The 57,671-nt window shown below is 50.1% G+C and carries 40 protein-coding genes, 10 tRNA genes and 3 rRNA genes (1 of these 53 running past the window's edge); 33 read left to right on the top strand and 20 right to left on the bottom strand.

Annotated features, from left to right (window positions below; translation table 11 throughout):
• The 4 genes from dnaA to gyrB are packed head-to-tail and all read left to right on the top strand — an operon-like array spanning window position 1 to window position 6,004.
• Window positions 1–1,386 carry a chromosomal replication initiator protein DnaA gene (dnaA, locus tag K6Q96_RS00005; protein ID WP_002540782.1) on the top strand — a complete coding sequence of 462 codons (1,386 nt, stop codon included), beginning with the start codon at window positions 1–3 and terminating at the stop codon, window positions 1,384–1,386.
• Window position 1,387: 1 nt separating this feature from the next.
• Entirely contained in the window at window positions 1,388–2,488 is a 1,101-nt protein-coding gene (dnaN, locus tag K6Q96_RS00010; protein ID WP_046303087.1) for a DNA polymerase III subunit beta, read from the top strand.
• Between the two features lies 1 nt (window position 2,489).
• On the top strand, window positions 2,490–3,566 hold the full coding sequence (gene recF, locus K6Q96_RS00015) for a DNA replication/repair protein RecF (RefSeq protein ID WP_251876932.1): 1,077 nt from the start codon (window positions 2,490–2,492) through the stop codon (window positions 3,564–3,566).
• Between the two features lie 20 nt (window positions 3,567–3,586).
• Window positions 3,587–6,004 (top strand): DNA topoisomerase (ATP-hydrolyzing) subunit B, encoded by a 2,418-nt coding sequence (gyrB, locus tag K6Q96_RS00020; protein ID WP_251876933.1) that lies wholly within the window; start codon window positions 3,587–3,589, stop codon window positions 6,002–6,004.
• Between the two features lie 100 nt (window positions 6,005–6,104).
• Here gyrB and K6Q96_RS00025 read toward each other — a convergent pair whose 3' ends face one another.
• The 4 genes from K6Q96_RS00025 to glyQ all read right to left on the bottom strand — a co-directional run bounded on the left by K6Q96_RS00025 (window position 6,105) and on the right by glyQ (window position 11,724).
• On the bottom strand, window positions 6,105–6,992 hold the full coding sequence (locus K6Q96_RS00025; protein WP_251876934.1) for an alpha/beta hydrolase: 888 nt from the start codon (window positions 6,990–6,992) through the stop codon (window positions 6,105–6,107).
• A gap of 174 nt (window positions 6,993–7,166) precedes the next feature.
• Entirely contained in the window at window positions 7,167–8,417 is a 1,251-nt protein-coding gene (locus K6Q96_RS00030) for a valine--pyruvate transaminase (RefSeq protein WP_251876935.1), read from the bottom strand.
• Window positions 8,418–8,738: 321 nt separating this feature from the next.
• Window positions 8,739–10,805, bottom strand: a complete 2,067-nt coding sequence (gene glyS, locus K6Q96_RS00035) for a glycine--tRNA ligase subunit beta (protein WP_251876936.1) — start codon at window positions 10,803–10,805, stop codon at window positions 8,739–8,741.
• Between the two features lies 1 nt (window position 10,806).
• The gene (glyQ, locus tag K6Q96_RS00040; protein ID WP_251876937.1) at window positions 10,807–11,724 is read right to left on the bottom strand and encodes a glycine--tRNA ligase subunit alpha; all 918 of its coding nucleotides are present in this window, start codon (window positions 11,722–11,724) and stop codon (window positions 10,807–10,809) included.
• 361 nt (window positions 11,725–12,085) lie between these two features.
• On the opposite strand from glyQ, the gene K6Q96_RS00045 reads away from it, so the two are divergent.
• Window positions 12,086–12,643: a TMEM165/GDT1 family protein gene (locus K6Q96_RS00045; RefSeq protein ID WP_002540771.1), complete on the top strand. Its 558-nt coding sequence runs from the start codon at window positions 12,086–12,088 to the stop codon at window positions 12,641–12,643.
• A gap of 100 nt (window positions 12,644–12,743) precedes the next feature.
• The gene (locus tag K6Q96_RS00050; protein WP_251876938.1) at window positions 12,744–13,007 is read left to right on the top strand and encodes a hypothetical protein; all 264 of its coding nucleotides are present in this window, start codon (window positions 12,744–12,746) and stop codon (window positions 13,005–13,007) included.
• Window positions 13,008–13,072: 65 nt separating this feature from the next.
• Here the strand turns inward: K6Q96_RS00050 and tusA are convergent, their stop codons facing one another.
• Window positions 13,073–13,318 carry a sulfurtransferase TusA gene (gene tusA / locus K6Q96_RS00055; RefSeq protein ID WP_046303100.1) on the bottom strand — a complete coding sequence of 82 codons (246 nt, stop codon included), beginning with the start codon at window positions 13,316–13,318 and terminating at the stop codon, window positions 13,073–13,075.
• A gap of 323 nt (window positions 13,319–13,641) precedes the next feature.
• Here tusA and K6Q96_RS00060 point away from each other — a divergent pair, with 323 nt between their 5' ends.
• A complete protein-coding gene (locus K6Q96_RS00060) occupies window positions 13,642–14,583 on the top strand; it encodes a LysR family transcriptional regulator (RefSeq protein ID WP_251879673.1) in 942 nt (313 codons plus the stop codon).
• Between the two features lie 65 nt (window positions 14,584–14,648).
• Here the strand turns inward: K6Q96_RS00060 and acuI are convergent, their stop codons facing one another.
• The 3 genes from acuI to fadB all read right to left on the bottom strand — a co-directional run bounded on the left by acuI (window position 14,649) and on the right by fadB (window position 19,158).
• A complete protein-coding gene (gene acuI, locus K6Q96_RS00065; RefSeq protein ID WP_251876939.1) occupies window positions 14,649–15,629 on the bottom strand; it encodes an acrylyl-CoA reductase (NADPH) in 981 nt (326 codons plus the stop codon).
• Between the two features lie 172 nt (window positions 15,630–15,801).
• Window positions 15,802–16,965, bottom strand: coding sequence for an acetyl-CoA C-acyltransferase FadA (fadA, locus tag K6Q96_RS00070; RefSeq protein ID WP_251876940.1), 1,164 nt, complete (start codon window positions 16,963–16,965; stop codon window positions 15,802–15,804).
• 27 nt (window positions 16,966–16,992) lie between these two features.
• Entirely contained in the window at window positions 16,993–19,158 is a 2,166-nt protein-coding gene (fadB, locus tag K6Q96_RS00075) for a fatty acid oxidation complex subunit alpha FadB (protein ID WP_251876941.1), read from the bottom strand.
• A 254-nt stretch (window positions 19,159–19,412) separates the two neighbouring features.
• Here fadB and K6Q96_RS00080 point away from each other — a divergent pair, with 254 nt between their 5' ends.
• From K6Q96_RS00080 to K6Q96_RS00130, 11 genes are all read left to right on the top strand, one after another.
• Entirely contained in the window at window positions 19,413–20,039 is a 627-nt protein-coding gene (locus K6Q96_RS00080; protein ID WP_251876942.1) for a YigZ family protein, read from the top strand.
• 42 nt (window positions 20,040–20,081) lie between these two features.
• Entirely contained in the window at window positions 20,082–21,539 is a 1,458-nt protein-coding gene (locus K6Q96_RS00085) for a TrkH family potassium uptake protein (RefSeq protein ID WP_251876943.1), read from the top strand.
• A 20-nt stretch (window positions 21,540–21,559) separates the two neighbouring features.
• Complete coding sequence (gene hemG / locus K6Q96_RS00090) at window positions 21,560–22,084, top strand: menaquinone-dependent protoporphyrinogen IX dehydrogenase (RefSeq protein WP_251876944.1); 525 nt, start codon at window positions 21,560–21,562, stop codon at window positions 22,082–22,084.
• Window positions 22,085–22,653: 569 nt separating this feature from the next.
• Window positions 22,654–24,206, top strand: a 16S ribosomal RNA gene (locus K6Q96_RS00095).
• Between the two features lie 88 nt (window positions 24,207–24,294).
• A tRNA-Glu gene (locus tag K6Q96_RS00100) sits at window positions 24,295–24,370 on the top strand.
• A gap of 2 nt (window positions 24,371–24,372) precedes the next feature.
• Window positions 24,373–24,448, top strand: a tRNA-Lys gene (locus K6Q96_RS00105).
• A gap of 30 nt (window positions 24,449–24,478) precedes the next feature.
• Window positions 24,479–24,554, top strand: a tRNA-Val gene (locus K6Q96_RS00110).
• A 31-nt stretch (window positions 24,555–24,585) separates the two neighbouring features.
• A tRNA-Ala gene (locus K6Q96_RS00115) sits at window positions 24,586–24,661 on the top strand.
• Between the two features lie 352 nt (window positions 24,662–25,013).
• Window positions 25,014–27,901: ribosomal RNA gene (locus K6Q96_RS00120) — 23S ribosomal RNA — on the top strand.
• A gap of 129 nt (window positions 27,902–28,030) precedes the next feature.
• Window positions 28,031–28,146 (top strand): 5S ribosomal RNA (rrf, locus tag K6Q96_RS00125).
• The 16S, 23S and 5S rRNA genes sit together here with 5 tRNA genes alongside, the layout of an rRNA operon.
• A 15-nt stretch (window positions 28,147–28,161) precedes the next feature.
• A tRNA-Asp gene (locus K6Q96_RS00130) sits at window positions 28,162–28,238 on the top strand.
• A 240-nt stretch (window positions 28,239–28,478) separates the two neighbouring features.
• Here the strand turns inward: K6Q96_RS00130 and K6Q96_RS00135 are convergent.
• Together K6Q96_RS00135 and ilvY are read right to left on the bottom strand one after the other, a co-directional pair.
• Window positions 28,479–28,772 (bottom strand): SemiSWEET transporter, encoded by a 294-nt coding sequence (locus tag K6Q96_RS00135; protein ID WP_251876945.1) that lies wholly within the window; start codon window positions 28,770–28,772, stop codon window positions 28,479–28,481.
• 94 nt (window positions 28,773–28,866) lie between these two features.
• The gene (gene ilvY / locus K6Q96_RS00140) at window positions 28,867–29,751 is read right to left on the bottom strand and encodes an HTH-type transcriptional activator IlvY (RefSeq protein ID WP_251876946.1); all 885 of its coding nucleotides are present in this window, start codon (window positions 29,749–29,751) and stop codon (window positions 28,867–28,869) included.
• Between the two features lie 154 nt (window positions 29,752–29,905).
• Between ilvY and ilvC the strand changes: the two genes are divergently transcribed.
• Complete coding sequence (ilvC, locus tag K6Q96_RS00145) at window positions 29,906–31,390, top strand: ketol-acid reductoisomerase (protein ID WP_251876947.1); 1,485 nt, start codon at window positions 29,906–29,908, stop codon at window positions 31,388–31,390.
• A gap of 67 nt (window positions 31,391–31,457) precedes the next feature.
• Here the strand turns inward: ilvC and ubiK are convergent, their stop codons facing one another.
• The 4 genes from ubiK to K6Q96_RS00165 all read right to left on the bottom strand — a co-directional run bounded on the left by ubiK (window position 31,458) and on the right by K6Q96_RS00165 (window position 36,647).
• The gene (gene ubiK, locus K6Q96_RS00150; RefSeq protein WP_002535501.1) at window positions 31,458–31,718 is read right to left on the bottom strand and encodes a ubiquinone biosynthesis accessory factor UbiK; all 261 of its coding nucleotides are present in this window, start codon (window positions 31,716–31,718) and stop codon (window positions 31,458–31,460) included.
• A 142-nt stretch (window positions 31,719–31,860) separates the two neighbouring features.
• A complete protein-coding gene (locus K6Q96_RS00155; protein WP_251876948.1) occupies window positions 31,861–34,947 on the bottom strand; it encodes a multidrug efflux RND transporter permease subunit in 3,087 nt (1,028 codons plus the stop codon).
• A 9-nt stretch (window positions 34,948–34,956) separates the two neighbouring features.
• Window positions 34,957–36,063, bottom strand: coding sequence for an efflux RND transporter periplasmic adaptor subunit (locus tag K6Q96_RS00160; RefSeq protein WP_251876949.1), 1,107 nt, complete (start codon window positions 36,061–36,063; stop codon window positions 34,957–34,959).
• On the bottom strand, window positions 36,060–36,647 hold the full coding sequence (locus K6Q96_RS00165) for a TetR/AcrR family transcriptional regulator (protein WP_251876950.1): 588 nt from the start codon (window positions 36,645–36,647) through the stop codon (window positions 36,060–36,062). The genes K6Q96_RS00160 and K6Q96_RS00165 overlap by 4 nt, the downstream gene beginning before the upstream one ends.
• Before the next feature lie 417 nt (window positions 36,648–37,064).
• On the opposite strand from K6Q96_RS00165, the gene rep reads away from it, so the two are divergent.
• Window positions 37,065–39,083, top strand: coding sequence for a DNA helicase Rep (gene rep / locus K6Q96_RS00170; RefSeq protein WP_251876951.1), 2,019 nt, complete (start codon window positions 37,065–37,067; stop codon window positions 39,081–39,083).
• 39 nt (window positions 39,084–39,122) lie between these two features.
• Here rep and K6Q96_RS00175 read toward each other — a convergent pair whose 3' ends face one another.
• Both K6Q96_RS00175 and K6Q96_RS00180 read right to left on the bottom strand, forming a co-directional pair.
• The gene (locus K6Q96_RS00175; protein ID WP_251876952.1) at window positions 39,123–39,692 is read right to left on the bottom strand and encodes a sugar O-acetyltransferase; all 570 of its coding nucleotides are present in this window, start codon (window positions 39,690–39,692) and stop codon (window positions 39,123–39,125) included.
• Between the two features lie 138 nt (window positions 39,693–39,830).
• The gene (locus tag K6Q96_RS00180) at window positions 39,831–40,250 is read right to left on the bottom strand and encodes a c-type cytochrome (RefSeq protein WP_251876953.1); all 420 of its coding nucleotides are present in this window, start codon (window positions 40,248–40,250) and stop codon (window positions 39,831–39,833) included.
• Window positions 40,251–40,590: 340 nt separating this feature from the next.
• On the opposite strand from K6Q96_RS00180, the gene K6Q96_RS00185 reads away from it, so the two are divergent.
• From K6Q96_RS00185 to K6Q96_RS00230, 10 genes are all read left to right on the top strand, one after another.
• Window positions 40,591–40,667 (top strand) — tRNA-Arg (locus tag K6Q96_RS00185).
• Window positions 40,668–40,702: 35 nt separating this feature from the next.
• Window positions 40,703–40,778: transfer RNA gene (locus K6Q96_RS00190), tRNA-His, on the top strand.
• 2 nt (window positions 40,779–40,780) lie between these two features.
• Window positions 40,781–40,857: transfer RNA gene (locus tag K6Q96_RS00195), tRNA-Pro, on the top strand.
• A gap of 119 nt (window positions 40,858–40,976) precedes the next feature.
• A tRNA-His gene (locus K6Q96_RS00200) sits at window positions 40,977–41,052 on the top strand.
• 2 nt (window positions 41,053–41,054) lie between these two features.
• Window positions 41,055–41,131 (top strand) — tRNA-Pro (locus K6Q96_RS00205).
• 713 nt (window positions 41,132–41,844) lie between these two features.
• Window positions 41,845–43,551, top strand: a complete 1,707-nt coding sequence (locus K6Q96_RS00210) for a dipeptide ABC transporter ATP-binding protein (protein WP_251876954.1) — start codon at window positions 41,845–41,847, stop codon at window positions 43,549–43,551.
• A 108-nt stretch (window positions 43,552–43,659) separates the two neighbouring features.
• Window positions 43,660–45,213 (top strand): ABC transporter substrate-binding protein, encoded by a 1,554-nt coding sequence (locus K6Q96_RS00215; RefSeq protein ID WP_251876955.1) that lies wholly within the window; start codon window positions 43,660–43,662, stop codon window positions 45,211–45,213.
• A gap of 172 nt (window positions 45,214–45,385) precedes the next feature.
• Window positions 45,386–46,363 carry an ABC transporter permease gene (locus K6Q96_RS00220; RefSeq protein WP_046303420.1) on the top strand — a complete coding sequence of 326 codons (978 nt, stop codon included), beginning with the start codon at window positions 45,386–45,388 and terminating at the stop codon, window positions 46,361–46,363.
• 2 nt (window positions 46,364–46,365) lie between these two features.
• The gene (locus K6Q96_RS00225) at window positions 46,366–47,307 is read left to right on the top strand and encodes an ABC transporter permease (RefSeq protein ID WP_251876956.1); all 942 of its coding nucleotides are present in this window, start codon (window positions 46,366–46,368) and stop codon (window positions 47,305–47,307) included.
• A 115-nt stretch (window positions 47,308–47,422) separates the two neighbouring features.
• Entirely contained in the window at window positions 47,423–48,217 is a 795-nt protein-coding gene (locus tag K6Q96_RS00230; protein ID WP_251876957.1) for an SPOR domain-containing protein, read from the top strand.
• 401 nt (window positions 48,218–48,618) lie between these two features.
• On the opposite strand, the gene gorA is transcribed toward K6Q96_RS00230, so the two are convergent.
• Complete coding sequence (gorA, locus tag K6Q96_RS00235) at window positions 48,619–49,974, bottom strand: glutathione-disulfide reductase (protein ID WP_251876958.1); 1,356 nt, start codon at window positions 49,972–49,974, stop codon at window positions 48,619–48,621.
• An 89-nt stretch (window positions 49,975–50,063) separates the two neighbouring features.
• Window positions 50,064–50,903: a 23S rRNA (adenine(2030)-N(6))-methyltransferase RlmJ gene (locus K6Q96_RS00240; protein ID WP_251879538.1), complete on the bottom strand. Its 840-nt coding sequence runs from the start codon at window positions 50,901–50,903 to the stop codon at window positions 50,064–50,066.
• Window positions 50,904–51,035: 132 nt separating this feature from the next.
• Here K6Q96_RS00240 and prlC point away from each other — a divergent pair, with 132 nt between their 5' ends.
• Entirely contained in the window at window positions 51,036–53,078 is a 2,043-nt protein-coding gene (gene prlC / locus K6Q96_RS00245) for an oligopeptidase A (RefSeq protein ID WP_251876959.1), read from the top strand.
• A 68-nt stretch (window positions 53,079–53,146) separates the two neighbouring features.
• On the opposite strand, the gene gppA is transcribed toward prlC, so the two are convergent.
• Window positions 53,147–54,628 (bottom strand): guanosine-5'-triphosphate,3'-diphosphate diphosphatase, encoded by a 1,482-nt coding sequence (gppA, locus tag K6Q96_RS00250; RefSeq protein WP_251876960.1) that lies wholly within the window; start codon window positions 54,626–54,628, stop codon window positions 53,147–53,149.
• A gap of 24 nt (window positions 54,629–54,652) precedes the next feature.
• Window positions 54,653–55,951, bottom strand: a complete 1,299-nt coding sequence (gene rhlB, locus K6Q96_RS00255) for an ATP-dependent RNA helicase RhlB (protein ID WP_251879540.1) — start codon at window positions 55,949–55,951, stop codon at window positions 54,653–54,655.
• 113 nt (window positions 55,952–56,064) lie between these two features.
• On the opposite strand from rhlB, the gene trxA reads away from it, so the two are divergent.
• Window positions 56,065–56,391 (top strand): thioredoxin TrxA, encoded by a 327-nt coding sequence (gene trxA / locus K6Q96_RS00260; protein ID WP_002535469.1) that lies wholly within the window; start codon window positions 56,065–56,067, stop codon window positions 56,389–56,391.
• Window positions 56,392–56,579: 188 nt separating this feature from the next.
• A protein-coding gene (gene rho / locus K6Q96_RS00265; RefSeq protein ID WP_002535468.1) for a transcription termination factor Rho crosses the window boundary here: on the top strand, window positions 56,580–57,671 show its 5' portion. 174 nt of this gene lie beyond the right edge of the window; only the first 1,092 of its 1,266 coding nucleotides appear in the window; its start codon is at window positions 56,580–56,582; its stop codon lies beyond the right edge, outside the window.

The raw sequence follows: 57,671 nt of genomic DNA on the forward strand, positions 1-57,671 counted from the left end.
GTGTCATCTTCGCTTTGGTTGCAGTGTCTTCAGCGCCTTCAAGAGGACCTTCCTGCAACAGAATTCAGCATGTGGGTTCGACCGCTTCAGGCGGAGTTAAATGACAATACCCTGACTTTGTTCGCGCCAAACCGTTTTGTACTGGATTGGGTTCGCGACAAATACCTAAATAGCATCAATCAGTTACTGAATGAGTTTTGCGGTAACGACTTGCCTGTGCTGCGCTTTGAAGTTGGCAGTAAGCCGGTTGCCCCGGTGGCGCCGCCAAGCCAGCCTGCAGCTCCAGCTCCTGTTGCGCCCGCCGCTAAACCTGTTGGTCGTACCTGGGAACCTGCACCTTCTCCTGTGCAATCAGATGTGAATCACCGCTCTAACGTGAATCCCAAGCATAAGTTCACTAACTTCGTTGAAGGTAAGTCGAACCAACTCGCTTTGGCTGCAGCTCGTCAGGTGGCAGATAACCCAGGTGCTGCATACAATCCACTTTTCCTTTACGGCGGCACCGGTTTGGGTAAAACCCACTTGTTGCACGCTGTGGGTAATGCGATTTCTGATCGCAAAACCGATGCGCGCGTGGTGTACATGCATTCTGAACGTTTTGTTCAGGACATGGTTAAAGCGCTGCAGAACAACCAGATTGAAGAGTTTAAGCGCTACTACCGTAGTGTTGATGCGCTGCTTATCGATGACATCCAATTCTTCGCTAACAAAGAGCGCTCACAGGAAGAGTTCTTCCACACCTTCAATGCGCTCTTGGAAGGTAACCAACAAATCATCCTCACCTCTGACCGTTATCCAAAAGAGATCAGCGGCGTGGAAGATCGTCTCAAATCCCGTTTTGGCTGGGGTTTGACCGTTGCTATCGAGCCACCAGAGCTTGAAACCCGTGTGGCGATTTTGATGAAAAAGGCGGAGGACCATAATATTCGCCTGCCAGACGAAGTGGCGTTCTTTATCGCTAAACGTCTGCGCTCAAATGTTCGAGAGCTTGAAGGGGCGCTGAACCGCGTGATAGCGAATGCTAACTTCACCGGCCGTGCTATCACCATCGATTTTGTCCGCGAAGCCCTGCGTGATTTGCTGGCGCTGCAGGAAAAACTGGTTACCATCGACAACATCCAGAAGACCGTCGCCGAGTACTACAAAATCAAAATGGCGGACCTATTGTCGAAACGTCGCAGCCGCTCTGTGGCACGTCCACGCCAGGTGGCGATGGCACTGTCAAAAGAGCTGACCAACCACAGTTTGCCGGAGATTGGTGACGCATTTGGTGGCCGCGATCATACTACGGTACTTCACGCATGCCGAAAGATTGAACAGCTGCGCGAAGAGAGCCACGATATAAAAGAAGATTATTCCAACCTGATCCGGACTTTGTCGTCTTAATATGAAATTTACAGTTACCCGTGACCAATTCTTGAAACCCCTGCAGCAGGTGTCTGGTGCATTAGGGGGACGACCTACGTTGCCTATTCTTGGCAATATCCTTCTGAAAGTAGAGTTCGGACAACTTTCCATGACCTGTACGGATTTGGAAGTTGAGCTGATTGCTAACCTGCCGCTGGAAAGTGAAGCAGAAGATGGGGCAGTCACCGTTCCATCTCGTAAGTTTTTAGATATTTGCCGTGGTCTGCCAGACAGCGCACCTATCAGTTTTACGCTAGAAGGCGATCGCGCAGTAATTCGTTCAGGCCGCAGCCGTTTTACTTTGTCGACATTGCCAGCGGCTGACTTTCCGAATATCGAAGATTGGCAGAGCAACGTGGAATTCACGGTGCCACAAGGCAAGCTTCGCCAATTGATTGAAAGCACTGCATTCTCCATGGCCAACCAGGATGTCCGTTACTTCCTAAACGGTATGCTGCTGGAGACAGATGGCACTACGCTTCGCTCTGTGGCCACTGACGGTCACCGTATGGCGGTAGGTACAACTGCGCTCGACAATGAATTGGCTGGCCAACAAGTGATTGTGCCGCGCAAAGGCGTGACTGAACTGATGCGTATGCTGGATAACCCAGAAGCGCCCGTGACCATCCAGATTGGCAGTGCCAATATCCGCGCTCAGGTGAACCAGTTTGTGTTTACTTCCAAGCTGGTGGATGGTCGATTCCCTGATTACCGCCGCGTCATGCCGCAATCTTCCAACAAAATCATGGAAGCAGATTGTGACGAGCTGCGTCAGGCATTCTCACGTGCAGCGATATTGTCGAATGAGAAATTCCGCGGCGTGCGCTTGAACCTGAGCTCAGGACAGCTTCGCATTTCTGCGCATAACCCCGAGCAGGAAGAAGCGGAAGAGTTTGTTGACGTTAATTACGATGGCGAAGACTTGGAAATCGGATTTAACGTCAGTTACGTGCTGGATGTATTAAATACGCTTAAGTGCGAACAAGTGCGCTTTTCGATGACCGATGGTACCGCGAGTACACTGGTAGAAGATGTCAGCAATGATGACGCCATGTACGTCGTGATGCCTATTCGTCTGTAATATGGCGCTATCCCGACTCTCTATCCATGATTTGAGAAATATTGAAGCCTGTGACCTTAGCCTGTCATCAGGCTTCAATTTTCTTGTAGGGCCTAACGGCAGTGGAAAAACCAGTGTGTTGGAGGCGGTTTACTATCTGGGGCATGGCCGTTCATTTCGAAGCCAGTTGACCGGAAGGGTGATCCGACACCAGCAAGACAGATTAGTTGTACACGGTCGCGTGCATGCAGGTGAGTCCTTACTACCAGTAGGACTCCAGAAAAACCGCGACGGTTCGACAGAAGTGAAAATCGGTGAAGAAAAAGGGCAGAAGCTGGTGCAGCTCGCCGAAGTCTTGCCGATGCAGCTGATTACCCCGGAAGGGTTTGAGCTGTTAACCGGTGGCCCTAAATTCCGCCGTGCATTTATCGACTGGGGTGTGTTTCACGTGGAACCCCAGTTTTACCCCGCGTGGTCTAGGGTTAAACGGCTTACGAAGCAACGAAATGCGCTGATGAAAACAGCGCGTAGCTACCGTGAGCTTAGCTACTGGGATGCAGAATTAGCGCCTTTGGCTAACCAAATTGACCAGTGGCGCAAAGACTACATTGAAAAGCTCTCAGAACGTGCTTCCAAGCTATGTGAAGCGTTTCTGCCTGAGTATGAAATCAAACTCAACTACACGCGTGGTTGGGATAAAGAGTCAGATTATGCTGAGTTGTTGCGCGAGAACTTTTTACGCGATCAGCAACTCGGGTACACGGTCAGTGGTCCTCACAAGGCAGATCTTCGCCTTCGCGTGGGCGGCACCCCGGTGGAAGATGTACTTTCCCGTGGGCAGTTAAAGTTGATGGTTTGTGCACTTCGGTTAGCACAGGGCCAGCAACTTACCGAAGACAAACAAAAGCAATGCATCTACTTGATAGATGACTTTGCGTCCGAGTTGGATAGCCAACGACGGGCGCTATTGGCTGAGCAGTTAAAAGCCACAGGCGCACAGGTATTTGTAAGTGCCATTAGTGCCGATCAGGTCGCTGAAATGTGCGACGAAAATAGTAAGATGTTTCATGTGGAAAACGGTAAAATAGCCGCAGAATAAAATTAAGCGAGAGTAACTCAATGTCCAACAATTACGATTCATCGAGTATCAAGGTACTCAAGGGTCTGGATGCAGTACGAAAGCGTCCGGGGATGTACATCGGTGATACTGACGACGGTACCGGTCTGCACCACATGGTCTTTGAGGTGGTCGATAACTCTATCGATGAAGCTCTCGCTGGTCACTGTAATGACATCGTGGTCACCATCCATGAAGACGGTTCGGTATCTGTAAAAGATGACGGTCGTGGTATTCCTGTCGACATCCATGAAGAAGAGGGTGTATCAGCAGCTGAAGTTATCATGACGGTACTTCACGCCGGTGGTAAGTTCGATGACAACTCGTACAAAGTCTCCGGTGGTCTTCACGGTGTAGGTGTTTCGGTTGTAAACGCCTTGTCTGAGAAGCTTGAGCTGACCATCTGGCGTCATGGCAACATCCACCAGCAAATCTACAAGATGGGTGTTCCAGAGCAACCGCTGGAAGCGATTGGTGACACTGACGAAACCGGTACCCGTATCCGTTTCTGGCCAAGTGACGAGACCTTCTCTGATACTACGTTCCATTACGACATACTGGCGAAACGCTTGCGTGAACTGTCCTTCCTGAACTCTGGCGTGTCTATCAAGCTGGTTGATGAGCGCGAAGAGAATAAACAAGACCACTTCATGTATGAAGGTGGTATCCGGGCATTCGTAGAGCACCTCAACCGCAACAAAACACCTATCCACCCAACTGTGTTCCACTTTGAACATGAACGCGAAGACGGTGTGTCGGTAGAAGTGTCAATGCAGTGGAACGATGGTTTCCAGGAAAACATTTACTGTTTCACCAACAACATTCCTCAGCGTGATGGCGGTACTCACCTTGCCGGTTTCCGTGCAGCTCTGACCCGTACGCTGAACTCCTTCATGGACAAAGAAGGCTATTCGAAGAAAGCCAAAGCAGCGACTTCTGGCGACGATGCCCGTGAAGGTTTGACTGCCGTTGTGTCTGTGAAAGTGCCGGATCCGAAATTCTCAAGCCAGACTAAAGACAAACTGGTTTCTTCAGAAGTGAAGTCTGCGGTTGAGTCAGCAATGAACGAGAAACTGTCTGAGTTCCTGATTGAGAACCCACAAGACTCGAAGATCGTTTGTAGCAAAATCATTGATGCGGCGCGAGCGCGTGAAGCGGCACGTAAAGCACGTGAAATGACCCGTCGTAAAGGCGCGCTGGATTTGGCTGGTCTGCCAGGCAAGCTTGCAGACTGTCAGGAAAAAGATCCTGCACTGTCTGAACTCTACATTGTGGAGGGTGACTCTGCGGGCGGTTCCGCGAAGCAGGGTCGTAACCGTAAGAACCAGGCTATCCTGCCACTGAAGGGTAAAATCCTGAACGTTGAGAAAGCGCGTTTCGACAAGATGCTTTCTTCTCAGGAAGTTGCCACGCTAATCACCGCGCTGGGTTGTGGTATTGGCCGTGACGAGTACAACCCGGACAAACTGCGTTACCACAGCATCATCATCATGACCGATGCGGACGTCGACGGCTCGCACATCCGTACGCTGCTGTTGACCTTCTTCTATCGCCAAATGCCTGAGCTGATTGAGCGTGGCTATGTCTACATCGCTCAGCCGCCACTTTACAAAGTGAAGAAGGGCAAGCAAGAGCAGTACATCAAAGATGATGAAGCGATGGAGCAATACCAGGTATCTATCGCGCTGGAAAATGCTTCACTCTTCGTTAACCAAGACGCACCCGCACTCAATGGTCTGGCGTTAGAAGAGCTTGTGAAGCAGTACAACGGTGTCATGAAGCTGATTAAGCGCATGAACCGTCGTTACCCATACGCGATGCTCAACGAGCTGGTTTACCAACCGCGCCTGCGTGTAGATACGCTGAGCAACGAAGGTGAAGTACGCGCCTGGATTGATACGCTGGTGGATGTTCTGAATAAGAACTCGACCGGTGAAAGCCAGTACCGCGCTGAGGTGAAGTTTGATGAAGAGCATCAGGCTTACCAACCAGAATTGATTGTTCGTACCCACGGCGTTGATCATGAGTATCTCATCAGCTACGACCTGCTGAACTCAAAAGAGTACGGACGTATCGCTGATTTGGCAGAAGCACTTGATGGTCTTCTGGATGATACTGCATACATTCAACGTGGTGAGCGTAAGCAACCTGTTAAGAGCTTTGCAGATGCGCTGGCTTGGTTGATTAAAGAATCTAACCGCGGCCTTAGCCGTCAGCGCTACAAAGGTCTGGGTGAGATGAACCCTGATCAACTTTGGGAAACCACCATGGACCCAGAATCACGTCGTATGATGCGCGTGACCATTCAGGATGCGGTAGCAGCAGATGAGCTCTTCACGACATTGATGGGTGATCACGTTGAACCACGTCGTGCGTTTATCGAAGATAATGCCCTGAAGGTTGCCAACCTCGATGTGTAACCACGTGATTCTACGTAAAATCTGAGTACCTAACGCCGCATTAGCGGCGTTTTTTTTACGTAGCGTGATGTATTTATTTAAGTTATTGAATTTTAATTCTTTAAGCGTATTCAATTATACCGTTTATCAATTCTTCATGAATGGCTAAAGACGGATTCTGATAAGACGCCAAGTTATCTTCTAGGTTATCGTTTACCGCCACCAGAACGTGATTCATCGAATCGACTAATCTTAGGGTCACTTGTTTTTCGTTATCCGCATAAAGTGCAAGTGCATCTTCTTTTGTCACTTGTAAATCACGCTCCCCTTGAACAATGAGAGTTTTACCTTTTCTTTTGGATAGTAGAGAACAGGGATCCAGTCTCAGTAAGGATTTCATATAAGGCTGGGCTGAGGGTCTAAATAGCTGAAATAGGCTATCGCTGATGTGAGTGACGTTTTCACCGTGTTTTAATGCATCGATAATGGCTTCGGCTTCATTAACAAGTTGGGGAGCTCGCGCTGAAAGTTGTTCCACTATGATTTGGTCTATTGGGCGACCCGGTGTGGCGACGAGCACGAGCTTATCAATTTCTGTTTTCAGTCCTGCAGCGAGACCGATGAGCCCACCTTCACTATGACCAATGACGCCTACTTTCGAGGCTGGGTATCTATTACGAAGCCAGTCAATCACGTAAACAGCGTCATTTATATAGGTATCAATGGTGAGGTTTTCTTCTTTTAACCCATCTACTTTGCTTTCACTGACACCTCTTTTGTCATAGCGGTATGAAGCGATGTTTTGTTTTGAAAGGGCATGAGCGAGCTTCTTGTACGTATCCGTTGTTATCGATGGCTGATTACCATCTCTATCCGTGGGGCCACTCCCAGCAATAATCAGATAAACCGTTTCGCTATGTCGAAAGGATTTTGGTTCGATTAATGCTCCTGTCAGAACTCCAACTTTTACATCAGTTTCTGCCACACAATTTGCTTTATTCACTGTCATTGAATCCTCCCAATCGGTGTTTCACGTGAAACACTAGCGGTTAAATTCAAATGACTAAAGAACACGTTTTGCTGTTTGCGAGCAGATTAGTGAGTCCAATTATAAGATGAGCACAAAGAAGCCCAGTCGATTTACCAACTGGGCGATGTTTCACGTGGAACCTTTGGTGGAGAATTAAGACTCAGCGTAAGCCTTTTCCACTTCCTCTTTAAGTATCTCGATACCCCGCGCAATGGCGTCGTCATACTGAACATAGTTCATTCTTAGGCATTCACGGGTATGATCCCAATCCAGGTCTGAACCAATAAAGAAGTATTCGCCAGGTACAATCAGTAAACCGCGTTGCTTTAGGCGCTGGTATAGTTCTTTGGTGCTGATGGGTAGCCCCTCAAACCAAAGCCAAAGGAAGATAGCACCTTCTGGTTTGTGTATTTTGAATCGGTTATCAGGAATCGCTTTTTGAAGAAGCTCGATACTACGTTTGGCTTTCTTCTGATAGAAGGGCTTAATGACGGTTTCACTGAGCGACAGTAAGTCGCCGGTTTTAATCATCTCAAGTGCGAGTGCAGGGCCAACACCACAAGGTGACAAGCTGACAATGCCATTGATGTTGGATAGGGCAGTGATAATCTCTTCCTGCGCAATGATGATGCCGCAGCGTACACCTGGTAAACCTAACTTTGATAAGCTTGAACACAGGATAGTGTTCTCATTCCAGAAAGGCTTCACATCTTCGAAGATGATGTTAGGGAAGGGGACGCCATAAGCATTGTCGATGATGAGGGGAATATTGTTCGCTCGTGCCAGCTTATCAAGCTTTGCGATCTCTTCATCAGTAAGTACGTTTCCGGTTGGGTTTGTTGGTCGTGAGGCACAAATAGCCGCAACTGACTCGTCAATTTCCAGCGCATCAAAATCTACATGGTATTTAAACTGGCGGTTATCCAGATGCTCGATAGTCGGTTTGAAGCTGGTAAAGATATCAGGGTCCAAACCCGAATCGGCGTAACCAATATATTCAGGTGTTAAAGGCAGGAGGATCTTCTTAAAGCTGCCGTCATCATACTGCCCGCCGAAAAGGTTGAAGAGATAAAAGAAGGCGCACTGACTGCCATTGGTCAGCATGATGTTTTTTGATGTCACCTGCCATCCATATGTCTTATTCAACATCTCTGCCAATGCTGCGATAAAAGCTGTTTTCCCTTGCGGGCCATCGTAGTTTGAGAGTGCTGCGACAAGAGAGCCATCATCTAGCATCCGTCTACTCAAGTCTTCAAAATGCTCAAGCATTTCAGGAATCGCCGCTGGGTTACCACCACCAAGCATAATGGCATCCGGGTTTCTTAGTCCGTCATTGAGATCGTCCATCAACTGTGTGATGCCGGAATGCTGAGAAAACTTATTTCCAAACTTAGAAAACTGCATAGCGCGAAACCTATTTAATCCTTTGTTCCTTCAGGTTAGTCGACAAACCATAACTGAATCATTGCGCAAAATGAATGCAATTTCTGCTTTCTTTTTAACATGTAGCGAACGGCGGAAAGGTTGTCGTTTCAGATACGGAAAGAGGGAGGTTTAGAAAGCGTTTCGAGAGATGTTCCACGTGAAACATACCGAAAATTTTAGATTAGATAGAATCAAAGACATCGCTGTAGAGGCTGTGAATGAGGCTGGTGGAAAGTCAATTATATAGATACAAAAAAGCCCCGTTCAAACGGGGCTCTTGATTAACTTTTCTTGCCGCGCTTATTTCTGAAGCAGAGAGATATCTGCAACATTCATAAACTGGCTACGCAGGGTATTGAGCAGTGCCAGACGGTTCGCCTTCAGCGCTTCGTCTTCAGCCATTACCATCACGTTGTCGAAGAAGGTATCAACAGGTTCGCGCAAATCTGCCAATTGGGTCAGTGCAGCTTGGTAATCACCGGCTGCAAAGACAGGCTTCAGCGCTTCAACCATTGAGGTGACCTTTTGAGCCAACGCCTTCTCTGCATCTTCCACCAACAGCTCACTGTTGATGGTGTCAGACAATTCGCCGTCGTATTTCGCTAGGATGTTACCTACACGTTTGTTTGCTGCTGCCAGAGACTCAGCAGCATCTAGTGAACGGAAGTGCGTTACAGCTTTCACGCGCTTGTCGAAATCAGCCGGTTGGGTAGGGTTCATTGCAAGCACGGCTTGGATGGCATCTACGCTATGGCCTTCGTCCTGATACCATGCACGGAAACGACCCAGCATGAATTCGATAACGTCAGCTTCAACCTTATCGTTAGTCAGACGGTCGCCGAACAGCGATTTGGTTTTGGCAATCAGATCGGTCAGATCCAGATCGTAACCGTACTCAACGATAATGCGAAGGACACCCAGAGAAGCACGACGCAGCGCAAATGGGTCAGAACCTTTTGGTGCCTGGCCAATACCGAAGATACCTACGATGGTATCCAGCTTGTCTGCCATCGCCAGTGCTGAAGAAACACCATTGCCTGGCAGTTCATCACCTGCGAAACGCGGCATGTATTGCTCATTCAGTGCAACGGCAACGTCTTCTGCTTCGCCATCATGACGCGCGTAGTGCATACCCATCACGCCCTGAGTTTCGGTGAATTCGAAAACCATGGAGGTCATCAGGTCGCATTTGGCCAGAAGGCCCGCACGTTTTGCTTTTTCGACATCAGCACCAATCTTGTCAGCAATGTAGCCAGCAAGCTCAGTGATGCGGTCTGTCTTGTCTTTGATGGTACCCAACTGCTTTTGGAAAATAGCCGTTTCCAGCTGTGGCAGACGGTCAATCAAAGGACGCTTACGGTCGGTGTCGAAGAAGAACTCTGCATCCGCCAGACGAGGACGAACCACTTTTTCGTTACCTTCGATAACGTGGCGAGGTTCCTTCGATTCGATGTTTGATACGAAGATGAAGTTAGGCAGAAGCTGCTTGTCTTCGCTGTAAACAGGGAAGTACTTCTGGTCGCCTTTCATAGTGTAAACCAAGGCTTCTGAAGGAACCTTCAGGAACTTCTCTTCGAAGGTTGCAGTCAGTACCACTGGCCACTCAACCAGAGAGGTGACTTCCTCAACAAGGTCATCTTCCAGATCAGCAATACCGCCAACCAGCTCTGCTGCCTTTTGGGCATCAGCGATGATAGTGGCTTTACGTGCTTCGTAATCGGCAATGACTTTACCGCGCTCTTCCAGAATCGCTGGATACTGGTCAGCATTGTCGATAGTAAATTCCGCTTCACCCATAAAGCGGTGACCACGAATGGTACGCGCTGAATCAACACCCATGATGGTGCCTTCAATCAGCTCGTCACCCAACAGGATAGTCAGGGTCTTCACCGGACGGATGAACAGGGTGTCTTTGTCACCCCAGCGCATTGGCTTTGCGATTGGCAGATTCGCCAGTGCCTTATCAGCCAGTGCGACAACGATGTCTTTGGTGTTCTTACCTTTAACTTCTTGCTTGAACAGCAGCCATTCACCTTTATCAGTCACCATACGCTCGGCTTCTGATACATCGATACCACAACCACGCGCCCAACCCTGTGCCGCTTTGGTTGGGTTGCCGTCTGCGTCAAAAGCGGCAGAGATGGCAGGGCCACGTTTCTCAACCATCTTGTCAGCTTGTTGGTCAGCCAGCGCAATGACTTTCAGTGCCAGACGACGAGGGGTTGCGTACCAAACCATACCTTCGTGGGTCAGTTCAGCGTCTTTCAGCTCTTGCTCAAAGTTTGCTGCAAATGCTTCAGCCAGTGTACGAAGTTGCGTTGGTGGCAGCTCTTCAGTACCCAGCTCAATCAGAAAATTGTTCGCCATCTTACTTCTCCTCACCCTTATTACACATTGGGAAGCCAAGAGCTTCACGGGATGCGTAGTACGCTTCAGCAACTGACTTGGTCAGGTTGCGGATACGCAGGATGTAGCGTTGACGCTCGGTCACTGAGATAGCTTTGCGTGCGTCCAGCAGGTTGAAAGCATGACCTGCTTTCAGGATGCGCTCATACGCTGGTAGTGGCAGAGGCTTCTCAAGTTCAAGCAGAGATTTACACTCTTTCTCGCACTGGTCGAAGTAAGTGAACAGGAAGTCTACGTCAGCGTATTCGAAGTTGTAGGTCGATTGCTCTACTTCATTCTGGTGGAAGATATCGCCGTAGGTTACTTTGCCGAATGGGCCATCAGTCCATACCAGATCGTAAACTGAATCGACGCCTTGGATGTACATCGCCAGACGTTCGATACCGTAAGTGATTTCGCCGGTAACAGGCTTACACTCAAGACCACCTACTTGTTGGAAGTAAGTAAACTGGGTAACTTCCATGCCGTTCAGCCAAACTTCCCAGCCAAGACCCCAGGCACCCAGTGTCGGGTTTTCCCAGTTGTCTTCTACGAAGCGGATGTCATGAACTTCAGGGTCAATACCAAGAACACGCAGCGAACCAAGATACAGTTCCTGAATGTTGTCCGGAGACGGCTTCAGGATGGTCTGGAACTGGTAGTAGTGTTGCAGACGGTTAGGGTTTTCACCGTAACGGCCGTCAGTTGGACGACGAGAAGGCTGAACGTAAGCTGCTGCGATTGGCTCTGGACCAATTGCACGCAGACAAGTCATTGGGTGAGAGGTGCCTGCACCTACCTCCATGTCGAGCGGTTGTACGATGGTACAACCTTGTTGGGCCCAGTAATCCTGCAGCGCGAGGATCATGCCCTGAAAAGTTTTAACGTCGAATTTTTGCATCGTCAGGTTCGCGCGATTTAATGAAGTGAAAATAACACGCGATTATAGCGCGCAAGGCTTGGGATAAGTAGGGGTAATGGCGGTTTTTTGTCCTTTGGTTTCAAAGGTGGCGAGCGGGGTCGAAAGGTAAAACGGGCGGAGGTTGTATTCCGTCAGGCGTTGAGGCTAAAATGCGCACGCTCTTGGGGAGTAGTCTCTCGCGCCAGCGAGGCCATTATCAACATATTTGAAGCTCAATCTTCATGGTAATGGCGACACACGATAGTGGGTTTGACGAGACCAATGACACTTCACGCGAACCGGGCGGGGCGCGTGGGTTGTCATGGTTTTCGAATAATAATCCTCGCCCTGGAAAACAATAATGAGCGTGTTAGCGATATCCATTGCCACCGTTGCGTTGGCAGAAATTGGTGATAAAACCCAACTCCTTTCCCTGTTACTGGCCAGTCGATACCGAAAGCCAGTACCTATTATTCTTGCAATCTTTTTCGCCACAATCCTTAACCATGCAGTTGCTGCCTGGCTGGGTGTGGTTGTTGCCGATTATCTTACCGAAGAAGTCTTGCGTTGGGTGCTGATCGTCAGCTTTGCGGTGATGGCAGTTTGGGTGTTGATCCCTGACAAGCTCGATGATGAAGAAAGTGTGTCAAACCGGGGCCCGTTTGTGGCGAGTTTCATCGCCTTCTTTATTGCAGAAATTGGCGACAAAACCCAGGTGGCAACAACGGTACTCGGTGCTCAAAATGCTGAAGCGCTGACCATGGTCATTATTGGTACGACTATCGGTATGCTGCTGGCCAATGTCCCGGTGGTATTGCTGGGTCACAAGGCTGCAAATGCATTGCCATTGAACGTTGTACGGTATGTGACGGCAGGGTTGTTTGCTGTACTCGCGATCGGTACTTTCTTTATGCGATAAGAAACATAACCAGACGCCTGAATGTGTGATTTCATCAGCAACCTCTCCGACGGTTCCATGGTAGTTTGGCGTTAGTGTCATCGTGATTAAGGAGCGTGTTATGGACAGGTTTCTGGCGATCAGCCCTAAAAGCCAGATGTGGCTGTTCCACTTTGCATTGGCGCTGAATATTCTTGGAATGGTGCTAACTGATATGTGGGTTCCTATGGTGGTTGGCGCAATAGTAACCACTTACTTATCGATTGATGCTTTGGTGAGAGTGCGTTACGTATTACCAATGAAAAAGGCCATGCGGGAACTGGAGCATGAAAACGCCACGCTCAAACGGAAAGTGAACGACGTTGAACAAGCATCAGATTACTGACAGACACGAAAAAGGCAGCCTTGGCTGCCTTTTTCATTTCCCCTCGTTTATCTGCTCAGAAGGTCTTAAAGACCTTTCTTGATCAGATAGCGGAATGGGCTTGTTTCTGACTCATGGGCAACAAGGGTGTGGTCCATGAAACGGCAGAAACTTGGGATGTCGCGTGTCGTGGACGGATCGTCCGCCGTCACCAGTAAGGTTTCCCCCTCCGCCATGTTGCGGATTGTTTTTCTTACCATCATGACCGGTTCCGGACAACGCAGGCCTTCTGCGTCTAAAAAGTGATCCGGATTTTCAAATTCTGAGCTCATCTGCATTTATCACATTAAAAACGTCGACCCGATCATACTTATGAAGACTAAATATTCAACAGGGGTTGGTTTTGTAAAAAACATGTGTAACTTAATTAACAAGTTGTTAACGAATAGTGTTCAAACGAACGTGAACATGGCGAAACAGCTAGGCTAACTCACTCATCGACTACACTCACACCCAGTTTTCTTGGGCTTCCCCGCTTTAATGCGGGATTTTTTTTATCTGGCGTTCGCCAAATATCAATAAACGCCTTTCTTAATCACCCTTATCGGTGACCGGCATGCTTATAATGGCAACGTTACCACTCTTTGGGCATGTTATGGAACTTGAAGATATCTACCGCCGCGACTTAAACCTGTTAATCGCGCTTCGTGTGCTGTTGGAAGAAGGTAGCGTGAGTAAAGCGGCTATCCGTTTAAGCCTTAGCCAGTCAGCGATGAGTAGGGTGCTGGGACGATTGAGAAGCCTTACGGGCGATCCCTTGTTTACCCGGCATGGACAACAGCTGATCCCAACCCAAAGAGCGTTGGAGTTGAATGCTCAACTGACAGCGCCACTAGATACACTTCGTCATGTCCTTTCGCCTGAAGAGTTTGATCCGGCCAAGTGTGAGCAGTCTTTTAAGATCGCAACGACTGATTACGCCATGCAAACCATTTTGCCATTTGCATTGCCGCGTATTTATGAGGAAGCGCCAGGTTTGTCACTGGAGTTCGCCCCTTTGCAGCATGACCAGTTAATGCGTCAGTTGACCTCGGAAGGTTGCGACATGGCGATTTGCCGCCCGACTGGTCCGGTTGACCCGCTTCAGTCTGACAGGTTGGGACTGGTGAGCGTATTTTGCATGGTGTCGAAACATCACCCTTTGGCCGATAAAGCGCTGACGCTCGAAGACTACCTGGCTTACCCACATGCAGTGATTGCTATCAGTGATGGTGTGAAAGCGCTGATAGATGAAGCGTTGCGTGGACACCCGGAGCCGAAACTGGCACTACGTGCTTATCACCTGGAAGCCGCTGTGGCGATGCTTGATAGCCTGCCACTTATCATTACCGTTCCTGCTGACTTGGCGTATCTGGTGGGTGAAAAATACGATTTGGTGATTAAACCATTACCGTTTGATTTTAAGCCGTTTGATTACTCCCTGATTTGGCACCCAAGGACGGAGCATTCTGCGGCGCAGGTATGGCTTCGAAACCTGATTAAAGAAGAGTGCAGCCGCCTTATCGATACACGGATTAAAGACATGGGGTTTGTTTGACCTATAGTCTTTCAAACAAAAAACGGAGCCGATAGGCTCCGTTTTTTTTATACCTCAAAGAAGGCTTACAGCTTGATCACCACACGGCCAGTGATTTGGCCATTGGTGATGGCTTCTGCTGCGTCTGGCACTTCTTCCAGCGAGATTTCGCGACAGCCGTTATCGTAGTAGCTTGCTGGCAATATCTCAGAGATACGCTGCCACGCTTTCTGGCGACGCTCGAAAGGCGCGTATACAGAATCCACACCCAGCAGTTTCACGCCGCGTAGGATAAATGGCATGACTGTGGTTGGCAGATCGAAACCTCCTGCAAGACCACATGCTGCGACTGCGCCGTCGTAATCAACCTGCGCCAGCACTTTTGCCAGCATTTTGCTGCCAACGGTATCTATCGCGCCTGCCCAAATTTGTTTTTCCAATGGACGAGCGGGTTCTTCAAATTCGCTACGCTCTACCACGCGCGACGCGCCCAGCGATTTTAGCCACTCACCGTTCTCGCTTGAACGGCCTGTTACTGCTACCACTTGATAACCCAGTTCAGACAGCAGCGTGACTGCCACTGAACCGACACCGCCACTTGCGCCTGTCACCAGAATTTCACCTTTCTCTGGTGTGATGCCAGCATCTTGAAGTGCCTGTACACACAGCATGGCTGTCAAACCCGCAGTACCGATTTTCATTGCTTGATCGCCAGAGAGCCTTTCTGGCAGTGGAACCAACCAGTCAGCTTTGAGGCGCGCTTTTTGTGCCATGCCACCCCAATGGGTTTCACCGACGCCCCAGCCAGTCAGTACCACTTTCTGTCCGGTGGTAAAACGTGAATCTGAAGATTCTGCCACTGTTCCTGTCAGGTCGATACCTGGCACCATTGGGAACTCACGACAGATCTTGCCCTTGCCTGTAATAGCCAGACCATCTTTGTAGTTCAGTGAGGAGTAATCCACGTCGATCAGCACATCGCCTTGTGGCAGTCGGCCAACGTCGAGTTCTTGAATGCTTGAAGTGGTGATTTTGTCAGCTTGGTCCAGTACCAGTGCTTTGAACATGGGATGTCCTCCGGAAAGGGGAATAAACGTATGAAATACAGTGTAGAACCAAAGTAGTCATGAAAATAATGAAACTAAATCATGATTAATATGCGTTAAGCACATAGCTATGCTCCGCTACAAATAACAAAGCCGGGTATTAAACCCGGCTTTGATGACGACACGTTTTTGTTTAAACGCGCTCAAACACCGTAGCAATACCCTGACCTAAACCGATACACATGGTGGCAAGACCCAGCTCGACATCATTGTGCTCCATCAGGTTGATAAGCGTAGTAGAGATACGTGCGCCTGAACAACCCAGAGGGTGACCCAGTGCGATCGCGCCACCGTTGAGGTTCACTTTCTCGTCGACTTTATCCAGCAAGCCCAGATCTTTTGCACAAGGTAGTGACTGCGCAGCGAAGGCTTCGTTAAGCTCAATCATGCCGATGTCATCAATGGTGACACCTGCACGCTTCAGTGCTTTTTGCGTCGCCGGTACGGGACCATAACCCATGATAGAAGGATCGCAGCCTGCGACTGCCATCGAACGCACGCGAGCACGAATCGGTAGGCCGAGCGCTTTGGCTTTGTCTTCACTCATCACCAGCATGGCCGCGGCACCGTCAGACAGGGCGGAAGACGTACCTGCGGTTACTGTGCCGTTAGCTGGATCGAATACTGGGCGCAGACCTGAAAGAGTTTCCACTGTGGTTTCCGGACGGATAACTTCATCGTTTTCCATCAGGAAGAGTCCGCCTTTCTCATCATGGCCTTCGGTAGGCATGATTTCATTTTTAAAGCGGCCTTCCACGGTGGCAGCATACGCGCGCTGGTGGGAGCGGGCAGCAAAGGCATCTTGCTGTTCACGGCTGATACCATGGATGCGACCCAGCATCTCTGCGGTCAGACCCATCATACCAGCGGCTTTTGCCACAGACTTGGAAAGACCCGGGTGGAAGTCGACACCGTGAGTCATAGGAACATGACCCATGTGCTCAACGCCACCAATCAGGCAGACATCGGCATCGCCCACTTGAATGGCACGTGCGGCATCATGCAATGCCTGCATGGAAGAGCCACACAGACGGTTAACCGTAGTGGCGGCTACTGTGTGTGGAATGCCAGCGAGCAGCGCTGCGTTACGGGCGACGTTGAAGCCTTGTTCAAGTGTCTGCTGTACACAGCCCCAGTAGATATCCTCGATTTCTGTTGGATCCAGCTGCGGGTTACGTGCAAGCAGAGACGCCATCAGGTGCGCTGACAAATCTTCCGCACGGGTGTGGCGGAAAGCACCGGCTTTGGAGCGGCCCATCGGGGTTCGAATACAATCGACAATCACGACGTTTTTCATGTTGTTTTCCCTCTCAATTCCTTGTGGTTAGGCAGACTGTCGTTGGGCATCGAAATACCCTTCGCCTTTGGCAGCTTTGTCGCGAAGACCTTGCGGCACTTCATAGGCAGGGCCCAGGTTGGCCAGTTGGTCAGCCATAGCAACATAGTTTGCCAGTCCAATGGTATCCAGATAACGGAATACACCGCCTCGGAATGGAGGGAAGCCAAGGCCGTAAACCAGCGCCATGTCTGCTTCCTGAGGAGTCGCGATAATACCTTCTTCCAGACAACGCACTACTTCGTTGATCATCGGCACCATCATGCGGTTGATGATCTCTTCGTCGCTGTAATCGGTCGCCGAACCGAGTACTGATGACAGCAGGCCTGCAACATCAGCATCCACGTCTTTCTTCGGTTTGCCTTTGCGGTCGACCGAGTATTTGTAGAAACCGATGCCATTCTTCTGACCAAAGCGCTCGGACTCAAACATCACATCGACAGCATCGCGGTAGCTTTTCGCCATACGTTCTGGGAAGCCTTCTGCCATCACAGCCTGTGCATGGTGCGCAGTATCAATACCTACGACATCAAGTAGGTAAGCAGGGCCCATTGGCCAGCCGAATTTTTTCTCCATCACTTTGTCGACTTTGGTGAAGTCAGCGCCGTCACGAAGCAGCATGCTGAAACCAGCAAAGTAGGGGAACAGCACGCGGTTTACGAAGAACCCTGGACAGTCGTTGACGACCACTGGGCTTTTACCCATCTTGGCGGCATACGCCACCACGCGTGCCACTGTTTCTTCTGAGGTATCTTTACCGCGAATGACTTCTACCAGTGGCATGCGGTGCACTGGGTTAAAGAAGTGCATGCCGCAGAAGTTTTCTGGTCGCTTGAGCGATTTTGCCAACAGATCGATAGGAATCGTGGAGGTGTTGGAAGTCAGTACAGCACCTTCTGGCAGCAAGGCTTCCACTTCGCTCAGTACTGCAGCTTTTACTTTCGGGTTCTCTACCACGGCTTCAACAACCACATCAGATTGCTCGATACCTGCGTAGTGTAGGCTCGGGGTGATAGAGGCAAGTACTTCTGCCATTTTCAAACCGTTAAGACGACCACGCTCCAATTGCTTGTTCAGCAGTTTGGACGCTTCTTTCATGCCAGTTTCTAGCGAAGCCTGACTGATGTCTTTCATCAGTACCGGTACACCTTTGCTGGCTGACTGGTAAGCGATACCGCCACCCATGATGCCTGCACCCAGTACAGCACCACGCTCAGTTGGCTTACCTTCTTTGGCGGCTTTTTTGGCTTTGGATTTTAGGTACTGATCATTGAGGAAAATACCAACCAGTGCCTGAGTGACATCGTTCTTCGCCAATTTGACGAAGTGTTTGTTCTCAACCACCAAGGCACCGTCGCGATCGGAGCGTGACGCTTCTTCAATCGCCACAACTGCAGTCATAGGAGCTGGGTAGTGAGGACCTGCCACACGCGCCACCATGCCTTTGGCCATGGTGAAGCTCATGGTGGCTTCTATCTTGTTCAGTTGCAGTGGCGCTTTTTTCTGTGCGCGACGTGATTGCCAATCCAACTTGCCTTCAATGGCTTGCTTAGCAAGGGCAATCGCAGCATCACGCAGGTCATCCGGTGCCGTCACGGCATCAACCAGACCGATTTTGAGTGCGGCATCGGCTTTGCTTTCTTTACCAGCGGTGATGAGCTCCATCGCGGTATCAGCACCCACCAGACGAGGCATTCGCACGGTGCCGCCAAAGCCCGGCATGATGCCAAGTTTGGTTTCTGGCAGGCCGATGCGCGCGGTGGAATCAGCAATACGGAAATCAGTAGCAAGAATGCACTCGCAGCCACCACCTAGCGCGAAACCGGAAATGACGGAAACGGTAGGGAAAGGCAGATCTTCGAGTTTGTTGAAGATATCGTTCGCGTGCGTGACCCAATTTGAGAGCTCTTCCTCTGGCTTGGCAAACAGGCCAAGGAATTCAGTGATATCTGCGCCTACGACAAACGCTGGTTTGGCAGACGTCAGCAGCAGGGCTTTTACGTCGGACTTTTGCGAGAGAGCATTAAGCGCCTCGTTGAGACTTTCCAGTGTTGCAAGGTCGAATTTATTAACAGAGCCGGGTGCATCGAGGTTCAGCTCCGCGAGGCCATCTTCTAGATAGCGCACGGACAGGGTGTCACCTTGGTAAATCATGTTCTATCTCCGTATTGCCAGATTCTTTGTCTGGTTTGGTTTACCTTTAGGTAGAGGGTAGTCGTTATAGTCAGCTTTAGTCTGAGCCGGGCTGAACAAAAAGGCAATAGAAATGTTAAACAGATGTTTGAAATTTGTGTTTAAACTATCTGTTTGAATCTTGCATTCTCACTATTTCAACGAGTTAGCGCTTTTGCTGTGTTACGATTTTCTTGTGTTAAAATCCCGCGCCTTTTCAATTTATGGTGACTCGCATGAATATCTCGCCCTATCTGATCCCGTTATCACCCGTAATATCGGAAGAAGAGATAAAGAAGAGCCGCTTTATTACCTATCTCGCCCATACGCCAGGCATCGAAAGTGCCAAAGCGTTTGTGGCAAAAATCAAAGCGAAGCATGCTGATGCACGCCATAACTGTTGGGCATTCGTTGCTGGGCGTCCTGAAGACTCGATGAGTTGGGGCTTTAGTGATGACGGAGAACCTTCCGGCACGGCCGGTAAACCTATCCTTGCGCAGCTATCTGGCAGTGGTGTGGGTGAGGTCACTGCAGTGGTGACGCGCTACTATGGTGGTATCCGGCTTGGGACTGGTGGGCTTGTCAAAGCTTATGGTGGCGGTGTGCAACAGGCGCTACTGCAACTGGCAACGAAAGAGAAGGCGATTACGGTTCAGTTCACAATAAGCTGTGAATACCCTCACATTGCCTTGATCGAATCGATACTGGCTTCCCATAACGCGGTTCAGGTTAATACTGAATTCAGCCATAATGTGGAGATGACAGTGGAAGTGGATGCACGGAGTGCCGAACAGATCGCAGCGGAGATTTTTAATCGCTCCCGCGGTCAGGTTAGCGTGGCCGGGCTTGATAAAAATACATAATTCAGGCTCACCCCTGAATATAAGGATGAGCCGTCCAAGGCTATGCAATTTCGTTCAATTATCCGGATTGTCGGGCTTCTTCTTGCCCTTTTCAGTATCACCATGCTGGCGCCAGCCGTGGTGGCATTCATTTACCGCGATGGTGAAGGTTTCCCTTTTGTTCTCACTTTCTTCCTTCTTCTCGCGGGCGGTGGTCTTCTTTGGTTTCCTAACCGACGTTTCAGACATGAATTGAAAGCTCGTGATGGCTTTTTGATTGTGGTGCTGTTCTGGACGGTAATAGGCAGCGCGGGGTCTATTCCGTTCATGCTGTCAGAACAGCCCAATATGTCGGTAACTGACGCCTTCTTTGAATCTTTTTCAGGCCTTACGACGACTGGGGCAACGGTGATGGTGGGGCTCGACAACCTGCCAAAAGCGGTATTGTTTTATCGCCAGCTTCTGCAATGGTTCGGGGGCATGGGTATCATTGTGCTCGCAGTCGCCATTCTGCCAGTGCTCGGTATCGGTGGTATGCAGCTTTATCGTGCTGAAATCCCGGGGCCGGTTAAAGACAGTAAGATGACACCGCGTATTGCAGAAACGGCGAAAGCGCTGTGGTACATCTATCTTGCGCTGACCGTTTCCTGCGCATCGGCTTACTGGCTGGCGGGAATGTCGGTATTCGATGCTATCAGCCACAGCTTTTCTACAGTCGCGATCGGCGGATTTTCAACCCATGATGCAAGTATCGGCTATTTCAACAGCCCGGCGATTAACTTCATCACGGTGTTCTTCCTCTTTATTTCAGCATGTAATTTCTCGCTACACTTTGCTGCTTTTGCCAGTGGCAAGCTGCATCCTGGCTTCTATTTCAAAGACCCGGAGTTCCGTGCCTTTATTGTGATCCAGCTTATCCTGCTGGCGATTGTGTTCGGCATGTTGATCAACCATGGCACTTACGAGTCTGAGTTCGAAGCTTTTAACCAAGCCATCTTCCAGACCGTATCGATTTCCACGACAGCGGGTTATACCACGACGAGTTTTTCTGAGTGGCCATTATTTCTGCCGGTGCTTTTACTGTTTTCCTCTTTTATAGGTGGTTGTGCAGGCTCAACGGGCGGCGGTATGAAAGTGATCCGAATCCTACTGTTGTCACTACAAGGTTCTCGTGAACTGAAACGTCTGGTGCATCCAAGGGCTGTGTACACCATCAAAGTGGGCAACAAAGCATTGCCTCAACAGGTGGTGGATGCAGTCTGGGGATTCTTCTCGGCCTATGCACTGGTATTTGTCATCTGTATGCTGGGGCTTATCGCGACAGGTATTGATGAGTTAACGGCGTTCTCTGCGGTTGCAGCAACCCTTAACAACCTTGGTCCTGGTCTCGGTCAAGTAGCGGTTCACTTTGGCGATATAAATAGTGGCGCGAAATGGGTGCTGATTGTCTCCATGCTTTTTGGACGTCTCGAAGTGTTCACCTTACTGGTTCTTTTCACGCCGACCTTCTGGCGTAGCTAACAGCTTTTATAGGAATAATGATGAAAAAGGCGCTTTTACTTCACTCAAGTCGTGAAGGGCAGACAGTAAAGATTCTTCGTTCTATTGAAAGCGAATTGGCAGGTAATTACGAATGTGAGCTGGTGGACCTCCACGACATGCCGAAGGTGAATTGGGCGGAATATGACAAGGTACTGATTGGTGCGTCAATTCGCTATGGTCACCTTAATAAGAAGCTATACCGTTTTATCGAAAACAACCTCTCTGCGCTCAATGAAACGAAAGCTGCTTTTTTCTGTGTGAATCTGACAGCACGCAAACCCGGTAAAGACACACCGGAAGGTAGTGTCTACATGAAGAAGTTCAGAAAGCTGTCGCCTTGGCAGCCAGAACTGCAAGATGTGTTCGCCGGTGCGCTCTATTATCCCCGCTATAAGCTTTTCGATCGTGTCATGATTCAGTTCATTATGAAGATGACAGGTGGCGAAACTGACCCAACCAAAGAAGTTGAGTACACCAATTGGGATAGAGTGAAGGACTTTTCAGAGCGATTTCGTTTACTTTAATACCGCTTTGGGCGAAAAGTGATCGAACGCACCGTTTTTCATAAAAAACCTCAAAAAAGGCCTTGCCAGAATTTCAGACCTCCCTATAATGCCGCCTCACCGACACGGAGAGCGGCTCCCACCGCGGAAACGCCCCCTCAAATCGGTACGGCGAAGGCCTCAAAAATTGAGTTGAAATAAACGCTTGACGCGCTGTTTCGAATCAGTAAAATGGCCGCCCGCTTCGAAGGGAAATTCACCCCAAGAGGCAAGTCAACAAGGTGTTTTGAGGGTTGCGAAAGCAACGCTGAAAAATATCAAAATTTCTTCTTGACTTCATCGCCCGGCAGCGTAAAATTCGCAGCCCTGACGGTGAGAAGCGACGCTTCTTCAAGTCAACGTTCTTTAACAATTTGACCTATGCAATCTGTGTGGGCACTCGTGGTTGATAGACAAAAGATTTATCGATGTTTACTGAGTGACCAAACGAAAACTCTACGGAGTTATCGGCACAGTCAATTCGTTCTGCTCTTTCTTTACTTTGTAGAGAGGGGTTAGAACACAACAGTATTTCATCGAGCCAAAAACTTTAATTGAAGAGTTTGATCATGGCTCAGATTGAACGCTGGCGGCAGGCCTAACACATGCAAGTCGAGCGGCAGCGACAACATTGACCCTTCGGGTAATTTGTTGGGCGGCGAGCGGCGGACGGGTGAGTAATGGCTGGGAACCTGCCTGGTAGAGGGGGATAACCACTGGAAACGGTGGCTAATACCGCATGATGTCTACGGACCAAAGAGGGGGACCTTCGGGCCTCTCGCTACCGGATGGGCCCAGTTGGGATTAGCTAGTTGGTGAGGTAAAGGCTCACCAAGGCGACGATCCCTAGCTGGTTTGAGAGGATGATCAGCCACACTGGAACTGAGACACGGTCCAGACTCCTACGGGAGGCAGCAGTGGGGAATATTGCACAATGGGCGCAAGCCTGATGCAGCCATGCCGCGTGTGTGAAGAAGGCCTTCGGGTTGTAAAGCACTTTCAGCCGTGAGGAAGGCATTGTACTTAATACGTGCAGTGTTTGACGTTAGCGGCAGAAGAAGCACCGGCTAACTCCGTGCCAGCAGCCGCGGTAATACGGAGGGTGCGAGCGTTAATCGGAATTACTGGGCGTAAAGCGCATGCAGGCGGTCTGTTAAGCAAGATGTGAAAGCCCCGGGCTTAACCTGGGAACCGCATTTTGAACTGGCAGGCTAGAGTCTTGTAGAGGGGGGTAGAATTTCAGGTGTAGCGGTGAAATGCGTAGAGATCTGAAGGAATACCGGTGGCGAAGGCGGCCCCCTGGACAAAGACTGACGCTCAGATGCGAAAGCGTGGGGAGCAAACAGGATTAGATACCCTGGTAGTCCACGCCGTAAACGATGTCTACTTGGAGGCTGTAGTCTAGAACTGTGGCTTTCGGAGCTAACGCGTTAAGTAGACCGCCTGGGGAGTACGGTCGCAAGATTAAAACTCAAATGAATTGACGGGGGCCCGCACAAGCGGTGGAGCATGTGGTTTAATTCGATGCAACGCGAAGAACCTTACCTACTCTTGACATCCAGAGAACTTTCCAGAGATGGATTGGTGCCTTCGGGAGCTCTGAGACAGGTGCTGCATGGCTGTCGTCAGCTCGTGTTGTGAAATGTTGGGTTAAGTCCCGCAACGAGCGCAACCCTTATCCTTGTTTGCCAGCGAGTAATGTCGGGAACTCCAGGGAGACTGCCGGTGATAAACCGGAGGAAGGTGGGGACGACGTCAAGTCATCATGGCCCTTACGAGTAGGGCTACACACGTGCTACAATGGCATATACAGAGGGCAGCGAGACAGCGATGTGAAGCGAATCCCAGAAAGTATGTCGTAGTCCGGATTGGAGTCTGCAACTCGACTCCATGAAGTCGGAATCGCTAGTAATCGTGGATCAGAATGCCACGGTGAATACGTTCCCGGGCCTTGTACACACCGCCCGTCACACCATGGGAGTGGGCTGCACCAGAAGTAGATAGCTTAACCTTCGGGAGGGCGTTTACCACGGTGTGGTTCATGACTGGGGTGAAGTCGTAACAAGGTAGCCCTAGGGGAACCTGGGGCTGGATCACCTCCTTAACGATACTATTAATGCTAGTGTCCACACAGATTGTATAGGTTGAAAAAGTAAAGAGTGGTTTGGTATCCCAATACCAAACAACCGTGTGTCCCATTCGTCTAGAGGCCTAGGACACCGCCCTTTCACGGCGGTAACAGGGGTTCGACTCCCCTATGGGACGCCACTGGGTCGTTAGCTCAGTTGGTAGAGCAGTTGACTTTTAATCAATTGGTCGCAGGTTCGAATCCTGCACGACCCACCATCTTCACCACAGAGGATGTAAAACGTATGTGGGCGATTAGCTCAGTTGGGAGAGCACCTCCCTTACAAGGAGGGGGTCACTGGTTCGAGCCCGGTATCGCCCACCATTCTTTCTCCTGAAAGAAGCAAAATATCAGGGGGGCTATAGCTCAGCTGGGAGAGCGCTTGATTTGCATTCAAGAGGTCTGCGGTTCGATCCCGCATAGCTCCACCACTCTTTAAGCACACTTCTCTTCGAACAGAGAATGGTGAGTGTTCTTAAAAAGTGGTTGTTCAATAGAACACATCACATGCTCTTTAAAAATCTGGAAAGCTGACTAAACAAACTGATTCAGTTTGTTTGTAAAAGTTCTCAAATGTTGACTCTACGGAGTTAACACCAAACACATTCAAGTGTTCTTGGTTTCATCGCTTCCTCGGAAGTGATGAACAATATTTGAGTCCGGCGAAATCGTTCATCACTTTATGTTTCCGCTTTTTAAGAAAAAGCAGAGGCAAAAAGGGTGAACATGTTCTTATTAGAACACCTTGGTTGTTTAAACATACGAAACCTCTTGGGGTTGTATGGTTAAGTGACTAAGCGTACACGGTGGATGCCTTGGCAGTCAGAGGCGATGAAGGACGTAGTAACTTGCGATAAGCCCAGATTAGGTAGTAACAACCGCTTGAGTCTGGGATTTCCGAATGGGGAAACCCACTGGCATCAGCCAGTATCCCACACTGAATACATAGGTGTGTGGAGGCGAACTCGGGGAACTGAAACATCTAAGTACCCGAAGGAAAAGAAATCAATTGAGATTCCGGCAGTAGCGGCGAGCGACCCCGGATTAGCCCTTAAGCGTTTTATGAGTTAGTGGAAGCCTCTGGAAAGTGGCGCGATACAGGGTGATAGCCCCGTACACGACGGCTTATTTAACGTGAAAACGAGTAGGACGGGACACGTGTTATCTTGTCTGAAGATGGGGGGACCATCCTCCAAGGCTAAATACTCCTGACTGACCGATAGTGAACCAGTACCGTGAGGGAAAGGCGAAAAGAACCCCTGTGAGGGGAGTGAAATAGAACCTGAAACCGTGTACGTACAAGCAGTGGGAGCCTACTTGTTAGGTGACTGCGTACCTTTTGTATAATGGGTCAGCGACTTACGTTATGTAGCAAGGTTAACCGCATAGGGGAGCCGTAGGGAAACCGAGTCTTAACTGGGCGAATGAGTTGCATGACGTAGACCCGAAACCGAGTGATCTAGCCATGGGCAGGTTGAAGATTGAGTAACATCAATTGGAGGACCGAACCGACTAATGTTGAAAAATTAGCGGATGACTTGTGGCTAGGGGTGAAAGGCCAATCAAACTCGGAGATAGCTGGTTCTCCCCGAAAGCTATTTAGGTAGCGCCTCGGACGAATACTACTGGGGGTAGAGCACTGTTAAGGCTAGGGGGTCATCCCGACTTACCAACCCTTTGCAAACTCCGAATACCAGTAAGTACTATCCGGGAGACACACGGCGGGTGCTAACGTCCGTCGTGGAGAGGGAAACAACCCAGACCGCCAGCTAAGGTCCCAAAGTTATCGCTAAGTGGGAAACGATGTGGGAAGGCTCAGACAGCCAGGATGTTGGCTTAGAAGCAGCCATCATTTAAAGAAAGCGTAATAGCTCACTGGTCGAGTCGGCCTGCGCGGAAGATGTAACGGGGCTAAGCGATACACCGAAGCTGCGGCAGATATTTATATCTGGGTAGGGGAGCGTTCTGTAAGCCGTTGAAGGTGGTCTGTAAGGGCTGCTGGAGGTATCAGAAGTGCGAATGCTGACATGAGTAACGACAAAGGGGGTGAAAAACCTCCTCGCCGGAAGACCAAGGGTTCCTGTCCAACGTTAATCGGGGCAGGGTAAGTCGGCCCCTAAGGCGAGGCCGAAAGGCGTAGTCGATGGGAAACGGGTTAATATTCCCGTACTGCTGATAACTGCGATGGGGGGACGGAGAAGGCTAGGTGGGCCTCGCGACGGTTGTCGAGGTTCAAGTGCGTAGGTGGGTGTCTTAGGTAAATCCGGGACGCTATACACTGAGACACGATGTCGAGCTACTACGGTAGTGAAGTCATTGATGCCATGCTTCCGGGAAAAGCCTCTAAGCTTCAGGTTATCAGGAACCGTACCCCAAACCGACACAGGTGGTCGGGTAGAGAATACCAAGGCGCTTGAGAGAACTCGGGTGAAGGAACTAGGCAAAATGGTACCGTAACTTCGGGAGAAGGTACGCTCTCGACGGTGAAGTCCCTTGCGGATGGAGCTATTGAGAGTCGCAGATACCAGGTGGCTGCAACTGTTTATTAAAAACATAGCACTGTGCAAAATCGAAAGATGACGTATACGGTGTGACGCCTGCCCGGTGCCGGAAGGTTAATTGATGGGGTTAGACTTCGGTCGAAGCTCTTGATCGAAGCCCCGGTAAACGGCGGCCGTAACTATAACGGTCCTAAGGTAGCGAAATTCCTTGTCGGGTAAGTTCCGACCTGCACGAATGGCGTAATGATGGCCACGCTGTCTCCACCCGAGACTCAGTGAAATTGAAATCGCAGTGAAGATGCTGTGTACCCGCGGCTAGACGGAAAGACCCCGTGAACCTTTACTACAGCTTGGCACTGAACATTGAGCCTACATGTGTAGGATAGGTGGGAGGCTTTGAAACACAGACGCCAGTTTGTGTGGAGCCGACCTTGAAATACCACCCTTGTATGTTTGATGTTCTAACTTAGGCCCCTTATCGGGGTTGAGGACAGTGCCTGGTGGGTAGTTTGACTGGGGCGGTCTCCTCCCAAAGCGTAACGGAGGAGCACGAAGGTGGGCTAATCACGGTCGGACATCGTGAGGTTAGTGCAATGGCATAAGCCCGCTTGACTGCGAGAATGACGGTTCGAGCAGGTGCGAAAGCAGGTCATAGTGATCCGGTGGTTCTGAATGGAAGGGCCATCGCTCAACGGATAAAAGGTACTCCGGGGATAACAGGCTGATACCGCCCAAGAGTTCATATCGACGGCGGTGTTTGGCACCTCGATGTCGGCTCATCACATCCTGGGGCTGAAGTCGGTCCCAAGGGTATGGCTGTTCGCCATTTAAAGTGGTACGCGAGCTGGGTTTAGAACGTCGTGAGACAGTTCGGTCCCTATCTGCCGTGGGCGTTGGATGATTGAGAGGGGCTGCTCCTAGTACGAGAGGACCGGAGTGGACGAACCTCTGGTGTTCGGGTTGTCACGCCAGTGGCATTGCCCGGTAGCTAAGTTCGGAATCGATAACCGCTGAAAGCATCTAAGCGGGAAGCGAGCCTCAAGATGAGTCATCCCTAGGGCTTTAAGTCCTCTAAAGGGTTGTTGGAGACGACGACGTAGATAGGTCAGGTGTGTAAGCGCTGCGAGGCGTTGAGCTAACTGATACTAATTGCCCGTGAGGCTTAACCATACAACACCCAAGGGGTTTTGACGGACTCGAATAAGAACGTTGAATGTGTAAGAACGAGAACAAAGACAGTCACTTTCCAAGATTTTGGTTTTTACCTTTTTTAAAAAGGTGAAGACTTAGCAGAATTTGCTTGGCGACCATAGCGTTATGGACCCACCTGACTCCATGCCGAACTCAGTAGTGAAACGTAACAGCGCCGATGGTAGTGTGGGGTCTCCCCATGTGAGAGTAGGACATCGCCAGGCTTCCAATTTAAGTGTGGAGCGGTAGTTCAGTTGGTTAGAATACCGGCCTGTCACGCCGGGGGTCGCGGGTTCGAGTCCCGTCCGCTCCGCCACTTCTTAGAGAAACCTCAGCAGAAATGCTGAGGTTTTTTGCTATCTGCGCTCCCTGAAAAGTGCTTCACACCTTGGGTGAGGGCACTGGCCGTACGCAACTAGGCATCCCTATTGAGTCCTACCTGCTTCGCCTCTTACTAAGAAACCTCAGGCTGTACGCCCCGGTCGAATGACAGAGGTTTTTCTATCAACATCATATGTGCAACCTCCTAATGAGTATCTGTATTAAAGGCTCCTGTTTAGAAGATGATGCCTACACGTGCAATGATCCCTGCGACCATCGCCAAATACATTAAAAACCCTAAGCCATTACCTACCCATATCGTTGGGTTCTTGTGGTAAAGCCCATAAATGGTCCAGAGCATGGCAATAATAGAATAGAGCACCCAGGTTGTCAGAGATAACCCTGCGGCGTGCTCACTGTGTGAGAAGTAGAGTTTATAGATTTGAGGTAACGTTGCTAAAGGACTGACCAAGCCCATCACGAGCATCAAAGGTTCCAGTGCCTTCCCAATCTTTTCAACTACGCTCATTGCTCACCTCACTTGTGTTAATTTTTAGTGAGGATAGTCAGGAGATATGCCTGTTGCTGCTCTTCGCCATACCGATGCTGAGACAGTATCGCAACTAGATCGTTTTCCCTTCTGCTACGTCCCATAGCGCTTTAATAAGCGGGTTATCTATTTGCGATCGTAGACAGCACACTCCCAGTTCGAATGGCTTGATGGGGGCTAGCTTGAGCTTTTCAATTTTATCCCTGACAGGACTGTTATTGATCACGACATCTGGAGCGATGCCTACGCCACACCCAAGCGCTACCATACTTACAATTGCTTCATGGCCGGAAACCTGCGCGTAGATATTGGGTTTGATCTTCATCTTCTTAAACCAGGTATTCGCGCGCTCTCTGGCTGTACCAGCTTCCGGTACGATAAAAGGAATAGAAGACCAATCCGGATCTTCGCTTTGCAGGGTATCGGCGAAACTGCTGACACCTGCGGGTGCGATAACAGATAGCGGAATATCGCTGATAGGCTCGAATGAAACCTTTGAGGGGAGCTGTTCAGGCAAAGCGGATATTGCAATGTCTGCATCATCAGAGAGCACTTTATCTATCGCCTGTGCCGGGTCTCCGGTAGATACCTTAAGCTCAATAAGTGGGTGTCTTAAGCGAAACTCTGATAACAGCTCAGGTAAATGGCTATAACTTGCGGTGACTGAACAGAACAGCCTTATCTCACCCATCAGTTCATTACCCGAGGCATTAAACTGACTCTGGTATTGTTGCCATTCAGACAGAATTCTCATCGCGACAGGTAATAGCTTTTTCCCCGCCAGTGTCAGCTCTACGCTTCGGTTATCCCTCAGAAAAAGCTGTTGTTCAGCTTCTTGCTCAAGCTTCTGTATTTGGCGGCTCAGCGCTGAGGGACTGATGTGCATTGCTGCGGCTGTTTTGGAGAAACTTTTACTGTCACATAGGTGTATGAACAGCTGAAGATGTTTGATGTTCATCGCTTAATTTCCATGTTGCAAAAAATGCAATTACATGTTGTGAATATATCACTTTAAGCAACTAATTACCTGATCTATGATGGGGGCAATTCGATGCAACAGATTGTCATGTTCGCATCGCCAAAGGACAAAATTTCTTTACGGAGTATTCGACATGTCTAACTATTTCAATACCTTGAACTTGCGTGAGCAATTAGCTCAGCTGGGTGTTTGCCGTTTTATGGATAAAGCGGAATTCGCAAATGAAGCGGATTACCTGAAAGGCAAGAAGGTTGTTATCGTGGGTTGTGGTGCACAGGGCCTGAACCAGGGTCTTAACATGCGCGACTCGGGTCTGGACGTGTCTTACGCTCTGCGTCAGGCAGCGATTGACGAGCAACGCCAATCTTACAAAAACGCGAAAGAAAACGGCTTCAACGTAGATAACTACGAAAACCTGATCCCTCAGGCTGATCTGGTCGTTAACCTGACTCCAGACAAACAACACACTGCAGTTGTTCACGCAGTGATGCCTCTGATGAAAGAAGGCGCTGCACTGGGCTACTCACACGGTTTCAACATCGTTGAAGAAGGCATGCAAGTGCGCAGTGACCTGACTGTTGTGATGGTCGCACCTAAGTGTCCTGGTACTGAAGTACGTGAAGAATATAAGCGTGGCTTCGGTGTTCCAACACTGATGGCGGTTCACCCAGAGAACGATCCAAAAGGCGAAGGTCACGAGATCGCGAAAGCATGGGCAGCTGCAACTGGCGGTCACCGTGCAGGCGTTTTGGAGTCTTCTTTTGTTGCGGAAGTAAAATCTGACCTGATGGGTGAGCAAACTATCCTGTGTGGCATGCTGCAGGCAGGCTCTATCGTTTGTTACGAGAAGATGATTGCTGACGGTATCGATGCGGGTTACGCGGGTAAACTGCTGCAGTTTGGTTGGGAAACCATCACTGAAGCACTGAAATTTGGCGGTATCACTCACATGATGGATCGCCTCTCTAACCCAGCAAAAGTAAAAGCATTCGAACTGTCTGAAGACCTGAAAGACCTGATGCGCCCGCTGTACAACAAGCACATGGATGACATCATCTCAGGTCACTTCTCATCAACCATGATGGCTGACTGGGCGAACGATGACGTGAACCTGCTGGGCTGGCGTGCAGAAACTGCTGAAACGGCATTTGAAAATTACCCAGAAACTGACGTGAAGATTTCTGAACAAGAGTACTTCGACAACGGCATCCTGATGGTTGCGATGGTTCGTGCGGGTGTTGAGCTGGCGTTCGAAGCAATGACTGCATCTGGCATCATCGAAGAGTCTGCATACTACGAGTCACTGCACGAGCTGCCACTGATCGCAAACACCATCGCACGTAAGCGTCTGTACGAAATGAACGTGGTTATCTCTGACACTGCAGAATATGGTAACTACCTGTTTGCTAACGTTGCAACGCCACTTCTGCGTGAGAAGTTCATGCCGCTGGTTGGTACTGACGTGATTGGTAAAGGGCTGGGTGAAACTGGCAACCACGTTGACAACCAAACGCTGATCGACGTGAACGAAGCACTGCGCAACCACCCAGTAGAGTGGATTGGTCAGGAGCTGCGTGGCTACATGACTGACATGAAGCGCATTGCAGTTGGTGACTAATCACCGCAATAGATAAATACGAAAAACCCGGCAACAGCCGGGTTTTTTTATGTCTTTCGTTTTGCGCTTAAGCGTCAGACTTCTCGTTAAGCTTCTGCTCAAACTCAGCCAGCTTTTGTTCCATTTCAGTCAGCTTTTGACGGGTGCGAAGCAAAACCTGCGTCTGAACATCAAACTCTTCGCGACTGACAACATCCAGTTTAGCCAGCTGTGATTGGATCACCTCACGAACCTTCTGCTCAACATCATTACCCAGATCTTTTACCGGTTTCGGCATAGACTCATGGATTTGCTTGGCAATTTGCTCCAACTTTTTTGGGTCGAACATGCGTTACTCCTTATTTTGATGCCGTTATTCTAAGCAACACCTGACCTTTTGTCGAAAGTGTCGTATCGCAAAAGGCTACTACTCATTACGCTGAAAAAAGAAAAGGGTCTCAATCGAGACCCTTTATCGTATTGGAAGAATATCAGTGCGCGGGTTTTTCCTGCGCTGAAACATCCAAATCTTCTTCAAACTCTGGCAGCGGTTCGTGCTTGCTCGCCAGATAGGTGTAGATCACCGGCAGTACAAACAGAGTGAACAGGGTACCAATCGCCAGGCCGGCAACGATAACGATACCGATACTGAAACGCTGCGCGGCACCTGCACCGGTTGCGTACATCAGCGGGATAAGACCTGCGATCATCGCTGCTGTGGTCATCAGGATTGGACGCAGACGCACTTTCGCGGCCTCCATCACGGCTTCCATCTTATTCATACCACGATGAAGCTGCTCTTCTTTTGCCACCTCACAGATAAGGATACCGTGCTTGGTGATAAGACCGATCAGCGTGATGAGACCTACCTGAGAGTAGATGTTCATTGATGCTGCGCCCCAAGCGAGGGCAATCAATGCGCCACAGATAGCCAGTGGTACAGAGACCAGAATCACCAGTGGATCACGCAGCGATTCGAACTGAATTGCCAGAACCAGGAAGATCACCGCCAGTGCCAGCATAAAGGTGCCCACAAGCGCGCTACCTTCCGTCACGAACTGACGGGCTTCGCCGAGGTAATCGTGTTGGTAACCACGAGGAAGTTTCTCAGCTGCGATGTTCTCAAACCAGTTGATGGCATCACCCATCGCAACGCCAGGCGCAGCAACGGCACCTATGGTTGCAGAGTTCAGCTGGTTGAAGTGAGGCAGGGCGCGAGGCTCGGCCACCACATCAATGGTGATCAGCGAGCCCAACGGCACAGCCTCGCCGTTCGCAGAACGTACGTAGTAACCTTTGATGGACTCTGGGTTCAGGCGGTACTTACGCTCAACCTGCGGGATAACCTCATAGGAACGGCCATCCAGATCGATACGGTTCACATAGCCGTCAGCCATCATGGTGCCCAAGGTAATACCGATATCCTGCATGGTCACGCCGTATGCGCCAGCTTTGTCTTTGTCGATGTTGATTTTCATCGTCGCTGAATCGAAGTTCAAATCCATGTCAGAGTAAACAAACATAGAGTTGCTCTTCACCTCAGACAGTACGTCTGACGCTACCTGGAACAGGCTCTCGAAGTTGCTTGGTGTGGTGATGACGAACTGGATAGGTAGACCGGAAGACGCACCTGGAAGTTCTGGCATCTGGAAGGCAGTCACCGCCATACCCGGGATGTCTTTCACTTCCTCCGTCATACGCTTCACGATGTCTGCCTGACTTGCTTCACGCTCACTCCAAGGCACCAAAGAGGCGATACCAAATGCCTGATTGGACTTAGGCACACCAGAGAATACCTGCGAGAAGGCCACTTCTGGCTGATCAGCCAGTTTCTGGTTAACTTCCGCCATGGTGTTCTGGATATAATCTAAGTTTGCTGTCGATGGCGCTGTACCCATCATCACCAGCACGCCTTTATCTTCCGCTGGTGCAAGTTCACTAGGAATGAACTTGAACAGCAGTGGTAAGCTGACAAACACGATAACGGCGAAGGTGATGATGACAGGACGCACCTTCATCACGCCGCCCAGCATGCGGGCATAGCCCTCGGTCATGCGATCAAGGAAGTGGTGCACTTTTGCTTCGAATTTGCTTGGCTGCGCATTGGCTTTCAGCATCTTCGAACACATCATCGGCGACAGGGTCAGCGCGATAATGCCGGAAACAAATACCGCACCAGCCAGCGTTAAGGCGAACTCTTTAAACAGTGAGCCTGTGATGCCCCCCATCAATGCGATAGGTGCGTACACCGCTGCCAGCGTCAGTGTCATTGAAATCACGGGGACGGCAATTTCGCGCGTACCGATGATGGCGGCGCGGAATGGGGACTCCCCGAGCTTGATGTGTCTATCGACGTTCTCCAGAACAACGATGGCATCATCCACCACCAGACCGATAGCCAGTACCATCGCCAGCAGCGTCATCAGGTTCAGTGAGAACCCGAACAGCTCCATCATCATCGCTACACCTATCAGCGATAGTGGGATGGTGATGATCGGGATGAGTACTGCACGGAATGAGCCCAGAAACAGGGTAATCACCACCAGTACGATAAGCGCTGCTTCGATGATGGTTTTCACCACCTCGTGAATCGATTCATTGATGGCAACGGTCGAGTCATAAAGCACGTTCATCTTGATGGTGCTTGGCATGTTACGCTCAAGCTCTGGGAGCTTCTCAAGCACATCTGCCGCGATGTTTATCGGGTTGGCGGTTGGTGCGGCGTTAATGGCTGCAACCACTGCTTCTGAACCGTTTGCTGTCGCACGGTAAACGTCATGGCTCTTCTCAAGCGACACTTTCGCGATGTCGCCAAGACGAATGACCTGACCTTTCTGGGTGGCGACAACCAGGCGCTTCAGCTCTTCAGTGTCAGAAACCTGAGTATTTGCCGAACCGTTGTATACCATGTAGGTACCGATGGACTGACCAGTCGCAGACTGGAAATTGTTGGCGTTCAGCACGCCCATCACATCAGTCGCTGTCAGGTTAAACGCGGCCATTTTTGCCGGATCCAGCCATACGCGCAGCGCGTACTTCAGACCACCGTACAAGTCGATACTTGCTACACCGTTTACGGTAAACAGCTGAGGCTTGGTTACACGCTCCAGATAGTCAGTGATCTGGCTGGAATCAAGCTCTTCCGACGTAAAGCCGATGTACATTACCGCTGTGGTAGAACCGGTCGACATCGACACTGACGGGTCTTCTGACTCGCCTGGCAACTGTGCACGTACTGAGTTCACCTTTGCCAGAATGTCAGCAAGCGCCGCATTTGGGTCGGTATTGAGCTTCATGTATGCCGTGATGGTTGAGCTACCCAGCACCGACTCCGAGGTCATGAAATCAATGTTGTCCGCCTGTGCGACGGCCTGCTCAAGTGGCGTAGTAATAAAGCCCTGAATAAGGTCAGCACTCGCACCATAATAACTGGTAGAGATAGTGACCACGGTATTGGTCATGTCCGGGTATTCCCGCACCTGCATCTTGAACATCGACTGCAGGCCAAGCAGTGCGATCAGAAAACTGATCGACACCGCCAGTACCGGACGCTTGATGAAAATATCAGTGAATTTCATAGCGGCCTCTTACAGTTGTGGCAGCTCTGCCGGTGGGTTGAGAGCATCACTTTCCACAACACGTACTTTCGCACCGTTGCTCAGACGCACCTGACCGGAAGTCACGACTTTGTCTCCTGGCTCCAGACCTTCCAGCACGTGTGCGATGTGATCTTTACGCTCGCCGACTTTCACAACCTGCTGATAGGCTCGAGTTGCGCCCTCTTCCTCTCGGAGTACATACACGTTCTCACCGTAGAGGGTGAAGTTGATGGCAGTCTGATCGACAACGATTTGGTCTTCAAATGTCGGTAGAATGATGTTTGCACGGGCAAACATGCCTGAGCGCAGTTGACCGTGGTTATTTGGAATGTCTGCTTGTACCTGAATCAAACCGCTCTGGAAGTTAACTGCTGGCTCAATCGCACTGATCTTGCCGGTAAATGGCGTATCTGGGTAGGCATCTACCGAGATATCAATTTGCTGGCCCAGTTTGATTTTCGCAATGTCGGTTTGTGGCACAGTAAAGCGAAGACGCATGATTGACGTGTCTTCCAGACGCACGATTTCTGTGCCTGGTTGTAAGTATTCACCCAGGAAGACGTTTCGCAGGCCGACGACACCATCAAAGGGTGCATCAATGGTACGGCGATCAATCGACGCATTTAGACTTTCAACATCAGCTTGCAGTGAACGGAAATTCGCTTCGGCTTCATCCAGGGCTTCTTTAGAAATTGAGCCTTTACGGAACAGACCTTGGTAGCGCTTGAACTTCGCTTCAGCAGCAGGCAAGCGAGCTTGGGTACTCTTGAGGTTCGCGACTTCTACTTTTGAGTCTAATGCCAGCAAGACATCACCTTGTTTGACGGCCTGACCGGATTCAAAGTTGATGTTTTCAATGACGCCGCTGACTTCTGTAGTCAGGGTAACGCCCTGATTTGGTTCGATAAAACCAATAGCTTCAATGGTAGGGATCCAATCGACTGAAACCATTTCTACCGCTGTGACCGGGAATTCCGGTTCAGGCATGTTTGCCATGTATTCGGCAATTTTCTGTTGCTTGAACATGTTAAAGCCAATCACGGTGCCGAATAGCAAAACCGCCACGACTAACATGACTACAAACCATTTCTTCATTGAGATTGCTCCGATTCTTTATGAAGGCAAATCGCGTCCCAGCAAGCATCGATGGCATCATCGATCGCCGAGGCGTCAAGCGTTATAACCCCTTTCACCTGTTTGCGAGCTAAACAGACTGCGGGTTCAAGACCTATCCCAGATAGCACGTCGGTGGTCAGGGGTTTGAAAGTTCCGTTAGCGATACCGGTTTGGAAGAGTTGGTGGATGGGTGAAAAAGCCTCCCGCTCTGCCATTTTCTGTTCGCCGTTGTTCTGATACGGCAAACTGTCAAATTGTTCCCGGTTAATCGCATTATCGTCACGGCTGATAGTTAACTGCCAGGCATTCAACCACAAGGTGACAAATTGTTGTTTCAAAGACATGTTGTCGCTATGACCTTCAAGCATCTTGGCAGCGCATTGCTGGACAACATGGTTTCGAAGTTGGCTTAACAGGTCGTCTTTGTCTGAGAAGTAACGGTAAATGGTGCCGGCTGCCACCCCGGCTTCTTTGGCCACCATTTGCATCGACAGACGGTCGAAGCCATGTTTCGCCAGTAATCGTTCCGTTGCTTCCAGGATCTGTGTTTTCTTGTCAGACATACACAGCGCTCCAATGAATGAACGTTCATTCATTGTATGGATTTTGTTACAGGCTGCCAACTCTTTCCTTTAAATCGACGAAAGATGAAGTGCGCCGCTATTCCGTCTATACCCAAACGACCTGAAGATGCAGGCTTCAGCGAGGTTGACTGGCGTTGTGATCGCGGCGCTCCTTTGCAGGTGTAGTCAACTCCATCAAAAAGGAGCAACAAAGAGCACGGCGTCAGTCAACCTCGCCCGAAGGGAGGCCCTCAATGCGCCCACTTCTTTGTTAAATTCCACGGAAATAGAACGACTATTCCTCATGAAATTTGCCTCGAATTGAACGCATTGATGACCTCTGAATGCGAGCATCTTCAGGTTGTTTGGGTATACAATGCACCTGCTAAATATCGCGTGATTGAACAGAGGGACCTCATGAAACTTAATCCAGCTCAGAATGACGCTGTCCACCATGTCTCCGGGCCCTGTCTGGTGTTAGCTGGTGCGGGTTCCGGTAAAACACGTGTGATCACCAATAAAATTGCTTATCTGGTCCAGCAGTGTGGCTACAAGGCCCGTCACATTGCGGCGGTGACTTTTACTAATAAAGCGGCGCGGGAAATGAAAGAGCGTGTCGGCCAGACGCTGAACCGCCAGGAAGCGCGGGGGCTGATGGTATCTACCTTCCACACCCTCGGCCTGAATATCATTCGCCGCGAGTATAAAAGTTTGGGCCTGAAAGCGGGTTTCTCGCTGTTTGATGACCAGGACCAAATGGCACTTTTAAAAGAGCTGACTGAAGATGAACTCGACGGCGACAAGGACTTGCTAAACCAGCTGCTGCATACCATCTCCAACTGGAAGAATGACATGCTGACGCCGCAGCAAGCGGAATCTGCGGCGATGGGTGAGCGCGACCAGTTATTTGCCCATTGCTATGCCATGTACCAGAAGCAGATGAAGGCTTACAACGCGCTGGATTTTGATGATTTGATTCTGATGCCAGTAATCCTGCTGAAAACCAATCAGGAAGTGCGTGAGCGCTGGCAAAGCAAAATCCGTTATCTGCTGGTGGATGAATATCAGGATACCAACACCAGCCAGTACCAGTTAGTGAAGCTGCTGGTGGGGGAACGAGCCCGCTTTACCGTGGTGGGTGATGATGACCAATCTATCTACAGTTGGCGTGGTGCACAGCCAAAGAACCTCTTGATGCTGAATCAGGACTTTCCGAGCCTGAAAGTCATCAAGTTGGAGCAAAACTACCGCTCAACCAGCCGTATCCTGCGTGCGGCGAATATTCTTATTGCCAACAACCCGCACGTGTTTGAGAAAACCCTGTTCTCCGCGTTGCCAGACGGCGAAATGCTTAAAGTACTTAAAGCCAATAACGAAGAGCATGAAGCAGAGCGTGTTGTCGGTGAGATCATCGCGCACAAATTTATGAACCGCACGGACTACAAAGATTACGCCATTCTGTACCGTGGCAATCACCAGTCGCGTTTGTTTGAAAAAGCGTTGATGCAGAACCGAATTCCTTACAAGATCTCAGGCGGCACTTCATTCTTTGCACGGGCAGAAATTAAAGACATCATGGCGTATCTTCGCCTGCTGACCAATCAGGATGACGATAACGCATTTCTGCGCATTGTGAATACGCCACGTCGTGAAATTGGCCCAGTGACACTCGAAAAGCTGGGAACTTACGCCAATATGCGCGGAAAGAGTTTGTTTGCAGCGAGTTTCGAATTAGGACTGCAGGAGCACCTAAACGGTCGTGGTCTGGAATCCCTGCAACGTTTTACTCGCTGGATTGTCGAGCTTTCCGATAAGTTTGAGCGTGGCGATGCCGTTGATGCAGTGCGCTCATTAGTGCGTGACTCGCACTACGAAGATTGGCTCTACGAAACCTCAGCCAGCCCTAAGGCAGCAGAGATGCGGATGAAGAACGTGTCCGATCTCTACAGCTGGATTGTGGCGGACTTGGAAGGAGACAACTACGACAACGAAGTGAAGACACTTCGCGAAGTGGTTCAGCGACTGACACTGCGTGACATGATGGAGCGTGGCGAGGACGATGACGATGCTGATCAGGTGCAGTTGATGACACTGCATGCCTCAAAAGGTCTCGAGTTCCCATATGTGTATCTGGTAGGGATGGAAGAAGGCTTTTTGCCGCACCAATCGAGCATTGACGAAGATAATGTTGAGGAAGAGCGCCGTCTTGCCTATGTTGGGATCACCCGAGCGCAACGTGAGATGACTTTTACGCTTTGTAAGGAGCGCCGTCAGTACGGCGAGTTGATAAAGCCTCTTCCGAGCCGTTTCCTTGAAGAGCTGCCATACGACGATGTGGAATGGGAAGAGAAGAAAAAGCCCCAGACGCAAGAAGAGCGAATGGCAAAAGGGCAGGCAGCGATTGCCAACCTTCGCGCTATGCTCAAGAAGGACTGACAAAGACAAGCCGGGAATCCCCGGCTTTTTTTAGGCTTCTCAAGCTTCTTCAGCCGATTCATTCTCGTGCAGCTTACGGATCACTTTGGCTGGCGTGCCACCAATCAGACAATCTTCCGGCATGTCTTTGGTGACCACCGAATTGGCTGCGATCACTGAGCGAGCACCAATGGTCACGCTCTGGCAAATCACTGTATTGCCGCCCACCCAGACATCATCACCCACCACGATCGGCTTGCAGAAGGTTTCCCATTTGCGTCGACTGCGGTAATCCATTGAGTGGCCGGCAGTGTAAAACTGGCAGTTAGGTCCAATGAGCACGTTGCTGCCAATGGTAATTGGCGCACCATCCAGCATCATCGCACCCATATTGATAAAGGTACTGGGACCGATATGGATGGTTTTACCAAACTCGCAGTGGAAAGGCGGCATCACCATTGAGTCATCCCCAATGCTTCCAAACAGCTCTGATGCAATATCAATGGATTGGTCAACCGGGAGAGCGTTGTAGCGTTGAAGGAGTTGGAAGGCTTTCGAGCGAATGGAATCAATCGTTTCATCGCACCCATTAAAGGCGAGGCCTTGGGTCATTTTTTCGAATTCGGTCATCTTAGGAACAGGAAAGAAGAAAACACGCGCGAATGATGGGGGATGTAGCGGGGGAATTCAGTGTCCTTGCTTCCAGACTGGTAAACAGGCATCAAAAAAGCGGCTTGAAAGCCGCTTTTTCACACAATCTTGGATACCTTACAGAGACAGCATGTGGTCGATAGCAGCCACGATCTCGTCATCCGAACAATCCATACAGGTTCCGCGTGCTGGCATGCCGTTGAAGCCCTCGATGGCGTGCTTGTTCAGCGTGTCACGGCCTTGTGCAAGGCGTGGTTCCCAAGCGGCAGGGTCGCTAACTTTTGGTGCGCCCGCGGCACCTGTCGCGTGACATGCCATACAGTAGGTGTTGTAAACGGAATCGCCGGTACGTGGGCCCGATGGTGCAGCAGCAGTATCAACAGGTGCTTCGCCATCCAAGTAAACGGAACCGACTGGTGCGATGCGTTCTGCAATGGCTTCTTCTGACATGTCAACAGCGTGCGCTGTACCCATCAGAAACAAAGCGGTGACAGCAGATACTGCTAGACGACGTAAAAAAATTCCCTTTGCGCTCACTGTTTCACTCCCAATATCTTTTTGGTTCCGAGTTATCGGACGTTTTTTATACGGTTAGATATTTTTATCACAATTGTAGAGGTGGATCGGCTAACCGGGTCGACCTTTCAGCAATTGTGACGATCTTAATTACGAAGTATGGACGAAATAAGGTTAACTCCGTGTAAAGATTAAGTGATTATAGCGCTTTAGATTGTTGCGTGAAACCGTTATGATATCGCCTGCCTGCACTGTTTTTAGCCCGATCGGATAAAAATAAACCGTTCGAAAAAAAAATTAAAAAAAGTGCTAGACGGCAGGAGGCGATATCCGTAATATGCGACTCCGCCGACAGGGGCAAGCGCCCGTAGCTCAGCTGGATAGAGCGTTGGCCTCCGGAGCCAAAGGTCGCAGGTTCGAATCCTGTCGGGTGCGCCAGTCCGGACTAGAAAATTTGGCGAAGTAAAACAGTGGTGGCTGTAGCTCAGTTGGTAGAGTCCCGGATTGTGATTCCGGTTGTCGCGGGTTCAAGTCCCGTCAGCCACCCCACTCGGTGAATAGCGCAGTTTGGTAGCGCATCTGGTTTGGGACCAGAGGGTCGGGGGTTCGAATCCCTCTTCACCGACCACTTTCAGAGAGCCCGCTCAAACAAGCGGGCTTTCGTCGTTTTAAGCAAGGGTAGAACTGTAAATAGTTCTATTTTTCGGGAATGCCGAACCCGAAAAGAAATTGACAAACAAAACAGTGGTGGCTGTAGCTCAGTTGGTAGAGTCCCGGATTGTGATTCCGGTTGTCGCGGGTTCAAGTCCCGTCAGCCACCCCACTCGGTGAATAGCGCAGTTTGGTAGCGCATCTGGTTTGGGACCAGAGGGTCGGGGGTTCGAATCCCTCTTCACCGACCACTTTTAGAGAGCCCGCTCAAACAAGCGGGCTTTTTCGTATCTGGTGTTTGGGTTGTACCAACCCATGGTCGGGTGCGGAAGGCCGCCCCGCTGGAAGGCCAGTCCCACCTAATCCCTCTTCACCGACCACTTTCAGAGAAGCCCGTTCAATCGCGCAGGCTTTTTCGTATTTGCTTTCTATTATGTTTTTGACTTCCTGGCTTGTTTGTTAGGGCGATCTGCTGGAGGTCAGTTAGCACTCTTGCCATCGCACCTTCCCCTGTGATCAGGACAATAAGCCGTCTTATTCTTGTCGACTAACGTTAAATACTGGCTCGGTGTCCTATTCTTTTTTTGGTTTTCTTCACACTCTTGATTTAAAAGTGAACGTTATTCACCATGGAAACGCGTGAAATGTTACATTTTCTTAGTTATCAGGTGCATAGCTAGCCATATTAAATACTTTGATTACTACCTCACATTTACCTGCTTTCCTTATCGGCAACTGCCAGTAAAACAAGGGTTATTACTCATACTGTTGTTTATCTGTTAATGCCTTTTTGATGAATATTTATTCGATAAATTGTGCTTATTATGGCTGATAGTTTCATTATGTTGATTTCTCGTGAAACATTTGCCAGATTGTAATGCGCTTATTTAGCCTGTTTTGTTGATGTTAAACAGGGATTGTTCTCCGGCAGGCACGGAATTGTGCAGTACCAAGGGTCTGGTCAATGGCATTATTGGAAGTTAAAAACCTCCGTATCGAGTACCCCTCTCGTCACGGCGTATTTGCAGCAGTGAAAGATCTCTCCTTTTCTATAGAGAGGGGAGAGATAGTTGGTGTGGTTGGTGAGTCTGGTGCAGGGAAATCGACGGTGGGTAACGCCGTTATCGATCTATTGAGCCCTCCGGGTCGAGTAGCCAGTGGGGATGTGTTCCTCGATGGTGAGAAAATCTCTGGTCTTGCACCTGACCAAATCCGTCGCTACCGAGGCGCGAGAATTGGATTTATCTTCCAGGATCCAATGACGTCTCTCAACCCACTGTTCACTGTTGAGCAACAGCTGGTTGAAGCTATCACGGTTAACCTGAACGTAGGTGAAGAAGAAGCCAAAAAGCGCGCATTGGCGCTAATGGAACAGGTGGGTATTCCTGAAGCACATAACCGTATCAAACAGTACCCGCATCAATTCTCCGGTGGCATGCGCCAGCGCGTGGTAATTGCTATTGCGCTAGCAGGTGAACCCGACCTTATTATTGCAGATGAGCCGACAACTGCGCTGGATGTGTCGATTCAGGATCAGATTCTTAACCTTATCCGCGCCCTCTGTGTCGAAAAGAATGTGGGCTGTATGCTGGTGACCCACGATATGGGGGTGGTTTCCAACGTCACAGACAAGATTGCGGTGATGTACCGCGGTGATTTGGTGGAGTTTGGCGAAACCTCCAAAGTGCTCAACAACCCAGAGCATCCCTATAGCCGCAGCCTAATTTCCGCTGTTCCGCGCTCTGACATCAAACTCGATCGCTTTCCGCTCGTGAGTTACATCGAAGAGGCGGTAGAGATGAAGCCACTGGATGTGAAAACACATTGGTTGGGACAAAGCCAGGACGAGCGCGAATATACGGGCTCTTTGCTAAGAGTCGAGAACGTGAATCTGCGTTTTGTTACCAAGGACTCTTTCTTCGAAAGTCGCCGTGAATACGTACAAGCGTCTAATAATGTTAGTTTTGAAGTTCATGAAGGCGAAACGTTTGGTCTCGTGGGCGAGTCTGGCTCAGGCAAATCAACCATTGCCCGTGTGATTGCAGGTCTTTATCCGCCGAACTCGGGGAAGGTATTGTTTGAAGGGATCGATCTGACGTCTTTGAAAAGTGAAGCGCAACGTCGCCCGATGCGCCGCCAAATGCAGATGGTATTCCAAAACCCTTATTCCTCGATGAATCCGCGCATGAAAGTGCAGGACATCATCGCCGAGCCTATCCGTTTCCACAAACTGGCTAATGAAAACCAGATCCGCCAAATCGTCGGCGATTTACTCGATCACGTTGGGCTAGGCCGTGGAAGCGGTATCAAATATCCCCATGAATTCTCAGGTGGCCAGCGCCAGCGTATTTCTATCGCACGTGCATTGGCAACCCGTCCACGCCTTCTCATTTGTGATGAACCAACCTCCGCATTGGATGTGTCGGTGCAGGCGCAAATCTTGAACCTTTTAAAAGATCTGCAGCAAGAGTTGAACCTGACCATGCTGTTTATCAGCCATGACCTGCCTGTTATCAGACAAATGTGTGACCGCATTGGTGTGATGCAAAAAGGCACCCTGCTCGAAGTGGCGCATACCGAAGCGCTGTTTAAATCACCCCAGCATGAATACAGCAAGCAGTTGATTTCTTTGATGCCTGAGTTCAAAGGCATGAGTGCAGTCGCAGGATAAAAACGAATCCCACCATTGGCGAGAGGATGATGTTGTGCTCGCTGGTGGTTTCAATTTGCAATACACAACATAACGGGAGCTAAGGCTCCCAGCATAAGGAGTCATGCAATGAAAACCTTCAAGAGTAAAATCGCGCTCGCGATGATGGCGGCGGGCCTGAGCTTCGCTGCGTCTGCAGCAGATATTACCGTTGCTTACGCTGCCGACCCAGTGTCACTTGACCCCCATGAGCAGCTCTCTGGCGGCACCCTTCAATTATCCCACATGGTCTTTGACCCACTTGTCCGCTTTAACCAGTCGATGGGATTTGAACCACGCCTTGCAGAGTCCTGGGAGCGTGTAGACAACGAAACCATGCGCTTTAACCTGCGCAAAGGCGTGAAATTCCACTCTGGCAACGATATGACCGCTGATGATGTGGTTTGGACTTTCAACCGCCTGAAATCATCACCAGACTTTAAAGGTATTTTTGCACCGCTGGTTTCTTTGACCAAGGTTGATGACCACACAGTAGAAATCAAAACTGATGGCACTTACCCGCTGATCCAAAACGTTGCGACCTACATTTTCCCGATGGACAGCAAGTTCTACACGGGCACCACTGCTGATGGTAAAGACAAAGCGGAAGTGGTGAAGCACGGTAACTCTTTTGCGTCGACCAACCTTTCCGGTACTGGCCCATTTGTCGTGAAATCACGCGAGCAGGGCGTAAAAGTTGAGTTCGAACGTTTTGCGGATTACTGGGACAAAGATTCTGGTGGTAACGTTGATAACCTGACTTTGGTGCCAATCAAAGAAGATGCAACCCGCGTAGCAGCAATGTTGTCTGGCGATGTTGATATGATTGCGCCGGTTTCACCGAACGATTACAAGCGCATCGAGAAAGCGAAAGGTGTGGATCTCTACACCATGCCAGGTACCCGTATTATTACCTTCCAAATGAACCAAAATAGCAACCCAGCGCTGAAAGATGCGCGTGTGCGTCAGGCTATCGTTTACGCGGTCAACAATGAAGGCATCGCGAAGAAGGTCATGAAAGGCGCAGCGACAGCGTCTGCACAGCAAAGCCCTCCAGGCTATGCCGGTTACAACGATAGCCTGAAGCCGCGTTATGATCTGAAAAAAGCGAAGCAGCTGATGGAAGAAGCAGGTTACGCTGACGGCTTCAAGCTGACCATGATGGCGCCAAATAACCGCTATGTGAATGATGACAAGATTGCACAAGCTACGGCGGCGATGTTGTCAAAAATCGGCATCGATGTTGACCTGAAAACCATGCCAAAAGCGCAATACTGGCCTGAGTTCGACAAGTGTGCGGCTGACATGATGATGATCGGCTGGCACCCGGATACGGAAGATTCCGCAAACTTCACCGAGTTCCTGGCGATGACCCGCAATGCTGACACCGGTAAAGGCCAGTACAACTGTGGTCACTACAGCAACTCTGAAGTGGATAAGTTGGTCAACGAAGCAAACAAAGAAACTGACCTGAGCAAGCGTAATGCGATGCTGAAGAAAGTAGAGGAAATCCTCTACAACGAAGCAGCGTTCGTTCCTCTTCACTGGCAAGATCCTTCATGGGCAGCGAAAGAGAACGTAGAAATTGGTCCAATCGTGAATGGGATGAACTTCCCTTACTTCGGTGACCTGGTCGTTAAGTAACGAGCGACCGCTTTTCCGCCGGAGAGCCCTCATTTCTGGCGGAGACGAAACAACGTAAAACGGAAACGGCCGTCATGACCACCCGTGGAATGTCCGGCCGTTTCTTTCAGTAGAAAGTCTCTACTGAAAGATTCAAAAGCAAAAATCTTCAAGGAAAGTGAAGGGGCTAGGAATGTTTACCTTTCTCGTCAAGCGCCTAATTCAGGCGGTGATAGTGATGTTTGTGATCAGTCTGGTGGCGTTCGCCATTCAGGACAACCTTGGCGATCCGTTGCGTGAAATGGTGGGTCAGTCTGTATCAGAGTCAGAAAGACAAGCCCTACGCGATGAGCTTGGATTGAACGACCCTTTCATCGAAAAGTACTCTCGCTTTGTCGGTAATGCGCTGCAAGGCGATTTGGGGACCTCTTATTTCTTCAAACGCCCGGCAGTTGACGTCATTCTCGACAAACTCGTCGCTACGTTAGAGCTAGTGATCGGGGCGACCATCATTATCGTGGTGTTCTCCATACCGCTCGGGGTTTACTCTGCCATTCACCCAAATAGTGTCTTCACCAAAATTATCATGGCAGGGAGTAGTATCGGTATCTCGATTCCTGTGTTCCTGACTGCCATTATGTTGATGTATATCTTCTCCATTGAGCTTGGTTGGCTTCCTTCATTTGGCCGCGGCGATACGGTCAATGTGTTCGGCTGGGAGACCGGTTTCCTCTCACTGGATGGCCTTTCACACTTGATTCTGCCGAGCATTGCCCTGTCATCTATCATGCTGCCATTGTTTATCCGCCTGGTTCGCTCTGAAATGCTGGAAGCATTAAGCACCGAATATGTGAAATTTGCTCGTGCCAAAGGCTTGCCAGAGAGAACTGTGCAGTACAAACATGCTCTGAAAAACACCATGCTGCCAGTCGTGACGGTCGGCGGTGTACAGATAGGTACCATGGTGGCTTACACCATTTTGACGGAAAAAGTGTTCCAGTGGCCTGGCACCGGCTTTCTGTTCCTCGAAGCCATCAACCGAGTGGACACGCCACTTATCACAGCGTATGTCATTTTTGTCGGTTTGCTGTTTGTGGTCACCAATACACTAGTGGACTTGTTGTATGGCCTGATTAACCCAACGGTTAACCTGACAGGCAAGGGGGCATAATCATGACTAATGTGAATACTAAAACGCCTTCTCGCTGGCAGCAGTTTCTGGATTCGGATTTTTTCTACTTCTTCAAGCGCGACAAAGTGGCGATGTTTAGCTTCGCCGTGTTCCTGTCGTTTGTGCTGGCCGCGATTTTTGCACCCCTGCTTTCGCCAAATGATCCTTACGATTTAGCGTCCATCGATATCATGGACTCCGAGCTTCCTCCGACCTGGATGGAGTGGGGTGACGAGCGCTTCTTGCTGGGTACCGATAATCAGGGACGCGATATTCTCTCAACCATTCTTTATGGCCTGCGCATCTCACTGATGATTGGTCTGGGCGCGGTGGCACTTCAGCTGTTACTGGGTATCGTAATTGGTTTGAGTGCTGGCTATTTTGGTGGTCGCATCGACAGCTTCCTGATGCGTATCGCTGACGTACAGTTATCTTTCTCCACCATGATGGTAGCGATCATCGTGTCGGCAATTTTCAAAGCCAGCTTTGGTAGCGACTTTTACAGTGAGTATGCCATTTTGATGCTGGTGGTGATTATCGGTATTGCCGAGTGGCCACAGTATGCCCGTACAGTGCGCGCCTCCGTGTTGGCTGAAAAGAAAAAAGAGTATGTGGAAGCAGCGCAGGTGATGGGCTTCAAAGCGCCCCGCATCATGTTCAGGCATATTCTGCCCAACTGCCTGTCGCCAATCCTGGTGATTTGTACCGTACAGGTAGCCAACGCGATCATGTCAGAAGCGGCGCTTTCCTTCCTTGGTTTGGGGATGCCAGTAGACAAGCCATCGCTTGGTTCACTGATCAGCATTGGCTTCACTTATATCTTCTCTGGTGCATGGTGGATCACTGCCTTCCCGGGCATTGTGCTCGTCACCTTGGTGTTGGTGATTAACCTTCTGGGTGACTGGCTGCGCGATGTCTTCAACCCAAAAATCTACAAAGGTTAACAGAACCAGAAAAGGCAGCATCACGCTGCCTTTTCTGTAATTTGCTCGTTATTTCCTCGATTTCGCGCTAGGCTAACTGTCTGAACTACATAACTTCCTGACGGGAATTGGTGTGATGTTTTCAAGATTTTTCAGCATTCTGGCTATCTCACTATTCGTTGCTTTTTCCTCGGCCTCTTTGCAGGCTGCGGAAGTCTGTCAGCCCTTAGAAAAAGATGGATGGCAGGTCGTAGACCAAAGCTGTCAGGTCGGTTCGGGTCTTTGGTCAAAACGCCCCATTAGAAATGATGGAAGATTTTGGGTGCAATGTGGCGTAGTCAGTCAATTACCTAAACCTTGGTTTGCAAAAGAAATAGAAGCCGTACTGATGCGGGACAAATTGGTGTTTCGCGAAGAGGGCGATAAATATCGTTGTCTCGTTGGCCCTTTTGAGCGTTACTCGGAAGCGGAAATAGTGAAGGACGTGATGACGCAACGCAAAGTCTTTGCTTCTGCTTTTATCCGCGATGTTTCCCTCCCTGAAAACACTCCGAAGGTCAGTAAGCCCAAAGTTAAAGTCCCAGAAACGTCAAAACGAATGCCAGTAAAAGCAACCCGCCAGTATATTGATGTCGGCGCTCTGAAAAGCCCGATGCCGGAAATTGGTGAACCGCGTTACAGTGATAAGCAAAACGTTTGGTGGCGTGCCACGCTCAAAGAAGCGAATCAGGCCTGTCGCCAAGATGGAATGACACTGGTGTCAGAGTCTACGTTGAAAACTCTGTCATCCATGCCAGATTGGAAAAACACTTATCCCAACCGACTGCCTTATTGGGTGTCTGAAATGCGAGCCTTTGATGTAACAATGGGAATTTCCATGCCTCTCTCCCTTGAGTCTGCTCTGCTGGTATTGTGCGAGTCCTCGTCGTAACAGCCCGTAGAGTTGTAAATCCTGCTGTAGAAACAGACGCAAATTTACTGCTCAAAGCATTCGCCTCTTAAAATGAGCGCGAAAGCACGCGTTTTCCGTTGTAAGGCAGTAAAAGGCAATCATTCATGCGTTTCCGCAGATTCTCCGGTCTGAATATCCTCCTGTTGAGCAGTTTCTTTGGTGTCTGCTGATCTGCTGTTAGCCTTGGGAAGGCTATCGAAAGACAAGGAAGTTCAGACGAACTGCCAGCACTGTATCCCTATTGGCTTAGTAACGGGCATGTATACGACATCAAGCTGGATATGTCGTTTGTGGCGATATCAGACTCGCTGACATTGAATGTATTGTGTGGGTGACAAAAAAGCCCCGCAAAGGCGAGGCTTCTTCTAAGACCATAGCGATCAACGCATGGTAACAAACTCCTCTGAGCCTGTTGGGTGGATTGCGACAACGCTGTCGAAATCCGCTTTGGTTGCGCCCATCTTCATCGCAACGCCAAAGCCCTGAATCATCTCATCCACGGTGTAGCCGATGCCGTGAAGACCCACCACTTTCTCGTCATCACCCGCACATACCAGCTTCATTTTGCATGGTTGACGATGCTGGGTAACAGCGGTGTACATCGCGGTGAAGCTGGAGGTGTAAACCTTCACATTCTCTTCGCCATACTGCGCTTTGGCTTCGCCTTCGGTCAGGCCGATAGTACCGATCGGTGGGTGGCTGAAAACCACGGTTGGGATCAGCTCGTAGTCCATCTTGGCGTCTGCTTTGCCATTGAACAGGCGCTCTGACAGTTGGCGACCTGCTTTAACCGCGACTGGCGTCAGCTCAACACCGCCTTCCATGATGTCACCTACACAGTAAATACCAGGTACATTGGTGTTCTGGAATTCATCCACTTTGATATAACCGCGGTCGTTGGTTTCTACTCCTGCTGCGGCCAGATTGATTTTCTCTGTGACTGGATGACGGCCGATTGCCCAAATCAGCAGATCGGTGTTGTGGGTTTCACCGCTTTCAAAATGTAAGGTTAGTGAGCCGTCAGACTCTTTCACCACTTCTTTCGGAATCGAGTGAGTGTGAAGCGCGGGGCCTTCTTTTTCCATGACTTCAACAATGGTATCGATGATCATTGGGTCGAAGCTGCGAAGTGGAGACTCTTTACGTACAAACAGGTGCGTTTCAGTGCCCAGTGCATTAAATACACCAGCGATTTCTACCGCAATGTAACCTGCGCCGACTATTGCTACACGTTTTGGCTGCTCGTTAAGCTCAAAGAAGCCGTTGGAGTCGATACCGTGTTCTGCCCCTGGAATGTTTGGAATGGTTGGTGCGCCGCCTACTGCAACTAGAATGTTGTCAGCGGTATAGTGCTCGCCGTTTACTTCCACCGTTTTTGCATCAACAAACTTGCCGAAGCCTTCAATCACTTCGATTTTGTTCTTGCCCAGCACGTTTTCATAAGAGGTATGGATGCGGCCAATGTAGGCTTCACGGTTTTCTACCAGCTTGTCCCAGCTGAACTTGTTCAGTGTGGTGTCAAAGCCATAGTCAGGGCCGTACATTTTGATGGCTTCTGCGATTTGCGCGCCGTGCCACATCACCTTTTTCGGTACACAACCTACATTTACACAGGTGCCGCCGAGATGTTGCGCTTCGATCAACGCGACTTTTGCACCGTACATCGCGGCACGGTTTGCGGAGGCGATACCGCCACTGCCGCCGCCGATACAAATATAATCAAAATGCTTGGCCATGAGTTTCTCCGTTTGGTTATTCTTAAATCCCGTTGAGCGGGGAAGCATTAGCATCCCCTGATAATATCAGACCTTTCAAGATCCGTATGTTATTCAGGCACTACCCATTGTACAAATTGGTGGCCTGTCTCGGGTGCAATTTTACTTTGCAGCCAAGGTAGAATTTCTTTCATCTGTGCTTCCAGCGTCCATGGTGGATTAATCACAATCATGCCGGATGCTGTCATGCCGCGCTCTTCACTGTCTTCCGCCACACCCAGTTCGATTTGCAGGATTTTGCGGATACCAAGCTTTTCCAGACCTTTGGTAATGAGATCGATATTTTTGCGGTAAACCACCGGATACCAAATCGCATAGGTGCCGGTTGCCCAGCGCTTCACGCTCTCATCAATCGCATCTACCACGTCCTGATATTCGTGTTTGAGCTCATAAGGTGGGTCAATCAGTACCACCCCGCGCCGCTCTTTTGGTGGAAGGCTTGCTTTAAGACGTGCGTAGCCATCTTCTTTGTACATTTTTACCTGGCGGTCACCGCGGAACTCCTGAAGCAGGAGAGGAAAATCGCTAGGGTGAAGCTCTGTGAAAATAGCGCGATCTTGCTCGCGTAGCAGGCTGTGGCCAACTTTCGGTGAGCCAGGGTAGTAACGCAGTTTGTTGCCTTGGTTCAGTGCACGAATAGTATCAAGGTAAGGTTTGATCGCTTCAGGGGCATCGTCGCAGTCCCAAATCAAGCCAATGCCTTCTTTGTATTCACCGGTTTTCTCAGCGCGCTCGTCAGATAAATCGTAGCGACCCGCACCGCTATGGGTGTCATGGTAGACAAAGGCTTTGTCTTTTTGCTTGAGCGATTCAATGATGAGGCTTTGAACTATGTGTTTGAGCACATCAGCATGGTTGCCAGCATGGAAGCTGTGGCGGTAACTGAGCATGTCGATATCCGGTGAAAATAGAAAAGTGTCGAGCATTATCGCTTATTGGAGGGATGGATCCAGCCTCAGCATTGAAAAGCCGCGTAATTGCCTTCATAAATACTAAGACTGAATATTATGAAGGAACTCATTATGCCCAACCCGCTGCTGTCGTTTAACGATTTGCCTCCTTTTTCTCAAATCAAACCTGAGCACGTGCAACCTGCCGTCGAGCAGGCGATTGCTGATTGCCGCGCTGCGATTGAAGCGGTTTTGGAAAACAACACAGATCCAAGTTGGGATACTATTTGTGAACCACTGGCAGAGAGCGATGACAGGCTAAGCCGTATTTGGTCACCGATAGGACATATGAATGCGGTGGTGAACAGCAAGGCGCTGCGTGAAGCCTATGAGGCTTGTTTGCCAATGTTGTCTGACTACTCGACATGGGTAGGTCAGCACAAGCCGCTTTATGATGCGTACAAAGCCATCAAGGCGCGTGATGATTTTGAATCGCTGACGCCGGCACAGCAGAAGACCATTACCGATTCTCTGCGTGATTTCGAGCTTTCAGGTATCGCGCTTCCACCGGCAGAACAGCACCGCTTCGGTGAAATCAGCAAGCGATTGTCTGAGCTGTCGTCGACCTTCTCGAACAATGTGCTCGACGCCACCATGGGATGGTCCAAGCATGTGACCGACGAAAACGCGTTGGCAGGCATGCCTGAATCCGCGCTTGCTGCAGCTAAAGCGCAAGCTGAAAGCAAAGAGCTTGATGGTTATTTGCTGACACTGGATATTCCTTCTTACCTGCCAGTCATGACGTATTGTGATAACCGTGAGCTTCGCGCTGAAATGTACGAAGCGTACACCACCCGAGCATCTGACCGTGGTCCAAATGCAGGCAAATGGGACAACACCGACCTCATCAATGAAACCCTGCTGCTGAAAAGTGAGATTTCCCGTCTGCTGGGCTTTGCCACTTACAGTGAACTGTCGCTGGCAACCAAAATGGCGGCGTCTACCGATCAGGTACTGACCTTCCTGAACGAGCTGGTGGAAAAAGCGCGCCCGCAGGGCTTAAAAGAATTCGATACTCTCAAGCAATTCGCCAAAGACAACTTCGGCGTGGAAACGCTTGAGCCGTGGGATGTGGGTTACTACGCCGAGAAGCTCAAACAGCATCAATACAGCATTTCAGATGAAGAACTGCGCCCATACTTCCCGGAAGACAAAGTGGTTGCCGGTCTTTTCGAAGTGCTGAAACGTGTGTTCGGTATGGACGTTAAACGCCGTGACGGCGTGGACGTGTGGCATGAGTCCGTCTCTTTCTACGATATCTTCGATGCGAAAGGCGAACTTCGTGGCAGCTTCTACCTTGACCTTTACGCCCGTGAACACAAACGTGGTGGCGCTTGGATGGACGAATGCCGCGTGCGTCGTGTGACTGAATCTGGCGATCTGCAAAGTCCGGTGGCTTACCTGACCTGTAACTTCAACAAGCCAATCGGCGGTAAACCCGCGCTGTTTACTCATGATGAAGTCGTAACCTTGTTCCACGAGTTCGGCCATGGTATCCACCACATGCTGACCAAGGTCGATGTGTCGTCGGTATCTGGTATCAACGGTGTGCCTTGGGATGCGGTTGAGTTGCCAAGCCAGTTCCTCGAAAACTGGTGCTGGGAAGAAGACGCGCTGGCGTTTATCTCCGGCCACTATGAGACCGGCGAGCCACTGCCAAAAGAGATGCTGGACAAAATGCTGGCGGCGAAGAACTACAACTCTGCCATGGGCATGTTGCGCCAACTAGAGTTTGGCTTATTCGACTTCACCCTGTTTACCCGTTTCGACGCGGAAGAAGGTGCGAAAGTGCTGGAAACGCTGGCAGAAGTGAAGAATCACGTCGCGGTTGTGCCGTCTCCAGACTGGAATCGATTCCCACACTCGTTCAGCCACATCTTTGCGGGTGGTTACAGTGCGGGTTACTACAGCTATCTTTGGGCGGAAGTGCTGTCTTCAGATGCATTCAGCCGCTTTGAAGAAGAGGGTATATTCAACACGGAAACGGGCCAGTCGTTCCTTGAGAACATTCTTGAGCGCGGCGGCAGTGAAGAGCCAATGGAGTTGTTTAAACGCTTCCGTGGCCGCGAGCCATCACCGGACGCACTGCTGCGCCACAGCGGGATTGGCGTTTAACTCGCTAACACTAAACCCAAAAAGAAAAAGCACGGTTTCGACCGTGCTTTTTTGTGCCTTCTATTGACTTACGCGATGTTCAGCGGCCAGTGGTTATCGCTCTGGCGCTCTGCTTCAAGCGTCAACTCAGTCGCCATCAGCACATTTGCGTTCAGCCAGTTATCAGGCATCGTCAGTTCGAGCGAGTCGCCGTTTGCTTTCAGCGTAACCGCAGGAATCGCTTTACTGTCTCGGCGGTGACAGAGCAGTACCGCTATGCGTAAAAGACGCAGCAGGCGGTTAGCGCTGTTGGGTGAAATCGCACTTTGCGGCGCAATCGGAATCAGTTGCTCGCGGTAGTGGCGCAGCATTTCAGCCAGCAGTTTTTTCTGCGCGCGGGTAAAACCGGGTAGGTCGAGGCTATCGAGCAGGTAAGCGGCATGCTCCCCGTCCTTTTTAAAGCCTATGCTCATGCCGATTTCATGTAGCTTCGCAGCCGCATCAAGCATCACGGGAGCGACAGGCTCTGCAATCCAGTCTGCACCGCATTGTTGCAGCAGGCTTTGCGCTGTCTTCGCGACGTTGTCTGCGTGGATGTCGTCCAACTGGTAGCGGGACTGTATGCTGTGAATGGTACGCTTGCGGATGTCCTGCTCGGACATTGTATCCATCATGCCATACACCAAACCTTCACGCAGCGCGCCGCCGGCCAGCGTCATTGACTCGATACCTAAATCCTCAAATATCGCAATGAGGATAGAGAGGCCGCTTGGAAACACCAAAGCTCGCTCTAACGTCAGGCCGTCGATATCGAGTTCTTCTACCTGTCCAAAGCCAATTGCCTGTTTGCGAAGGCGCTGGAGTTTCGCCAGGGTGATGGTTTCATCCATACCTTGCGCAACCATGATCTCCTGCAAGGCCTGTACGGTGCCGCTGGCACCCACACAGACATCCCAACCGAGTTCGCAATAGCGTTTGACGATAGGGGAAAGCACCGCTTTTGCGCCTTCAATGGCGGAGTCGAAACTCTTTTCGGTGAGTGAGCGATCTTTAAAGTGCTTTTCCAGCCAGGTCACGCAGCCCATATCCAGACTGGTCAATGCCGCAGCATCAAAGCCTTCGCCGATAATCACTTCGGTACTGGCGCCACCGATATCGACCACCAGACGTTTACCTTTACCGCCTGAGGTGTGTGCTACGCCCTGATAGATGGTGCAGGCTTCTTCTTCTCCGGTGATCACATTGATGGAGTGGCCAAGAATTTGGTTGGCACGTTTGATAAACACATCAGCGTTTTTGGCGCTGCGAAGGGCGGCGGTAGCGACGATGCGGATGTTGTCTGAAGGAATGTCCTGAAGGCGCTCAGCGAACAATGAAAGGCAATCCCAGCCGCGCTGCATGGCTTCGTCACTGAGATTCAAATTGCTGTCGAGGCCGGAGGCCAGGCGTACTTTACGTTTGATTTTTGCCAACGTTTGTACGCTGCCCTGAACTTCACGAACAACCAGCATGTGAAAGCTGTTTGAACCGAGGTCAATGGCAGCATACAGGGGCGAACGCGCGTTTTCCATGCTCTGTGGTTACCCCTGATAGATTTACGCTTTGTTTGTCGACGGGCGACGACGGCCGCGGCCACGTGATTGTGAGCCGGATTTGCCGGAGGTGTTACGGCGACTGTTTACCTGACGTGGGCGATGAACCTTGATAGGTGCAGGCAGGTCAGTCAGCAGGGCTTCTTCATTGTATTCAGATACCGGAATGGCGTGATCGATGTATTCTTCGATCGCCGGCAGGTTCACAGCATATTCTTCACACGCGAAGCTGATAGACGCACCGCTTGCACCAGCACGACCTGTACGGCCGATACGGTGAACGTAATCTTCACAGTCATCTGGCAGGTCGTAGTTGAATACGTGGGTCACCTGAGGGATGTGCAGACCACGGGCAGCAACATCGGTTGCAACCAGAATGTCTACATTGCCTTTAGTGAACTCTTCCAGAATCTTAACGCGTTTCTTCTGAGGAACATCGCCAGTCAGTAGGCCTGCACGCAGGGCGTCGGCTGCCAGGTGACCCCAGATGTCTTCACAGCGATGCTTGGTGTTTGCAAACACGATCGCACGCTCCGGCCACTCTTCCTCAATCAAGGTTTGCAGAAGGCGCATCTTGTCGGTGTTCGACGGATAGAACAGTTCTTCCTTAATGCGGTGACCGGTCTTTTGCTCTGGCTCAACCACAACATGTTCTGGGTTGGTCATGTGCTCAAACGCCAGTTCCTGTACGCGATAAGAAAGGGTCGCGGAGAACAGCATGTTCAGACGGTCTGCCGGAGCCGGCATACGGCGGAACAGGAAACGGATATCTTTAATAAAGCCGAGATCGAACATACGGTCGGCTTCATCAAGCACAACAGTTTGAATGCCACTCAGGTCAATCACACGCTGTTTGTAGAAATCGATAATACGGCCACAGGTACCGATCAGGATATCAACGCCGCCTTCCAGTACTTCTTTTTGCTTCTCATAAGCTTCGCCACCGTAGGCAAGACCTGCAGTCAGAGAGGTTGAAGCCAGCAGCGGAGCAGCATCGTTATAGATCTGGATCGCAAGTTCGCGCGTTGGTGCCATGATGATAGCGCGCGGACAGTTTTTCTTGCGGTCGGCAGGTGCCTCCGTTGTCAGCAAATGGTGGAAAGTCGCAGTCAGGAATGCCATCGTCTTACCTGTGCCCGTCTGGGCCTGTCCTGCAATGTCTTGGCCGGTGAGCAGGACCGGCAATGCCAGAGCCTGGATAGGGGTACAATTATGAAACCCTTTTTCTTCCAAACCCTTGATAACATCGGCGTGAAGACCGAAGTCGGCAAATTTCTGCTCTGTGAGATGCGTCATTTTCATCCGCATAGAATATCAGCTTAGGCTTGCAATACGATAGTGAATACATTCAAATAGTGCGATGATTTACTGGTTGGTATATCACCAGTGACAAAAAATAATCATTGGAGTGAAAGATGAGCGACAAGATTTTGCAGCTGACCGACGACAGCTTCGACGCAGATGTTATCAATGCTGCAGGCCCTGTACTGGTTGATTTTTGGGCAGAGTGGTGTGGTCCTTGTAAGATGATCGCCCCGATTCTTGACGAGATCGCTGAAGAATACGAAGGGAAAGTCACTATTGGTAAACTGAATATCGACCAGAACGCAGGTACACCACCTAAGTTCGGTATCCGCGGTATTCCAACGCTGCTGCTGTTCAAAGACGGTGGCGTAGCGGCAACTAAGGTTGGCGCTCTGTCCAAAACTCAACTGAAAGAGTTCTTGGACGCAAACCTGTAATGTGACAGAGAAGCCGTGACCATCCCCGGGCACGGCTTAATTCTTTTTATCACCTAGACAGTTTTCCAATCTGGTGCTAACTTATTGCACGTAAATTGTACATTTCTGTTCATTCCTCGATCACAGCCTTGATCGCTAAACCCTAACTAACTCAGACCTCAAATTTGACTGACAAGACACCTACCACTATGAATCTTACCGAACTGAAGAATCAGGCCGTTTCTGAGCTTGTAGCCTTGGGCGAAAGCATGGGCCTTGAGAACCTTGCCCGCCTCCGTAAACAAGACATCATCTTTGCCATCCTTAAGCAGCACGCGAAAAGCGGCGAAGATATCTTTGGCAACGGTGTGCTAGAAATTCTTCAGGACGGTTTCGGCTTCCTGCGCAGCGCAGACAGTTCTTACCTGGCAGGCCCGGATGACATCTACGTGTCGCCAAGCCAGATTCGCCGTTTCAACCTGCGTACCGGTGACACCATTTCAGGCAAAATTCGTCCACCGAAAGACGGTGAGCGTTACTTCGCACTGTTGAAAGTGAACGAAGTTAACCACGACAAGCCTGACAATGCGCGTAACAAGATCCTGTTTGAAAACCTGACCCCACTGCACGCCAACGAGCGTATGGTGATGGAGCGTGGTAACGGTTCAACCGAAGACATCACAGCACGTGTGCTGGACTTGGCATCGCCAATCGGTAAAGGTCAGCGTGGTCTGATTGTGGCACCGCCAAAAGCGGGTAAAACCATGCTGCTTCAAAATATTGCGCAGAGCATTGCCTACAATCACCCTGAGTGTGAGCTGATGGTACTTCTTATCGACGAACGTCCGGAAGAAGTGACCGAGATGCAGCGTCTGGTTAAAGGTGAAGTGGTTGCTTCAACCTTCGACGAGCCAGCAAGCCGTCACGTACAGGTTGCTGAAATGGTGATCGAGAAGGCCAAGCGTCTGGTAGAGCACAAGAAAGACGTGGTTATCCTGCTGGATTCCATCACCCGTCTGGCACGTGCATACAACACCGTGGTACCAAGCTCAGGCAAAGTACTGACCGGTGGTGTGGATGCTAACGCACTGCACCGTCCGAAGCGTTTCTTCGGTGCGGCACGTAACGTAGAAGAGGGCGGCAGCCTGACAATCATCGCCACAGCACTGGTTGATACCGGTTCTAAGATGGATGAAGTTATCTACGAAGAATTCAAAGGTACAGGTAACATGGAATTGCACCTGTCCCGTAAGATTGCGGAGAAGCGAGTTTTCCCTGCTATCGACTTCACCCGTTCAGGC

Source organism: Grimontia kaedaensis (assembly GCF_023746615.1).
Taxonomy (GTDB): domain Bacteria; phylum Pseudomonadota; class Gammaproteobacteria; order Enterobacterales; family Vibrionaceae; genus Enterovibrio; species Enterovibrio kaedaensis.

What these genes read in the sequence shown, in the direction of transcription:
- ilvC (WP_251876947.1), top strand. Translation starts at nt 29,906, where the DNA reads ATGTCTAACTATTTCAATACCTTGAACTTGCGTGAGCAATTAGCTCAG.
- ilvY (WP_251876946.1), bottom strand. Translation starts at nt 29,751, where the DNA reads ATGAACATCAAACATCTTCAGCTGTTCATACACCTATGTGACAGTAAA.
- K6Q96_RS00050 (WP_251876938.1), top strand. Translation starts at nt 12,744, where the DNA reads ATGGACAGGTTTCTGGCGATCAGCCCTAAAAGCCAGATGTGGCTGTTC.
- K6Q96_RS00025 (WP_251876934.1), bottom strand. Translation starts at nt 6,992, where the DNA reads ATGACAGTGAATAAAGCAAATTGTGTGGCAGAAACTGATGTAAAAGTT.
- gyrB (WP_251876933.1), top strand. Translation starts at nt 3,587, where the DNA reads ATGTCCAACAATTACGATTCATCGAGTATCAAGGTACTCAAGGGTCTG.
- K6Q96_RS00230 (WP_251876957.1), top strand. Translation starts at nt 47,423, where the DNA reads ATGTTTTCAAGATTTTTCAGCATTCTGGCTATCTCACTATTCGTTGCT.
- ubiK (WP_002535501.1), bottom strand. Translation starts at nt 31,718, where the DNA reads ATGTTCGACCCAAAAAAGTTGGAGCAAATTGCCAAGCAAATCCATGAG.
- acuI (WP_251876939.1), bottom strand. Translation starts at nt 15,629, where the DNA reads ATGTTCAAAGCACTGGTACTGGACCAAGCTGACAAAATCACCACTTCA.
- K6Q96_RS00210 (WP_251876954.1), top strand. Translation starts at nt 41,845, where the DNA reads ATGGCATTATTGGAAGTTAAAAACCTCCGTATCGAGTACCCCTCTCGT.
- K6Q96_RS00240 (WP_251879538.1), bottom strand. Translation starts at nt 50,903, where the DNA reads ATGCTCAGTTACCGCCACAGCTTCCATGCTGGCAACCATGCTGATGTG.
- K6Q96_RS00160 (WP_251876949.1), bottom strand. Translation starts at nt 36,063, where the DNA reads ATGAAGAAATGGTTTGTAGTCATGTTAGTCGTGGCGGTTTTGCTATTC.
- fadB (WP_251876941.1), bottom strand. Translation starts at nt 19,158, where the DNA reads ATGATTTACCAAGGTGACACCCTGTCCGTGCGCTATCTAGAAGATGGC.
- fadA (WP_251876940.1), bottom strand. Translation starts at nt 16,965, where the DNA reads ATGAAAAACGTCGTGATTGTCGATTGTATTCGAACCCCGATGGGCCGC.
- K6Q96_RS00135 (WP_251876945.1), bottom strand. Translation starts at nt 28,772, where the DNA reads ATGAGCGTAGTTGAAAAGATTGGGAAGGCACTGGAACCTTTGATGCTC.
- prlC (WP_251876959.1), top strand. Translation starts at nt 51,036, where the DNA reads ATGCCCAACCCGCTGCTGTCGTTTAACGATTTGCCTCCTTTTTCTCAA.
- dnaN (WP_046303087.1), top strand. Translation starts at nt 1,388, where the DNA reads ATGAAATTTACAGTTACCCGTGACCAATTCTTGAAACCCCTGCAGCAG.
- K6Q96_RS00175 (WP_251876952.1), bottom strand. Translation starts at nt 39,692, where the DNA reads ATGACCGAATTCGAAAAAATGACCCAAGGCCTCGCCTTTAATGGGTGC.
- rep (WP_251876951.1), top strand. Translation starts at nt 37,065, where the DNA reads ATGAAACTTAATCCAGCTCAGAATGACGCTGTCCACCATGTCTCCGGG.
- K6Q96_RS00165 (WP_251876950.1), bottom strand. Translation starts at nt 36,647, where the DNA reads ATGTCTGACAAGAAAACACAGATCCTGGAAGCAACGGAACGATTACTG.
- K6Q96_RS00085 (WP_251876943.1), top strand. Translation starts at nt 20,082, where the DNA reads ATGCAATTTCGTTCAATTATCCGGATTGTCGGGCTTCTTCTTGCCCTT.
- trxA (WP_002535469.1), top strand. Translation starts at nt 56,065, where the DNA reads ATGAGCGACAAGATTTTGCAGCTGACCGACGACAGCTTCGACGCAGAT.
- hemG (WP_251876944.1), top strand. Translation starts at nt 21,560, where the DNA reads ATGAAAAAGGCGCTTTTACTTCACTCAAGTCGTGAAGGGCAGACAGTA.
- gppA (WP_251876960.1), bottom strand. Translation starts at nt 54,628, where the DNA reads ATGGAAAACGCGCGTTCGCCCCTGTATGCTGCCATTGACCTCGGTTCA.
- K6Q96_RS00045 (WP_002540771.1), top strand. Translation starts at nt 12,086, where the DNA reads ATGAGCGTGTTAGCGATATCCATTGCCACCGTTGCGTTGGCAGAAATT.
- K6Q96_RS00225 (WP_251876956.1), top strand. Translation starts at nt 46,366, where the DNA reads ATGACTAATGTGAATACTAAAACGCCTTCTCGCTGGCAGCAGTTTCTG.
- glyQ (WP_251876937.1), bottom strand. Translation starts at nt 11,724, where the DNA reads ATGCAAAAATTCGACGTTAAAACTTTTCAGGGCATGATCCTCGCGCTG.
- recF (WP_251876932.1), top strand. Translation starts at nt 2,490, where the DNA reads ATGGCGCTATCCCGACTCTCTATCCATGATTTGAGAAATATTGAAGCC.
- glyS (WP_251876936.1), bottom strand. Translation starts at nt 10,805, where the DNA reads ATGGCGAACAATTTTCTGATTGAGCTGGGTACTGAAGAGCTGCCACCA.
- K6Q96_RS00215 (WP_251876955.1), top strand. Translation starts at nt 43,660, where the DNA reads ATGAAAACCTTCAAGAGTAAAATCGCGCTCGCGATGATGGCGGCGGGC.
- K6Q96_RS00030 (WP_251876935.1), bottom strand. Translation starts at nt 8,417, where the DNA reads ATGCAGTTTTCTAAGTTTGGAAATAAGTTTTCTCAGCATTCCGGCATC.
- gorA (WP_251876958.1), bottom strand. Translation starts at nt 49,974, where the DNA reads ATGGCCAAGCATTTTGATTATATTTGTATCGGCGGCGGCAGTGGCGGT.
- rhlB (WP_251879540.1), bottom strand. Translation starts at nt 55,951, where the DNA reads ATGAAAATGACGCATCTCACAGAGCAGAAATTTGCCGACTTCGGTCTT.
- tusA (WP_046303100.1), bottom strand. Translation starts at nt 13,318, where the DNA reads ATGAGCTCAGAATTTGAAAATCCGGATCACTTTTTAGACGCAGAAGGC.
- K6Q96_RS00220 (WP_046303420.1), top strand. Translation starts at nt 45,386, where the DNA reads ATGTTTACCTTTCTCGTCAAGCGCCTAATTCAGGCGGTGATAGTGATG.
- K6Q96_RS00155 (WP_251876948.1), bottom strand. Translation starts at nt 34,947, where the DNA reads ATGAAATTCACTGATATTTTCATCAAGCGTCCGGTACTGGCGGTGTCG.
- K6Q96_RS00080 (WP_251876942.1), top strand. Translation starts at nt 19,413, where the DNA reads ATGAATATCTCGCCCTATCTGATCCCGTTATCACCCGTAATATCGGAA.
- K6Q96_RS00060 (WP_251879673.1), top strand. Translation starts at nt 13,642, where the DNA reads ATGGAACTTGAAGATATCTACCGCCGCGACTTAAACCTGTTAATCGCG.